We start from the raw sequence: 55,273 nt of genomic DNA, 5'->3' as shown, positions 1-55,273 counted from the left end.
GGCATGCGACCGGGCTTCTCAAGGAGCACGTCCATCTGCTGTCCGACCAGGGACTGCATGAAGGCCTGCTGCTGTTCGAGCAGCAATGCCTGGAGGCGCGCCAGGCGTTCGGTCTTCACGTCCTCGTCGACCTGATCGGGCAGATCGGCGCCGGGCGTTCCGGGTCGGGTCGAGTACTTAAACGAATAAGCCTGCGCATAGTTCACCTCGCGCACCAGATTCATCGTGTCTTCGAAATCCTGATCCGTTTCACCGGGGAAGCCGACGATGAAATCGCCCGAGAGGGCGATATCGGGGCGAACGGAGCGTATGCGCTCGATGAGGGCGACGTATTCGGTGGCCTTGTGGCGGCGGTTCATCGCTTTCAGGATCCGGTCGGAGCCCGACTGCACCGGCAGATGCAGATAGGGCATGAGCATCCTGAGATCGCGATGCGCCTCGATCAGACGATCGTCCATGTCGCGCGGATGGCTGGTGGTGTAGCGCAGGCGGGCGAGGCCGGGAATTTCGGCCAGCCGATAGAGAAGATCGCCAAGGCCGATCGCCCTGCCCTGTTCGTCCTCGCCGTGCCAGGCATTGACGTTCTGGCCGAGCAAAGTCAGTTCGCGCACACCGGCATCGACCAGTTTGCGGGCCTCCGTCAGAAGCTGGGAGAGCGGGCGGGAGACTTCCGAGCCACGGGTGTAGGGCACCACGCAGAAGGTGCAGAACTTGTCGCAGCCTTCCTGGACGGTGAGGAAGGCGGTGACCGAGCGCGGCTTGCCGATGACCTTGGAGGGGTCCGGCAGGTGCTCGAACTTGTCTTCGAGGGCATATTCCGTATCGACCACACGCTCACCCGCACGGGCTTTCTGCAAGGCCTGCGGCAAACGGTGATAGGTCTGAGGGCCGAGCACGACATCGACGGCGGGCTCGCGGCGGGAGATTTCCTCGCCTTCGGCCTGAGCGACGCAGCCGGCGACGCCGATCATGAATTCCTTGCCTTCGGCGGCACGGGCCTTCTTGTGCTCGCGCAGGCGACCGAGGGCGGAATAGACCTTTTCGGCGGCCTTTTCGCGGATGTGACAGGTATTGAGAAGAACGAGGTCAGCCTCTTCCATGACCTCGGTCGGGGCATAACCATCCGCCGCCAGGGCATCGGCCATGCGGCCGCTGTCATAGACGTTCATCTGGCAGCCATAGGTCTTGATGAAGACCTTGCGCGTGTTGGCGCCCGGTGCGGGGATTTCGGTGAGGCTCGCGGTGTCCTGGGTCATGCGGCGCTATTTAGTGGTTTTCGGTCCGCGGTTAAACCGAAAAATTGAAAGGCGGCTCAGCGGCCGTGGCGACCGCGCAGATGGGCGAGCAGCAGATTGCGCAGACGGCTCTCGACATGGCTGGCGAGGCTCTTGCGGTTGTCTCCCTGGCGGAAGTCCACGGTCTCGCCGAAGGTGACGTCGACATCGAGCGCGCCGGCCCTGAGGACGCCGAGCAGATGGGGGACCAGGCCGATATCCCCGGGCCAGCCGGCGATCGGCCGATGGTAGCGGCCCATGGGCAGGCCTTGGATGCGCGTATAGGCGATGGCAACGGGCTGGACGTGGACGACGGCGTCTTCCGCATCCTTCGGCAGGGCGGCGGCGGCGGCGCCGAAGAGCGAGGATTTGACCGACAGGACGCGGTTGCCGTCCGACGTGGTGCCTTCGGGAAAGAGCACGACGATCTCGCCATCCGCCATGCGGGCGGCGATTTCATTGACCTGGTCGCCGGTGCGACGCTTTTCCTCGCGGACAACGAAGATCGTTTTCTGCAGGCGGGCGAGCGTGCCGAAGACCGGCCAGGAGGCGACCTCCGTCTTGGCGATGAAGACGACATCGGCGAGCGACCCGAGGACGAGGATATCCTTCCAGGAGGCGTGATTGGCGGCGATCATCAGGGGACGGCGGGGATCGAGCCGGCCATGGGCATGGACGCGGATGCCGAGGCAATAGAGGGCGATGCGGTGCCAATGGCGCGGGAGGCGGCGGCGCAGGGGCCAGTCGAAACGCAGAGCCACAAGCTGCAGCGGGATCAGGACCAGCGAGACGAGCAGCAGAACAACCGCCATCACGGCGATCCGCAGGCCGTTGACGAAGCCGAGGCCCTCACCGGATTGCATGGACTATTTCTCGTCCTTCGACAGGGGGATTCCGTAAAGCTCCAAGCGATGGCCGACGAGGCGGAAGCCGTGTTCGCGGGCGATGCGTTCCTGCAGAGCCTCGATTTCCGGCGAATGGAATTCAACGACGGTGCCGGTCTTCAGATCGATCAGGTGGTCGTGGTGCTCTTCGGGGACCGTTTCATAGCGGGACCGGCCGTCGCGGAAATCGTGGCGCTCGATGATGCCGGCGTCTTCGAACAGCTTGACGGTGCGGTAGACGGTGGAGATTGAGATCTTCGCGTCGACCTTCGAAGAGCGGCGATAAAGCTCCTCGACATCCGGGTGATCGTCGGAATCCTCCAGGATACGGGCGATGACGCGCCGCTGCTCGGTCATGCGCATGCCGCGTTCGGCACACAGCGCTTCCAGCGATTTCAGGGCATCGTTCATAAATTCAGCATATCCGCAGATGGTCGGTTGGTGCAATCGCCGGGTTAGCGAAGATCGCGGCGCATGACAAGCGCGGAGGTCCGGCGCCCCTGCTCGTCCGTGTAGTAGGCGGGACGTTCGCCAGCCTTCTCGAAGCCGAGCTTGCGGTAAAGACCCAGCGCCGGTGCATTGCCGTCATCGACTTCAAGGAACATGGCCTCGCCGCCGCGGTTCTTCGCTTCGCGGATGGCCGCCTGCATCAGGCGCCATCCGAGGCCGAAGCGGCCGACCTTTTCGCCGACGGCAATGGTCAGGATCTCGGCTTCACCGGCAACTTCACGGGCGAGCACGAAACCCGAGAGCGGCGCCTTGAAGATCAGCGTGTTGGTCTGCCACGCCGCGAAGCCGAAGGTGTTGGGCTGCAGGAGCAGGCTGAGGAATTCGCCGTCGCCCCAGGCGCGGGGAAAGCGCTGGCCGTGGAGTTCGGCGACGGCGCGGCAGTGATCCGGCACCATCGCGACGAGTTCGAATTCGGGCTGGCGGTAGAACAGGCTGTCGCGCATGTCAGGCTCTCGATACGGCAAAACCCGTTTGCGGTTTTGCATCGGGTCCGCGCAGATAAAGCGGCTTCGCCTTGCCCTGAGCTTTCGTCACCGCTGAAATACGGGCGACGATCTCGATCGGGTAGTGGTCGGGTTCGGTCTGGGCTTCGGGATCGGCGATCAGGGCAGCTGCGGAGCCGATGACCTGGGTTCCGGGTGCAGCCGCACGCGAAAGGAAATCCTCCAGCGTGACGAGGGCTGGCTCATCGAGCGCGACGCCGTTGCGGAAGGTCTGGACATAGACTTCGTCGCGATGGGCGTTGATGGCGGCAAGAACAGGGGCATCGCCTTCCGGCACCGTCCGGGCAAGCACTTCCAGCGTGCAGACACCGACGCAGTCGATGCCGAGCGCCAGCGCCAAGCCACGGGCGGCAGCGACGCCCACGCGGATGCCGGTGAAGGAACCAGGACCGACGGTGACGCCGATCTTTTCCACCTTGTCCAGGCTCAGGCCTGATGTCGTCACGGCCTCCTCGATCATCGCCATCAGCCTTTCGGCATGGCCGCGGCCGATGGTTTCGCTGACGCGCGCAAGCACCGTCTCAGATGAAGAGTCAAAAACGGCGGCTGCGCAGTCCACACCCGCCGTATCGATCGCAAGGACGATCATCCTATCCCCAGACCGGTCTGATCAGACCGCTTCGACTTCCTGAACTTCCGGCACGAAGTGGCGCAGCAGGTTCTGCACGCCATGCTTCAAAGTGGCGGTCGAGGACGGGCAACCGGCGCAGGATCCCTTCATGTTGAGGAAGACCTTACCGTCGCGAAAGCCGCGGAAGGTGATGTCGCCGCCATCCTGGGCAACCGCCGGGCGGACGCGGGTTTCGAGCAGTTCCTTGATGGTCGCGACGATGGTCTCATCGCCGGCCTCGAAGAATTCATCGTCGCCATCGACTTCCGCCGAGGTCGAGGCCGTGCCCATGACCGGGGCGCCGCTCATGAAATGCTCCATGATGGTGCCGAGGATCGCGGGCTTCAGGTGCTGCCATTCGGGGCCGTCCTTGGAAACGGTGACGAAATCGTAGCCGAAAAAGACGCCGGTAACGCCGGGGATCGCGAAGATGCGGGCGGCGAGCGGCGATGCATTCGCGCTTTCGGCGTCGCGGAATTCCGCCGTGCCCGTCTGCATCACCACCTTGCCGGGCAGGAACTTCAGGGTGGCGGGGTTCGGCGTGGCTTCGGTCTGAATGAACATGGCGGTCTCCGCGCGGTGCTCTCACCGCTCAAATTTAGAATTCTTCAAAAGTTAAGGCTTCCGACCCGGCAGTTCAAGACATGATCGAGCGGTCGCGGGAAAAGATCAGCACAGGGCGTCGATTTCCTCATCGGTCAGCGAGTCCGGCAAGACCGTGACGGGGATCGGGAAAGCGGCGCCGCGACCGGCGATCATCGAGACGAGCGGGCCGGGACCTTCCTTGGTGGAACCGGCGGCGAGCACCAGGATCGCAATGTCGCGGTCTTCCTCGATCAGGCTGTTGATCTCGGGATAGGCGCTTCCCTCGCGGATCACGAGTTCCGGCTCGATGCCGATCGTTTCACGCACCGTCTGGGCGGCCTTTGCCATCACGGCCTCGGCCTCTTCCCGGGCTTCCGCCCGCATGATCTCCTCGACGCCCAGCCACTGCTGGAAATCGCCGTCGGGAATCACGTAGATCAGGACAAGTCCACCGTTGGAATTCTTGGCGCGGCGGCCGGCATAATGGACGGCGCGCGAGCATTCGGGGGTGTTGTCGATGACCGCCATGAACTTGCGGCGGTGACCTTCAAGACGTGAGAGACGTGTTGAAACCATAGAGAACCCCGCCGGCTGAAGCTGTATCGATGTCGATTGCGGGGTCGGACCGAACCCGCAATCGAGGCGACCTTATCGCACGAATCCGATAATGTCGCGGACTTCGTTCATCGTCTTTTCGGCGCGGACACGGGCGCGTTCGCCACCGTCGCGCAGGACAGCGTCGATATGGCCGGGGTCCTCCATGAGACGGCGCATCTCGGCGTTGATCGGAGCAAGAACCTCGACGGCGAGATCGACCAGCGCCGGCTTGAAGACCGAGAACTGCTGGCCGCCGAATTCGGCAAGCACGTCCGCCTTGGACGTGTCGGCAAGGGCCGCGAAGATGCCGACGAGGTTGTCGGCTTCGGGACGGCCTTTCAGGCCTTCCGTTTCGCTCGGCAGGGCATCCGGATCGGTCTTGGCCTTGCGGATTTTTTTCGAGATCGCGTCCTGATCGTCCATCAGGTTGATGCGCGAGAGGTCGGACGGGTCCGACTTCGACATCTTCTTGGTGCCGTCCTTGAGGCTCATGACGCGGGGCGCCGGGCCATCGATCAGCGGCTCGACCATCGGGAAATAGGCATGCACCGGCTCTTCGCCGACCTTGATGTCGATGCCGAGACCCGTCGGCACGATCTTGTCGTGGAAGTCCATGTTGAACTTCATGGCGATGTCGCGGGCAAGCTCCAGATGCTGCTTCTGGTCATCACCGACGGGCACATGGGTGGCACGATAGACGAGGATGTCGGCGGCCATCAGGCTCGGATAGGCGTAGAGACCGAGCGAGGCCTGCTCGCGATCCTTGCCGGCCTTGTCCTTGAACTGGGTCATCCGGTTCATCCAGCCGATGCGCGCAACGCAGTTGAAGATCCAGGCGAGTTCCGCATGCTGCGGCACCTGGGACTGGTTGAAGACGATGTGCTTTTCCGGGTCGATGCCGGCGGCGAGGAAAGCCGCGGTGATCGAGCGGATCTGGGTCGGCATATCCTCGTGGACCAGCTGGGCCGTCAGCGCGTGCATGTCGACCACGCAGTAGATGCAGTCGTTGTTTTCCTGCAGGGCGACAAACTTTCTGATCGCGCCGAGATAGTTGCCGAGATGGAGGTTGCCGGTGGGCTGGACGCCGGAGAAAACCAGCGGCTTGAACTCAGTCATAATAATCCTCAACAGGCTGGTGGAGGGCCCGATCTACTGATCGTGTCGGTCACGGCTTATGCACGGCGTGCGGGGCGCAATCAAGCGCTCACTTTTGCGGTCAGGGCTTCGCGCGTTCGATGAGGTCCCAGAGATTTCCGTAGAGATCTGCGAAAACAGCGACCGTGCCATAGGGCTCGTGGCGCGGCTCCTCCTGGAAGACGACGCCGGCTTTCAGGAAGCGCTGATGGTCACGGGCGAAATCATCGGTTTCGAGGAAAAAACCGACGCGGCCGCCGGTCTGGTTGCCGATCGCGGCGCGCTGGGCGTCGTCGGTCGCTTCTGCGAGCAAGAGGGCCGCACCCTCCCCGCCGCTCGGGCGGACCACGAGCCAGCGCCTGCCCTCGGGCTGGACCGTATCCTCCACGCAGTCGAAACCGAGGCCATCACAGTAGAAATTCTTGGCACGATCGTAGTCGTCGACGACGAGGGAGATGAGAAAGAGGCTGTTTCGGCTCATAATTCCGGGCTTTCGGTTCGGACTGTGACGCAGGCGCGCCTCATGTCACGCTTAGGATCTTTTTGACCCGGAATCGAGCGACTTAGGGGACGGTATCAAACGAGACTACGCACCGATCTCGGCTCGATACGCGGTGGCGCCCGGACGAATCGAGCAAAGCGCACCAAATTTGCCACATTCCGGGGAATAAAAAACCCCCGCAAGCGATCTGGATCGCTCAAAACAACAAACTCATTCCAGAAGGTCACTCATGCGCACATTGTTTCGCGTCGCGCTCGGCTGCGTGCTTTCCATCGGTTTCCTCTCCCCGGCGGAGGCGGTCGAGAAGAAGCGTCACTTCTTCATGAAGCACGACACCACGGTCGCCTATACCCTGCAGCGGGTCAGCGTCCGGGCCAGCTGTTTCCCGGACGAGCTGAAGGGGATCCTTGCGCATATCGCCAAGAAGACCGGCAAGAAGCCGATCGTGACCTCCGGCCATCGCCCGCGCTCGGGCAAATCCCAGCACAGCCACTGTTTCGCCGCCGACATCCGGGTTCCTGGCGTGCCTGAGAAGCAGATCGTGGCTGCGGCGCGCACCGCGCCGGGCATTGGCGGCATCGGCCGCTATTGCAACGGCATCGTGCATGTCGACATCGGGCCGAAGCGGACCTGGACCTATTGCTGATCCGGGGCGCCTGTTCCTGCATCCGTCGGCCCGGCTGACTTCGGCTTGCGCTTCAAGTTGCGCCTGATCATGCCGAGATCCGCGCCACCGATGGCAAAGGCGACGCCGAAATAGACCGGCATGGCAAGCGCAATCAGACCGCCCAGGGCGAGCAGCTGGTCGAACAGCGGGCTCTGCGGCGTGAGCCAGGCAGACCAGCGGCCCGAGAGATAGACCAGCATGGCCGCCATGACGGCGGACGCGACGAGCAGGCGGAGCGTGCGGGTGATCAGCGATCGCTCGATAACGAGATGGCCACGCCAGAGCAGCACGGAGAGGAGCAGGATAGTGTTCGTCCAGCCGGCAGCGGCCTCTGCGATGGCGATCCCGCTTTCCGCGAAGATCGGGAAAAGCGTGACGGCAAGGCCGGTGTTGATTGCGACCGAGACCATGGTGAAGCGCATGGGTGTCTTCGTGTCTTCGCGGGCGTAATAGGCCGGCTGCAGGGCCTTGATCAGCACGAAACCGGGAAGGCCCAGGCCATAGATCGCCAGGATCGAAGCAACCACGGCGGTGTTCTGTTCGGAAAAGGCACCGCGCTCATAGAGCACGCGGATGATTTCATCCGAGAGAACCCAGATGCCGGCGGCGGCCGGAAGCGTCAAGAACAGCACGAATTCGATGGCGCGGTTCTGGAGATTTCCCGCTTCCTTCATGTGGCCGCTTTTGAGCGCTCGGGCCAGTTCCGGCAGGAGGACGACGGCGACGGCGACACCGACAACGCCGAGCGGCAGCTGGTAGATGCGATCGGCATATTGTAGGGCGGCGATGGCGCCTTCCTTGCCCGAGGCGATGGCCTGGCCGATCAGCTGGTTGATCTGGGTGATGCCGCCGGTGACGGCAGCGGGGATCGCGAGCACCAGCAGGCGCTTGACGTTGGGCGTGAAGCGCGGGCGCTTAAAGGACAAACGGATGCCGGCATGGCGCACGCCGAGATAGACGACCGCCATCTGCAGGAGGCCTGCCCCCAGCACCGACCAGGAGAGTGCCCAGGCGGTGGCGGCCGGGTCCGCGCCGGTCCAGAGCGCCCAGCCGAGTGCGCTGATCATCAGGACATTAAGGAAGACGGGAGCGATGGCGGCCGCGAAGAAATGATGCAGCGAATTCAGCATGCCGCTCAGCATGGCCGTCAGCGACATGCACATCAGATAGGGGAACATGACGATGGCGAGCCGCACCGTCAGCCCGAACTTTTCCGGATCGTCGGCGAAGCCGGGCGCGATGATCCACTCGACGAGCAGCGGCATTGCGAGCTGCATGCCGATGGTCAGAATCATCAGCACCGAGAAGAGGACACCGAAGACTTCCTCGGAAAAGCGCTTGGCGCCATCGATGCCGTTCGCTTCGATCTCCTTGGCGAAGAGCGGCACGAAGGCGGCGTTGAAGGCGCCTTCGGCAAAGAGACGGCGGAAGAGATTGGGGAAGCGGAAGGCGGCGTAGAAGACGTCGGCGACCGGCCCTGTGCCGAGTGCGGCCGCCATCAGGGTTTCGCGGGCAAAACCGAAGACGCGGCTGCCGAGCGTGGCGCCCCCGACCGTCATGAATTTCTTGACGAGGCTCATGTCAGGCGCGCGCCTTGCGGGGCGCAGGGGTAGCGCGCGGCGGTGGCGCGATGATTCCGGAGGGCATGTTGTCCTTCAACTCGTCGGGCTGTTCGGTCATCACCGGCTTTAGGCGATTGGCGATGTTGGCCTGGCGGTTTTCGTTGGTCACCTTCTGGCCGACAAGGTCGGTGACGTAGAAGGTGTCGATGACCTTTTCGCCGAAGGTGGTGATGCGGGCCGAATGGATGTCGAGCGAGAGGTCGGAGAGCACCGCGGTGATTTCTGCCAGAAGACCGATGCGGTCGAGGCATTCGACTTCGATGACGGTGAACTTGTTGGACAGCGCATTGGAGATGCGCACATCCGGCTGGACCGGGAAGGTCTTGTTCTTCTTCTTGCCCTTGGAGCGCGTGGCGATGACTTCCGGCAGACGCTTGCGGCCCGAGAGCACGTCCTCGATCATCTTTCCGATCGTCGCGGCACGGCGCATTTCGTCCTCATCGATCGGGAATTCGCGGTTGATCAGGATCGTGTCGAGTGCTCGACCATCGGATGTCGTGAAGATCTGCGCGTCGGCGATGTTGGCACCGGCCGCGGCACAAGCGCCGGCGATGATCGAAAGCAGGCGCGGGTGGTCGGGTGAGAGCACCGTGATTTCGGTGATGGCGTGGAACTGGTGGGTGCGCACCATGGTGGCGAGCGCCTTGCCTGCCTTGTCCGATTCGCGGATGAAATGGGCGTGGCGCACCTGATCTTCGAGGTCGACCGAGAGAAGGTAGGGCTCGTAATGCAGCTTGGTATAGGTGCGCTGGTCCTTCTGGCTCCAGCCTTCCAGCGCCTTGGAAAGCTGCTCTGCGGCATGCTTGGCGCGCTCCTTGCGGGAGACCTGGGAGAAGCCGCCGGAGAGCAGCAGTTCGGTCTCGTAATAGAGCGTGCGCAGAAGCTGGCCCTTCCAGCCGTTCCAGACGCCGGGGCCAACCGCGCGGATATCGCAGATCGTCAGCACCAACAGCAACTTCAGCCGGTCGAGCGACTGCACCTTTTCGGCAAAGTCTGTGATCGTCTTGCGGTCGTGCAGATCTCTCGTCTGGGCAACCATGGACATCAGGAGATGCTGGTCGATCAGCCAGACGACCATTTCCGTCTGCTTGGGCGAGAGGCCGAGACGCGGGCACAGTTTGCGGGCCACCTTTGCGCCGGCAACCGAGTGGTCCTCCTGGCGGCCCTTGGCGATGTCATGCAGCAGCACCGCGACATAGAGGGTCTGGCGATCCTCGATCTCCGGCATGATCTTGTTGGCGAGCGGATGGATTTCCTCCGCCTTGCCCTTGTCGATTTCGGAGAGCACCTCGACGGTGCGGATCAGATGCTCGTCGACGGTGTAGTGATGATACATGTTGAACTGCATCATCGAGACGATCTTGCCGAATTCCGGCATGAAACGGCCGAGCACGCCGGCTTCGTTCATGCGACGCAGGATGAAACCCGGATCCTTGCGCGAGGTGAGGATCGACAGGAAGAGACGGTTTGCCTCTGCGCTTTCGCGAAACTCGTTGTCGATCAGCGACAGCGAGCGGGTGACGGCTTTGAGCGCATCCGGATGGAATTCGAGGCCGTTCAGATCCGCCACATGGAACAGGCGCATGATCGACATCGGGTCCTTCTTGAAGACACCGGGATCGGCAAGCGCGATGCGGCCGCGATCGTCGATGAATTCGCTGGCGCCGGGGATCTTGCGGGGGCGATTGGCGAAGCGGCCGAGCATGCCGCCAATGCCGGGAGCGGCCTTGGCCTGCTGGTCTTCGAGGGCGGCGGCAAAGATGCGGGTGAGGTCGCCGACATCCTTGGCCACCAGGAAGTAATGCTTCATGAAGCGTTCGACGGCGGAGAGGCCCGGACGGGCCTGGTAGCCCAGGCTTTTGGCGATCTCCGGCTGGATATCGAAGTAGAGGCGCTCTTCGGGCTTGCCGGTCAGGTAATGCATGTGGCAGCGGACGGCCCAGAGGAAGTCGTCCGCTTTCTGGAAGAGGCGCCATTCGGCGCGGGAGAGCACGCCGAGGCGTACCAGCTCATCGGTATCGCGGACGTGGTAATTGTATTTGGCGATCCAGAAGAGGGTCTGCAGGTCGCGCAGGCCGCCCTTGCCTTCCTTGACGTTCGGCTCGACCAGATAACGGCTGTCGCCAGCCTTGCGGTGGCGCTCGTCGCGTTCGGCGAGCTTGGCGGCGATAAATTCGGGGGCCGTTCCGGTCGTGACTTCCTGGTCGAAGCGGTGCTGAAGTTCGGTTACCAGCGCCTCGTCGCCGCAGATATGGCGGGTTTCGAGGATCGCGGTGCGGATGGTCATGTCCGACTTTGAGAGGCGGATGCATTCCTCGACGGTGCGGGTGGCATGGCCGACCTTGAAGCCGACATCCCAGAGCAGATAGAGCACGAACTCGACCGCCTTGTGCATGGCGGGGCCGGCCTTTGGTGGCAGCAGGAAGAGCAGGTCGATGTCGGATCCCGGCGCCAGCGTGCCACGGCCATAACCGCCGACGGCCGCGACAGACAGGCCGTCAGCATCTTTCGGATAGACATGGGTGCGGGCGAAATCGAAGATCACGGAGATCAGCTGGTCCTGGATCCAGGAGATGCGGTTGGCGCAGTTCATGCCGCTGCCATCTTCAAAGAGCTTCAGCCGCGCCTGTTCGCGCGCATCGGCCGAGGCCTTTTTCAGGATCGGCAGGAGCTTCGAGCGGGTCTCCAGCATATTGCCGCAGCCGGCTTCCGCGACCGTCTTGCAGGACGCCCGCAGCGCGTCGGTGTCGAGGAGGTCGTCGAAGGCAAGCTCTGCTTTGGCCATGGGGGCTGCATCATCTCTTGGAAACCCGGGAATCAGCCGGGATTGGTGGCGCTATAGCGCCTTTCGGGCGCGATTGACAGGCACTCTACCGGTCAAGGCTTGCCAAGTTGTTTCTTGAGATCATAGAGCGCCTCGAGCGCCTGGCGAGGCGTCAGATCGTCAAGATCGAGTGAGCGCAGCGCCTCTTCGACCTTCGACGGGCCGGATTTCTGGATCTCCTCCCGCCGAACGGCGACCTGGAACAGCGGCAGATCGTCGATCAGCTGGGCGGCCGGGTTCTTGCGGTCGCTGTCTTCCAGGCGGGTCAGAACATCACGGGCGCGCGCGACGACGGCGGCCGGCAGGCCTGCGAGACGAGCGACCTGGATGCCATAGGAGCGGTCGGCCGCGCCCGGGCCGACCTCATGCAGGAAGATGACGTCGCCGTCCCATTCCTTGACGCGCATGGTGACGTTCGACATGCGGGCAAGCTTTTCGGACAGCGCGGTGAGCTCGTGGAAATGGGTGGCAAACAGCGAGCGGCAGCGGTTTGCCTCATGCAGATGCTCAACGGCAGCCCAGGCGATGGAGAGGCCGTCGAAGGTCGCCGTGCCACGGCCGATTTCATCCAAGATGACCAGCGAACGATCCGTCGCCTGATTGAGGATGGTGGCCGTTTCGACCATCTCGACCATGAAGGTGGAGCGGCCGCGCGCCAGATCATCGGAGGCGCCAACGCGGGAGAAGAGGCGATCGACGATGCCGATATGAGCGGCACCGGCGGGCACGAAGGAGCCCATCTGGGCGAGGATGGCGATTAGTGCGTTCTGGCGCAGGAAGGTCGACTTACCGCCCATGTTGGGGCCGGTGAGCAGCCAGATGGCGCCGGGGCCTTTGGTATCCTGAGGCGAGAGATCGCAATCATTGGCGATGAAGGGGCTCGCAGCCTGGCGGCGCAGCGCCTGCTCGACCACCGGATGGCGGCCAGCGATGATCTTGAACATCCTGCTGTCGTCAACCAGAGGGCGGCAATAGCCCTGCTCTTCGGAGAGGGCAGCAAGACCGGCGGCGACATCGATCACGGCAAGCGCCCTCGCGGCGGCCTTGATCGGCTCGGCAGCGGCAATCACCTGAGACACCATCTGGTCAAAGGCCGCCAGTTCGAGCGAGAGCGCCTGCCCGGCGGCATTGGCGATGCGGCTTTCGAGATCGGCGAGTTCGGTCGTTGTGAAGCGCATGGCATTGGCCATGGTCTGGCGATGGATGAAGCGGGACTTCGCCTCATCCGTGTCGGTCATCGGACCGGCATTGCCGGCGGTCACCTCGATGAAATAGCCGAGCACATTGTTGTGCTTGATCTTCAGCGACTTGATGCCGGTTTCCTCGGCATATTGCAGCTGCAGCCCCGCGATGACCCGGCGGGACTGGTCGCGCAGTGCGCGCAGTTCGTCGAGCTCCGGAATTGCACCATCGCGCAGGAAACCGCCGTCACGCTTCAGGAGCGGAAGGTCGTCGGCCAGCATCGATGCAAGGCCGGAGCCAAGATCGGCGGGAAGGGCTGCGAGATCGGCGAAAGCCTCCGTGAGTTCCTTCGGCAGGCTCGACGGATCGAGCAGGCGTCCGACTTCGGCTGAGGCGGCAAGGCCGGCAACGATGGAACCGAGATCACGCGGACCACCGCGATCGAGCGCCAGGCGGGACAGCGCGCGCGGCATGTCGGGCACACGTTTCAGGGCATCACGCAGGCGGTCAACGAGCAGGCCGTCGGCCAGCAGGAAGGCTATGGAATCCTGGCGCTCTGCAATCGTTTCGGGATCCGTCAATGGCGACATCAGCCGCTCCGCCAGCAGACGTGCGCCACCACCTGTCACGGTGCGGTCGATCGCCTTCAGGAGCGAGCCGTTGCGTTCGCCCGACAGCGTCTTCACCAGCTCCAGATTGGCGCGGGTTGCCGGATCGATGAAGAGGGTCGAGGCCGCGTTCTGGCGCTCGGGCAGGCCGAGCGGCGGGCGCTCGGAGATCTGAGTCTTTTCGACATAGGCGACAGCGGCGGCGGCAGCGGCGATTTCGGCGCGGGAGAAGGCGCCGAAGCCGTCCAGCGTGGTCACGCCGAAGTAGCGGGCAATGCGGCCCTCGGCGCTGGCGCTATCGAAGAGCACGGCAGGCTGCGGCACGACGACACGGCCGAGCACGTCGAAGGCGGGCTTCAGCTCTTCATCGTGGAAGAGCGTGTCGGGCACGATCAGCTCACGCGGTTCGATGCGCAGGATATCGGCGAGCAGGCGCGTCTCCGTCGTCTCTGCAAGACGGAAGATGCCGGTGGAGATATCGATCCAGGCGAGCGCGAGCTGCGGGGCAGAGCCGCCACGAATGCGGGCCAGCGCCATCAGATAGTTGGATTCGAAGGGCGAGAGGAGCTTTTCCTCGGTCAGCGTGCCCGGCGTGACGAGCCGCACGACGTCGCGCTTCACGACCGATTTCGAGCCGCGCTTCTTTGCCTCGGCCGGGTCCTCGACCTGTTCGCAGACAGCGACGCGGAAGCCGAGCGTGATCAGCTTCTGCAGGTAATCATCGGCCGCATGCACCGGCACGCCGCACATCGGGATGTCCTGGCCGAGATGCTGACCCCGGCGCGTCAGTGTGATGCCGAGCGCCCGCGACGCATCGACGGCATCCTCGAAGAAGAGCTCGTAGAAATCGCCCATGCGATAGAAGAGCAGGCTGCCCGGATTGGCGGCCTTGATCTCGATATACTGCTCCATCATCGGGGTCGCCGTGGCGCGGCTCTCCTCCGAGGTCAGTTCGGCGACATTCAGGACATCACTCGGGGTGGCTTGATATAGCGTCACGGGCTCAATGTTTTCTTGAAAAGGAAGTCGCCTGACACTAACGACTTAAGACGAGGAAACACAACCAGCATGGGTCGGCGTTCGCCCGCTGCCCACAACAAGGTGAGGGGAAGCATGGCAAGCGAGAAGACGACCGGCCGGACGAAAGTCTCGGTCACGGAACAGGAAGCGCTGGACTTCCACTCCCAGGGGCGCCCCGGCAAGCTCGAGATCACCCCAACCAAGGCCATGGCCACGCAGCGCGACCTGTCGCTCGCCTATTCCCCCGGCGTTGCCGTTCCCGTGAAAGCGATCGCCGCCGATCCGGCGACGGCCTACGACTATACCACGCGTGGCAACATGGTCGCCGTCATCTCGAACGGCACCGCGATCCTGGGCCTCGGCAATCTCGGGGCGCTCGCCTCCAAGCCGGTCATGGAAGGCAAGTCGGTTCTCTTCAAGCGGTTTGCCGATGTCGATTCGATCGACATCGAAGTCGACACGGAGAATGTCGACGAGTTCATCAACTGCGTGCGTTACCTCGGCCCCTCTTTCGGCGGGATCAATCTCGAAGACATCAAGGCGCCAGACTGCTTCATCATCGAGAGCCGGTTGCGCGAGCTGATGGACATCCCTGTCTTCCATGACGACCAGCACGGGACCGCGATCATCGCGGCGGCCGGCCTGATCAATGCGCTGGAATTGACCGGACGAGCCTTCAAGACGACCAAGTTGGTTTGCAATGGTGCGGGGGCTGCGGCCATCGCCTGTATCGAGCTGATCAAGGCCATGGGCTTCAATGGCGAAAACATCATTCTCTGCGACACCAAGGGCGTGATCTACCAGGGCCGCACCGAGGGCATGAACCAGTGGAAGTCGGCCCACGCGGTGAAAACCGACCGCCGGACGCTGAAGGAAGCCATGGTGGGCGCCGATGTGGTGTTCGGGCTTTCGCAGAAGGGCGCTTTCTCCGCTGACATGATCGCCTCGATGGCTGATAATCCGATCATCTTTGCCATGGCCAATCCGGACCCGGAAATCACGCCGGAAGAGGTCGCCGAAATCCGCTCGGATGCGATCATGGCAACCGGACGGTCCGACTATCCGAACCAGGTCAACAACGTTCTCGGTTTCCCCTACATCTTCCGGGGCGCGCTCGATGTGCGCGCCAGCCAAATCAACGATGCGATGAAGATTGCCGCTGTCAGGGCGCTTGCCGATCTGGCGCGCGAGGACGTGCCCGACGATGTGGCGGCGGCCTATCAGGGCGAGCGTCCGCGTTTCGGGCCGCAATACATCATTCCGGTACCCTTCGATCCGCGTCTCATCTCGGCGATCCCGGTTGCTGTGGCGAAGGCTGCCATGGAAAGCGGCGTCGCGCGCAAGGCGATCGAGGATCTCGGCGCTTATGCGCATGAGCTCTCGGCCCGCCGCGACCCGATCGCAGCTGCCACGCAGCGCATCTATGAGCATGTGCGCAGTCACCCCAAGCGCGTCGTCTTTGCCGAGGGCGAGGAAGAACAGGTGATGCGCGCGGCCATCTCCTTCGTCAACCAGGGTCTCGGCACTGCCATTTTGCTCGGCCGCGACGAGCCGCTGAAGGCGACCGCCGAGAGGGCCGGGATCGATCTCGATCGTCCGGGCATCGAAGTGGTCAATGCGCGTGTCTCGACGCGGGTCGAGGCCTATACCGAGTATCTCTATGCCCGCCTGCAGCGGAAGGGCTATCTGCACCGCGATGCGCAGCGGCTGATCAATACGGACCGCAACCATTTCGCCGCCTGCATGGTGGCACTCGGCGATGCCGATGCGATGGTGACGGGCACGACGCGCAATTATTCCACCGCACTCGAAGATGTGCGCCGCTGCATTGACACGGCGCCGGGGCATCGCGTCATCGGCGTGTCGCTGGCGCTCGCCCGCGGGCGCACGATCGTGGTGGCGGATACCGCCGTGCATGACATGCCGACGGCAGACGAACTGGCCGACATCGCCGAAGAGGCGGCTGGCGTTGCCCATCGCCTCGGGCTTGAGCCGCGCGTGGCGCTGCTCGCCTATTCTACCTTCGGGCATCCGACCGGGGAACGGTCAGAGCGGGTACGCGAGGCGGTGAAGGTGCTCGACCGGCGCGGGGTGTCCTTCGAATATGACGGGGAGATGGGGGCGGATATCGCACTCAACAGCCACCGGATGGAGCAGTATCCGTTCTGCCGTCTGTCGGGCACGGCGAACGTTCTGGTCATGCCGGCGATCCACTCGGCGGCGATCTCGACCAAGATGCTGCAGGAACTGGGCGGGCTGACCGTAATGGGGCCGCTGTTGATCGGCCTCGAAAAGTCGGTGCAGATCGCGCAGATGGGCGCCAAGGACAGCGACATCGTCAATATGGCGGCGATTGCTGCCTACAACGCGGCGGGTTAAGCGAAGATCGGGGCGGCTTTTGCGAGCCGCTCCATGTCGTCCTCGATCTCGCGCTTCAGCCAGCGCTTGAATTTTTCCACCTTGTCTGACCGTTTCGCGTTCTCGGCGATGACGAAGTAGTGGCCGAAGCCGGTCTTGACCGCCGGGCCGAAGGGGGCGACCAGTTGGCCGTGTTGCAACTGGTGCGATGCAAGCGTCTGCCAGGCGAGCATTACCCCCTGCCCCGCAATGGCGGCATCGAGGCACAAGGATGCTTCGCTGAAGGCATGGCGCGCCTTGATCTCGGCGCCGGACAGGCCGACCGCCGAAAGCCAGACATCCCAGGTGAACATGGCCCGGCTGTCGATGATTTTAGGCAGATCTAGGAGGTCGGTGGGCTGGCGCAGCGATGCGGCCATGGCCGGGGTACAGACGGGGGCGACGCGTTGCTCCAGGATCAGCTCAGCCCTGAAGCCCGGCCAGTGACCACGCCCAACCCGGATCCGGAGGTCGACATCGGTCTGGCTGGCGTCCGTGAGCCGGTCATTGGCGTCGATGCGCAGGCCTATGTGGGGATAGAGCCCGGAGAAGGCGGCGATGCGGTGGACCAGCCAGCGGGCGGCGAAGACCGGGGCAACGGAAATCGTCAGCACACTGTCATCGCTCTTCTGCGCCAGAGCCACGGCGCCCGACAACTGACGGAACCCGTCCTGTAGGCGGGCGAGGACACCCCCTGCCGTCTCCACCGGGACCATGCCGCGGCTGGTGCGCTCGAACAGCGTCCGACCCAATTGCTGCTCGGTCTTGATGACCTGCTGGCTGATGGCTCCGACCGTCACGCCCAGTTCGTCCGCGGCCGCCTGGAGCGAGCCGAGACGGGCCACCACTTCGACGGCCCGGAGGCCGTTCAAATGTACCTGGTTCAGGTTTTTCATATAGGAAAGCTATAGTCGATCGGGACAAAACTCAATTGAATTGAGCCTTGCGAAGGTGGAGAAGCGAACATGATCGAACAGATCGCGCCTGACACTTGGCGCAGGGAGAGACTGCCATGTTCAAGCTTTTCTGGAGGCGCACACACGGCGCGCAAGACTACAAGGAGCGGGACTGGCGGCACGATCCGTTGGGGCACCCTGTGTTACTGCCCATGAGTGCACGGGAGCTGGCGGACTTGCCGATGGTGCCGGAAGTGCCAATGAGGGTTGCAAAAGCGAAAGAGGGCGCACGCTCCGGCCAAGACGCCCGCCAAGAGCTTTCATGCCGGAGCGCTGCTTCGCGATGATTGGTCAGGCCGGAGAATTGTGAGGTCTGGCTTCACCGCCCCTCATCCGACCCTTCGGGCCACCTTCTCCCTGCAAGCGGGGAGAAGGAATCAGCTGGCGCTGGCGAAGCGGCCGGCGTCGGCGCCGTAGTAGTTGACGTAGCGGCCGGAGATGCTGGAGATCGGCAGGATGATCAGCACATCCGTCGTGTTGAACGCCTGGTCGACGACGGCACCATTGCCGACCATGGCACCCAAGCGGAGATAACCCTTGATCAGCGGCGGCATGGCAAAGAGGGCGCGGCGGGCATTGACGGCTTCCGACGGCATCAGGTCCATCTCGCGGTAGAGATGCGGCAGGGCATCCACGGCCCATTCGCCCTTGGCGACGGCATTCTGATGCAGGAAGGACAGCGCAAGCGCGTGTTCCTCCGGCTGCGTGCCGGGGAAGGAGCCGCAGCCGAACATGGCGTCGATGCGGTGCTGCAGAGCATAGGCCCAGCAGCCCTGCCAGAGCAGCTCGACGGTGCGCTTTGTGCGATATTGCGGCAGCACGCAGGAGCGGCCGAGCTCCATGAAGCGCTTGCCCGGGTGACGAGAAACGAGTGCATCGACGCCGAATTCCGAACCCGAGTAGAAACCGCCATGGCTCACCGCCACATCGTGACGCAGGAGGCGGTAGGTGCCGACGATCTGGTCTTCCGTGTCGCCTTCGATGGCGCGGTCGAGAACCAGCAGATGATCGCAAAGGCCGTCCCAGCTGTCGACATCACGGCCGCGGCGGGCGCATTCGGGATCGACCTGTGCCTTCATCTCCTCGACGAAGACGCGGTAACGCACCGCCTGGGCGGCGTCGATCTCGCGTTCGGTGCGGGCAAGACGGGTCTCAAGGCTGCCGATGCGGCCCAGGAGATCATGGGAAGGAGCAAGCCTAAGCGGCAGTGCTGCCGGGCTTTCCACAAGAAGGTCTCGTTCGATCAGTTCCACGCCCATCGGATCTATCCAGCGTTGAAGTCACGGGCCTTAAAACACGACACTGCTACAGGAAAGTGACAAAACTTCGGAGGCTCATGCCGCGCGTCAGGTCTGCGGCGGCTTCGGCTTGCGGTGCTGAATGATCTCGTCGATGACGATGCAGATCGCACCAATGGTGATGAAGCTGTCGGCCAGGTTGAAGACAGCGAAGGACCAGGTGTCGGTGTAGAACAGGACATAATCGACCACGTAACCGTAGGTGAAGCGGTCGATGAGATTGCCGAGAGCGCCTGCGATGATCATGGCGAAGCCGAGATGCGCCCAATGCTGGTGTTGACCCGTCTTGCGCCAGAGCCAGAGGACGAAGACGACGATGACGAGACGCAGCGCCACGATGAACCATGCGTCGAGATGAGAGAGCATGGAGAAGGCGACGCCGAGATTGTGGGTGCGGTAGAGCGCCCAGAACGGCATGACGGGGATCAGCTCGTGCATCGGGAGATAGACTTCGACCGCATATTTGATCGCCTGATCAAGCAGGAGGGCGGCGATGATGAAGAGGATGACCGGCAGCGGCCGATTGAAGGCTGCGAGCATCGGTCACTTGCCTCCGTCGAGCGTGAGCAGGTGGCGACGGACCTCGAAGAGCATGACGCCGGTGGCGACCGCGAGATTGAGGCTGTCGGCCATGCCGACCTGGGGGATGCGGGCGAGCTTGTCGGCGGCCTGGGCGAGTTCATCCGGCAGGCCGGACTGTTCGTTGCCCATCATCAGGATGACCGGCTTGGAGCGGTAGTCGATGGTGCGGTAATCGACGGCGCCGGCCAGATGGGTGGCGACCAGACGGGCATCGACCGTCTTCTTCCACTTGAGGAAATCGACGGGTGTCGTCTTTACCAGCGGCAGGGCGAACATCGAGCCCATGGTGGCGCGCACGGTTTCCATCGAGAAGGGATCTGTGCAATCTCCGACCAGAATGACACCCGAGGCGCCGGTGGCATCGGCCGTGCGGATGATCGTGCCGAGATTGCCGGGATCGCGGACGCGGTCGAGCGCAATCCAGGTTTCCGAGCCCTTCGGCTGGATGTCCTTCAGCGCCGTCCAGCGCTGCTCGAAGACGGCGGCGACCATTTGCGGGTTTTCCCGCCGGGTAATCGAGGACATGACCTTTTCGCTGACTTCCAGCACAAGGCCACCTGCGGCAACGGTGCGGGCGGCGACCTTCTCGACCAGCGGCTTGCCCTTGCCGGCTTTGGCATAAACCAGGGTGCGGATGGTCCAGCCGCGATCGAGCGCATCGATGACGAGCTTCAGGCCTTCGGCGAGGAAGGTGCGGCTTTCGTCGCGCGCCTTCTTCAGCGACAGGGCCTTGATGTCCTTGATGATGGGATTGGCGAGGCTGGTGACTTCCTTGACCTGACCGACGCGGCGCGGCCCCTCGTTTCGATAATCGTCGGTCATTTCGGTACCCAGCGGCTGAAGAGAGAGGTGGAGAGCGCGCGGCCCGGTGTCTTGCCGTCGAGGCCGGCCTCGCGGATGACGAGTTCTCCCGATTCGACCAGGCCGCCCTTGCCGCGCATGGTTTCGCGCATCAGTTCGTGGATCGAATAGAAGCTGGCACGGATCGAATAGGCTGTGAGCACGAGGCCGACGGCTTTGGGCGCCAGGAGTTCACGGCAGATGTCGAGCATCAGCGGCAGGTGGTCGAAGAGCTGCCAGACCTCACCATTCGGGCCACGACCGAATTTCGGCGGATCGGTCAGAATGATGTCGTAACGGTTGCCGCGACGCTCCTCGCGTAGGATGAACTTCATTGCGTCTTCGCAGATCCAGCGGATCGGCGCCTTGTCGAGGCGGCTCAGCGACTGGTTTTCGCGGGCCCAGCCGATCGCCTTTTTGGAGGCATCGACATGGGTGACTTCGGCACCGGCAGCGGCGGCGACCAGGGAGGCGACGCCGGTATAGCCGAAGAGGTTCAGGACCTTTAGCGGCCGATCGGCGGCTTCGACCTTCTCTTTCATCCAGCTCCAATGGGCGATCTGCTCGGGGAAGACGCCGACATGACGGAAGGCGGTGAAACGACCGTGGAAATCGATGCCGAGCAAAGAGAGCGGCCAGGTTTCGCCGAGCGCCTCACGAGGAAAACGCCAGCGGCCCATGCCGTCCTCGTCGGTATCGCCGGTGAAGACCGCGTCTGCCTTGTCCCAGACATGCGTCGGCAAGGCTTTCGGCCAGAGCGCCTGGGCTTCGGGGCGGACGATGCGATAGGGGCCGTATTGCTCGAGCTTCAGACCGTCGCCACTGTCGATCAGGTGAAAATCACCGGCGCCCGTGGATTCGAGGATCAGCGGCACGCGTTCCGACGGACGCTCGCCGGTGCGCACGGTCAGGGGACGCGCCGGTTCCGATGCGGCTTCGACAGGGCTTGCGACCTTGCCGTCTTCCGAAGGGCTTCGACGCTGTGGCCGCGAATTGCCGCGGTCGGGCTTGCCGGCGGCCTGACCGGACGACGGCTTCTTCGGCTTGCCGGCAAAATCCGCAGACTTTGGCGGACGGGGGCGCGCGGCGTCGCCATTGGCTTTCGGCTTCGCTCCCGGGAATGGCTTGGCGCCGGGGCGACGTTCCCTGTTCTTCACGTCAATGATCCGTGGCTCGGTGCTAATCTCGGCCAGCCCTTAGCATTCAGGACAGGTTGCGGAAAGAAAATTTGCCGCGAGGCTACTTCGAAGCCAGCTGGGGGACGGACGAAGGCAGGGTCGCGCCGGCGATCTGTTCGGCGCGGGTCTTCTGACGATCGGCCTCGGCCTGCCACTGCTGGGCGGCGCGCGACTGCGTGCGGGCCTTCTTGCGATGCTTGCCCTGGGAAAACCAGGTGACGACAGCGCCGAGCAGCACGCCGAGCATGACCGCGAGGATGAGCACGACGAAGAGCGGCGCTGAAAGCGACAGCGCCTGATCGGCCGGGTTGAAGGGGTTGAGCGCGAGGCTGACGGGGTGGCGGTTGGCGACGGCCAGGACAATCAGCAGGATCGCCAGCGGCAGCAGGACCACGAGGCTCACGATTTTCCGCACCATCTGCAAACTCCCTGCTGTTCCGCCTCCGATACGAGGCGGCATGCCGACAGGCCCAAGGTAAGGCCAGGCGCTGAATTTTCAATGCGACAGGATGTTATTCGTCGTCCTCGTCGCCCATGCCTGGGTTCAGGCGTTCACGCAGTTCCTTGCCGGTCTTGAAGAACGGCACCCACTTTTCCTCGACGAAGACGGTTTCGCCGGTGCGTGGATTGCGACCAGAGCGCGAGGGGCGGTTCTTGACGGAAAAGGCACCAAAGCCGCGCAGCTCAACGCGGTTGCCAGCGGCGAGCGCATCGGTGATCTCATCCAGGACTGCGTTGACGATATTTTCGACATCGCGGTGATAGAGATGCGGATTACGGGCCGCGACAATCTGCACCAATTCCGACTTGATCACGCCGACCCCCTGAATTTTCTGTTGTGACTTGAGCGGCGCCAACGTTGCCAAAGCGAAAAAGCACAGTCAAGGAACAACTTAACCATAAAGTGCGCGCCTTGCGAAGCCAATGACCGATGTCACATTCTTTTGGACGGGTCCTGGTCTCACTTTCTCCGCATGGTGCACGCAAGATCCGGTCCAGTTCGATCTGCTCTTGTAGCCGCCGGCCGACAATCCATATGGGCCATATTGGCAATCGCAGAGAGACATGCGAAACGACGAAACGCCGTGGGCTGACCTTGTCCAAAGATCACCCGCCATCAGATTGGATTCCGACGAATGCTGCAAACGCCCTCCGAAATCAGGCAGACGAAGGGAGCCGCCTCAGATGCGGCAGCCTATCGTCGCGCGGTGGGACATTCGACCCGGGTTCGCCGCCTGCGTGTTCTTCTGCCGCTCGGCGCGCTCGTCGTCTCCCTGATTTTTATCGGCGTCTCGGCCGTGCGCAGCCTGATGCCGGAAGAGCTGCATATCGAATCGGCGAAAATCGAGAACGGCAAGATCGTCATGGAGAAGCCGGCGATCGCTGGTCGCAACTCCGACGGGGTGAACTATTCCATGCGGGCGGATCGTGCCCTGCAGGACATCAAGAATCCGAACCTGATCACGCTCGAAACCATCACGGCAGCCGTGCCCGTGAATGACAAGGTCGTTGCACGGATCGTCGCCGAGGGCGGGCTGTTCGATCGCGGCGCCAACTATCTCAATCTTGACAAGCCTTTCACGCTTAACCTGTCGAGCGGCATAGACGCCCAATTCAACTCCGCGAGGCTCGATATTGCCGGTGGCACGATGGAGACAAAAGACCCGGTGGCCATCCAAACCAAGGGCGCCTCGATTGTTGCGAAGTCCCTCAATATGAAGGATAAGGGTCGAACAATGATATTCTCAGGCGACGTGAGGCTGAACATCGAGCCTTCGGCCCTGCGCAACAACCGTTCAGTGGAAACGATCCAGCCATGAAACAACGCCGCCTTTCCTCGCTCATGATCGCTGGTTTCGCCGTCGCGACAGCCTGTGCCGCCTTTGTCGGTCCAGCGGCTCAAGCCCAGACGAAAACGAGCCAGATGGCTGGGATGAAGCTGTCGAACGACCAGCCGATCCAGATCGAAAGCGATGCTCTGGAGATCCGCGAGCAGGAAAAGAAGGCGTTCTTCACCGGCAATGTGAAGGTTGTGCAGGGAACCACCACACTGCAGGCCGGTGCGATGACGGTACTCTATCGCGGTGAGGGAACGACAGTCACGCAGGGCAATGCCGATATCGAGAAGATCGATGTGACGGACAAGGTCTTCCTGCAGTCCGAGACGCAGCAGGCGACCGCCGACAAGGGCTATTTCGACATGACGCAGCAGGTCTTCGTGCTCGAAGGCGACAAGGTCGTGCTGTCGGAGGGCCAGAACGTCTTCGTCGGCTGCAAGCTGACGGTCCAGATGGAAACAGGCCAGGCCAAGCTCGACAGTTGCGGTCGCCGCGTCCAGATCCAGCTCGACCCCAAATCGCAGAAGAAGTGACGGATCGGCTCGTGCAAATTCCCTTTTTCTCTAAAAGCAAGCAGGCCGGCGCGGCGACTGCCTCACCCGGCTTGCCCGGCGACAAGGCGCGCTACGAAGGCACGCTGATCGCACACGGGTTGACCAAGACCTATAATTCCCGCCGCGTGGTGAATGGCGCGTCGCTGGTGGTGCGCCGGGGCGAAGCCGTTGGCCTGCTTGGCCCGAACGGCGCCGGCAAAACCACCTGCTTCTACATGATCACCGGTCTCGTGCCCGTAGATGCCGGGACCATCTCCATCAACGGCAACGACGTTACCTCGATGCCGATGTATCGCCGCTCGCGACTCGGTGTCGGCTATCTGCCGCAGGAAGCGTCGATCTTTCGTGGCCTGAGCGTCGAAGACAATATCCGCGCCGTGCTGGAAGTGCATATTTCGGACAAGAAGCAGCGCGAGGCAAAGCTCGATGAACTGCTGCATGAGTTCCACATCGAGAAGCTGCGCAAATCGCCTTCCGTCGCGCTTTCCGGCGGCGAGCGGCGGCGCCTGGAGATTGCCCGCGCTCTGGCAACCGACCCGACCTTCATGCTGCTGGACGAGCCCTTTGCCGGCGTCGACCCGATCTCGGTCTCCGACATCCAGAACCTCGTGCGCCACTTGACGGCACGTGGAATCGGCGTGTTGATTACCGACCACAATGTGCGTGAGACGCTCGGGCTCATCGATCGGGCGTATATCATTCACGCCGGCGAAGTTCTCACCCATGGCCGGGCCAATGATGTCGTGAACAATGCGGATGTCCGCCGCCTGTATCTCGGCGACAAGTTCAGCCTCTGACGGGACAATAAAATCCAGGCACCGCGCTCCTGTGACTTGACCAAACCAAAATAAAAAGCAATTTTTGGGCCAAGTGGAATTCACCCGTGAAAATCTGTGTTTTTTCGCGGGCGAATGCAGGGGAGTCGAGCGTCCGCCATGGCCTTATCCGCGAATCTGTTCCTGAAACAGAGCCAATCGCTGGTGATGACACCGCAGTTGATGCAATCCATCCAACTGCTGCAGATGACTCACTTCGAACTCATGCAATTCATTGCGCAGGAAGTGGAACGCAATCCACTGCTCGAATTGAATGCAGATGACGGCGATTTGGGCGGGGAGCCCAGTGAACCTGCCGACGTCCATGGCAGTGCCGTCAACACCGGGCAGTCCACCGATGAGACGATAGCCGGCCCCTCGCTCGACAGCGACTGGTATGAGGGAAGCGGCAGCGACAGTCTCAACGATCGCCTGGATACGAATTTCGACACTGCCTTTGCAGACGAGGGCTCGAGTATACGCCCCGATGCACCGGAACTGCTCGGGCAGTGGAAATCCATGCCGGGTCACTCCGGCGAAACCGGCGAAGGCTTTGATCTCGACGATTTCGTGGCTGGACAGACCAGCCTTCGCGACCATCTCAACCAGCAGATTCCCTTCGCCCTGCCCGCAGTCGGCGACCAGTTGATCGCGGCGGTGATGGTCGATCACCTGGACGAATGCGGCTACCTGCGCCTCGATCTCGACGAGCTCGCCGAACGGCTCGGGCGGACGCGCGATCAGATCGAAACCGTGCTCCAGACCTTGCAGACCCTTGAGCCTGCGGGCGTCTTTGCCCGCTCGCTCAGCGAATGCCTGGCAATCCAGTTGCGCCAGCGTGACCGGTATGACCCGGCCATGGCGATGCTGATCGACAATCTGGAGCTTTTGGCGAAACGCGACTTTGCCACGCTGAAACGCCTCTGTGCGGTCGACGAGGAAGATCTGCTGGACATGCTGGGCGAAATTCGCAAACTCAACCCCAAACCCGGCGGCAGCTTCGAGCACACGGTCTCGGAATCGGTCACGCCCGATGTTGTCGTGCGGGCGGACGGACATGGCGGCTGGCAGGTGGAACTCAATCCCGACGCCCTGCCGCGCGTTCTGATCAATCACAGCTACATGATCGCCGTTGGTCGGCAAGGCGGGGCAAAGGACGACCCCGACCAGACCTTCATGTCGGAATGCCTGCAGAACGCCAATTGGCTCACCCGCAGCCTCGATCAGAGGGCCCGGACGATCAGCAAGGTGGCGGCCGAGATCGTGCGTCAGCAATCGGCGTTTCTCGATCACGGCGTCGACCACCTGCGGCCGTTGAACCTGAAGACGGTGGCCGATGCGATCAAGATGCATGAATCGACCGTCAGCCGAGTGACGACCAACAAATACATGCTGACGCCGCGCGGATTGTTCGAACTGAAGTACTTCTTCACCGTCTCGATCGCCTCCGCCGAGGGCGGCGACAGCCATTCGGCCGAGGCAGTTCGTCACAGGATCAGGGCGTTGATCGAGAAAGAAAGCGCCGATGCGGTTCTCTCGGACGACGACATCGTCGACACGCTGAAGGCGGGGGGCGTCGAGCTCGCCCGCCGCACGGTCGCCAAATATCGGGAGTCGATGAACATTCCCTCGTCGGTCCAGAGACGCCGGGAAAAGCGGGCTCTGGCGAAGATTTCCGCGCACTAAAGGCGTCCCGGAAACGCGAAAATTAACCGGTCATTGACTTTTGAAAGGATGGCGGCTAGAAGCGCGCCGCAATCGACAGCGCACACTGTTGGCCCCGGAGACAATTGGCCGGATTACGCCCGACAAACGAAGGTACAGACCGCCCGCCCCTCTCGAAAAGCTTGGACGCGGGCGTCGCTTGGCGTAAAATGGGCACGTAACCAATCATAAGAAGGGAAACTCCATGAGTGTGCGTGTATCCGGCAAGCAGATGGAAATCGGCGAAGCGTTCCGGCAGCGGATCGAAGACCGAATCCAGGATGCGGTTACCAAATACTTCGACGGAGGGTATTCCGGGCAAGTGGTCGTTGCGAAGTCGCAGTCGCGATTTTCGGCCGATTGCCTGGTGCATCTCGATACCGGCGCGAACCTGCATGCCGCAGGCGAGGCCAATGATCCGCAAGTGGCCTTCGACACAGCCTTCGAGCGCGTCGAGAAGCGCCTGCGCCGCTACAAGCGCAAGCTGAAGGATCATCACGCCGGCGAAGCGTCGAACCCGCCGATCGAGGTGGCCTACACGGTCATGGACTCCGTCGATGAGGATCATGAGGAACTGCCGGAAGACTATGCACCGACGATCGTAGCCGAAAGCACGAAGAAGCTTCGGACGATGACCGTCGCTTCGGCCGTCATGGCCCTCGACATGACCGACGAACCCGTTCTTCTGTTCAGAAGCCCGGGAAAAGAACAATTGAATATCGTTTATCGTCGTAATGACGGTAATATCGGGTGGATCGATTCCGCCAACATCAAAGGCTGATGAGACTGGCGCGGGCGAATGCCATAGGCATTCGCCCGCCACCGGCTCAGACGCATGAAGGAAATTGATATGGCCTTGGCAGATTTGCTGCATCAGGATGCTGTCGTACCGACACTCAGGGTGAATTCGAAGAAGCAGCTGCTTCAGGAACTTGCGGCCAAGGCTTCCAAGCTCACAAATATCCCCGAGCGCGAGATCTTCGACGTCATCCTGCAGCGCGAACGGCTGGGCTCCACGGGCGTCGGCAATGGCATCGCCATTCCGCATGGCAAGCTGAACAAGGTCACGCAGATCACCGGCGTCTTCGCGCGCCTGGAAACCCCTGTCGACTTCGAAGCCCTGGACGACCAGCCGGTCGACCTCGTCTTCCTGCTGCTGGCCCCCGAAGGCGCTGGCGCCGATCATCTGAAGGCGCTGTCACGCATTGCGCGCGTACTGCGCGACCAGGATCTCGTTTCCAAGCTGCGCGCGACCGACTCCGCCTCGGCGATCTATACCTTCCTCAACGAAGAGCAGGCTTCCAACGCGGCATAAGCTGCGGGAGGCCGACGGCGGACATAAAAAAAGCGCCCTTCGAGGCGCTTTTTTCGTATCAGATGAGAGCGTCGCTCAGGCCTTGGCGGCATCCTCTGCTGCGGCTTCGGCCTTCGGGCCACCCTTGGCGACACCGACCATAGCGGGACGCAGAACGCGTTCGCCGATCGCGTAACCGGCCTGGACGACCTGAACGACGGTGTTGTTGGCGACATCGGGATTGGGAACTTCGAACATGGCCTGGTGGAAGTTCGGGTCGAACTTCTGACCGACCGGCTCGATCTTGCGGATCCCATGGCGCTCCATGGTGGCCAACATGCCGCGCTCGGTCATCTCGACGCCTTCGATCAGGGCGGTGACGGCGGCATCTGCACCCGCGCGGGCGTCTTCCGGCAGGCTCTCGATGGCGCGGCGCAGGTTGTCGGAGACCGACAGCATGTCGCGGGCAAAACCCGTCACGGCATAGGACTTCGCGTCCTTGATCTCGCGTTCGGTCCGGCGGCGCAGGTTGTCCATGTCGGCCGCCAGACGCAGGAAGCGGTCGCGCAGGTCGGCATTTTCCGCCTTCAGCGCATCAAGGGCTTCGGTCGCGGCGCCTTCGGCTTCGGTCGTCGCTTCGGCGTTTGTCTGGTCTTCCTGAGCTTCGGTAGCGTAAGCCTCAGCGGCGTCCGCGTCAGGTCCGTTCTTGTTGGTTTCTTCGGTCATGACGTTCTCCGAATGTCTGCAATTTGAACACGAGGTTCGATTTCGTGCCCGATATCAGGGTTTGGGGTGAAAAAATCAAGGGTCGCTGGCCAATTCGGCCTAACGCCCGGAGCGCGACAGGCGCGCCATGAGTTGGGCGGTGTAATCGACCATCGGCACGATGCGGGAATAATTGAGCCGCGTGGGCCCGATCACACCGACGGCGCCGACGATGCGGTCTTCACCATCGCGATAGGGTGCCACGATCAGCGAAGAGCCGGAAAGCGAGAAGAGCTTGTTTTCCGAACCGATGAAGATGCGGACACCCGGGCCGCTTTCGGCGAGGTCGAGGATCTCGACAAGACTTTCCTTGCGTTCCAGGTCGTCGAAGAGCAGGCGAAGGCGTTCGATGTCTTCGAGGTCGACCAGACCTTCCAGCAGATTGGCGCGACCGCGCACGATGAGACGCGTCGGGTTCTTGTCGGCCCCCTCGCCCGACCAGACTGCCAGGCCGCGCTTGACGAGGTCCTGGGACAGAGTATCGAGTTCGGAGGCGACCTCCGCCTTCATGCTGTCGATCTGACTGCGCAATTCGCGCAAGGTCTGGCCCGCCAAGTTTGCATTGAGGAAGTTGGCGGCTTCGGTGAGTTGGGACGCCGTGATGCCCGAGGGCAGGTCGATGATGCGGTTTTCCACCTGGTTGTGTTCGCCGACGAGCACGGCGAGCGCCTTGGTCGGCTCCAGCCTTATGAATTCCACATGCTTGAGGACGGGATCATTCTTTGCTGAGATGACCAGACCGGCGCCACGCGACAAGCCAGACAGCATGCGGCTCGCCTCGGTCAGCATGGTTTCCACCGGCTGGTCGGGGCTCGACGGGCGGATCTGGCGCTCGATCGAGTCGCGCTCGGTTTCCGAGAGATCCCCCACCTGCATAAAGGCGTCGACGAAGAAGCGCAGGCCAGCTTGCGTTGGAAGGCGGCCCGCGCTGACATGGGGGGCGTAGATCAGGCCCAGATGCTCGAGATCGCTCATCACGTTGCGCACCGAAGCGGGCGACAGAGACATCGGCAGAAGGCGGGAGAGATTGCGCGAGCCGAGCGGATCGCCGGAGTCGAGATAGGTCTCGACGATCCGTCGAAAGACCTCCCTGGAGCGGTCGTCCAGCGATGCGGCAACATCTGCGATGGTCGTCTTGGGTGCGGCCATTGTCAGCGCAGGCATGATCTCATTGTTTCCATGGGCAGAATATAGTCATTCGCATGACGATGACAAAGGGCAAATTCGCCCGAAGTCCCGAGTTGCCGGGCGTTCATTCGGTTTTTTCTTTGCAAAGGACAGCCACCCTCCTTAGAAGGCAGTGACAACCCAGGAGATTTCAATGCGGCCATCCGGCAGAAAAACAGATCAAATGCGCAAAGTCTCGTTCGAGCGCAATTTCTCCAAGCATGCCGAGGGGTCCTGCCTGGTGAAGTTCGGCGATACGCATGTGCTGTGCACCGCGAGCCTGGAAGACAAGACGCCGCCATGGCTGCGCAATTCCGGCAAGGGCTGGGTGACGGCGGAATATGGCATGCTGCCGCGCGCCACGGGTGAGCGCATGCGTCGCGAAGCCTCTTCCGGCAAGCAGAGCGGCCGCACGCAGGAAATCCAGCGGCTGATCGGCCGCTCGCTGCGGGCCGTCGTCGATCTGGAAGCGCTGGGTGAACGCCAGATCTCGATCGACTGCGACGTTATCCAGGCGGATGGCGGCACGCGCACAGCGTCGATCACCGGCGCCTGGATTGCGCTGCACGACTGCCTGAAATGGATGGAAGCGCGCAACATGGTGAAGGTGGAGAAGGTCCTCAAGGACCATATCGCCGCCATTTCCTGCGGGATCTTCGCCGACCAGCCGGTGATCGACCTCGATTATCTGGAAGACTCGGCCGCAGAGACCGATGCGAATTTCGTCATGACCGGCTCCGGCGGCATCGTCGAGATCCAGGGGACTGCCGAAGGCAAGCCGTTCAGCCAGGACGAATTCCTGACGCTGCTGGGTCTGGCCCGCAACGGCATCGACGAACTGGTTGCCCTGCAGAAGCAGGCGATCGGCTGAGGACTGCCGCATGATCGAAGGGGTTCTCGAAACGGCACTCTACGTGGACGATCTGGACAAGGCGGAAACCTTCTATGGGGAGGTGCTGGGGCTCCAGACGATCCGGAGAAACGGCAATCGACACATCTTCTACCGCTGCGGATCGGGCATCCTGCTGATCTTCAACGGCGTGGAAACGCTGAAACCCCTGCCGCCCGGCTCGCTGGGCGTGCCGAGACACGGCACGACGGGGCCAGGCCATGCCTGTTTCCGGGTCACCGGGAACGATCTCGACGCCATGGCGGACAAGCTGAAGAAAGCCGGTGTCGCCCTGGAATCGACCGTCACCTGGCCGAACGGCGCGCGATCCATCTATTTCCGCGATCCTGCGGGAAACAGCCTGGAATGCGCCGAGCCACGGCTGTGGGATCTGGAATAGGACATTCAATATGCGCAAGCTTGACACCCGCACCATCGTCGTTGCCAGCCACAATGCCGGCAAGATCGCCGAAATTGCCGACCTGATCGGCCCCTTCGGCTTCTCGGCCAAATCGGCCAAGGACCTTGCTTTCGTCGAGCCCGACGAAACGGGGACGACGTTCGAGGAAAATGCGGCGATCAAGGCGCTGGCCTCGGCCAAGGCCTCGGGTCTGCCGGCGCTGTCTGATGACAGCGGGTTGGTGATCGATGCGCTTGATGGTGCGCCCGGCGTCTACACCGCCAACTGGGCCGAGCGGGAAGACGGCAGCCGCGATTTTCCCTGGGCGATAGAGAAGGTCGAAAAGGCGCTTGCCGAGCGGGGCGCGACGGAGCCGGCTCAGCGGACTGCCCGCTTCGTCAGCGTGCTGTGTCTCGCCTGGCCGGACGGCCATACCGAATTCTTCCGCGGCGAGATCGAGGGCGTCGTTGCGTGGCCGCCGCGCGGGACCGCCGGCTTCGGTTACGACCCGATCTTCCAACCTGAGGGGCATGAGCGGACCTTCGGCGAGATGACGGCGGACGAGAAGCACGGCTGGCAGCATTCGGCCGCCCTGTCGCACCGGGCACGGGCCTTCAAACTTTTCGTCGAAACCTGCCTGGAGGCATGAGCCTTTGACCGAGAGGTCCTACACGCTTTTGCCCGACACGGGGGAACCCGGTTTCGGCGTCTATGTCCATTGGCCCTTCTGCGCGGCCAAGTGTCCCTATTGTGACTTCAATAGCCATGTGCGCCACCAGCCGGTGGACCAGGCGCGTTTCGTTCAGGCCTTCCTGACCGAAATGAAGACGATGCGGGCGCTGTCGGGGCCGAAGACGGTGACCAGCGTCTTCATGGGCGGCGGCACGCCGTCGCTGATGGAGCCCTCAACCGTCGGCGCCATTCTCGATGGCATCGCCTCCACCTGGCATGTGCCTGACGGCATCGAAATCACCATGGAGGCCAATCCCTCGAGCGTCGAGGCGACGCGGTTTCGGGGATATCGTGCGGCGGGCGTCAACCGGGTGTCGATGGGCGTGCAGGCGCTGAACGATGCAGACCTCAAATTCCTGGGGCGGCTGCATGACGTGGCGGATGCCTTGAAAGCGATCCGTCTGGCGCGCGAAATCTTTCCGCGCATGTCCTTCGACCTGATCTATGCGCGGCCAAACCAGACGGTGGAAGCGTGGGAACGGGAACTGAAGGAGGCGATCTCCTATGCGGTCGATCATCTGTCGCTTTACCAGCTAACGATCGAGGAAGGCACGGCCTTTTACGGACTGCACAAGGCCGGCAAGCTGATCGTGCCGGACGAGGAGCACGCGGCCACGCTCTATGAGGCGACGCAGGAGATTACCGCGCGCGAGGGCATGCCGGCCTACGAGGTTTCCAACCATGCGCGCCCCGGTGCCGAGAGCCGGCACAATCTGACCTACTGGCGATATGGAGACTATGCCGGCATTGGTCCCGGCGCGCATGGCCGGCTGACGCAAGGACGGACGAAAGTCGCCACGGCGGCCCAGAAGCATCCGGAAACCTGGCTTTCCGCCGTTGAGCAGGACGGTCATGGGATCGTCGATCGGGAGGATCTCGACAACGAGGCCCAAGCTGACGAATTGCTGATGATGGGACTTCGGCTGCGGGAGGGTGTCGATCTCGCCCGCTGGCAGCAGCTTTCCGGTCGAGATCCGGATCCTGACAAGGAGCAGTTCCTATTGGAACAGGGTTTTATCGAGCGACTGGGCAATTCCCGCCTGCGCTGCACCCCGGCCGGCATGCTGATCCTCAATGCCGTGGTGGCCGATCTCGCCTGCTGAACTGAAGGAGAGTGCCATGCCTGTCGATGACGCCTTCGCCCGCCATGACATGGCTGTGCTCTACGATGCCTTCAACATTCACGGGGTCGACAAGGATTTTTACCTCGGCCTCGGCTTTGAGGCCTGCCGGGTGCTCGACATCGGCTGCGGAACCGGCTCGATCGCATTGGCGCTGGCCGATCTCGGCCACACGGTGACGGGCCTCGACCCGGCGCCCGGCATGCTGGCGGTGGCGCGGAGCAAGGATACGGCCAACCGGGTGCGCTGGATTGAAGGGAATGTCCTCGATCCTGCGGTTTCGCTGCGGGACGCGTTCGACCTGATCATCCTGACGGGACATGTCTTTCAGGTGTTTCTCGACGATCGAGAAACGCTCACCATGCTCGATTTTGCGCGGCGTCATCTGGCTCCCGGAGGCCGCCTGGTCTTTGAGAGCCGCAATCCGCTGAGGCGAGCCTGGGAAAACTGGACAGAGCAACGGACGCGCGAGGTTCGCGAGATCGACGGGCTCGGTCGGGTCGAGGTCTATTATCAAGTGAAGGCGGTCGAAGCGGAGCACGTGACCTTCGATGCGGTGTTCACCCTGCTCGATACCGGTGAAAAGCGGGTCAGCGAAAGCCGGCTGCGGTTTGCGAACCGGGAGACGGTCGGTCGTCTTCTGACGCAAGCGGGTTTCGACAGCATCGAATGGCTGGGCGATTTCGATCGCAGCGCCTATTCCGAGACGAGCCCCGAGATCATTCCCATCGCCGTGGCTCAGGCCACGCCCGCGTGAAGATAGAGCCAGGTGGTCGGCTCGCCATCAAAGGCGCCGCCCGAGACGGTCTCGATGTCGACGCCGACAAAGCCGGCAGCTTCGCAGAGTTCTGCCAGTTCGTCCCGCGTCGGTCTGTTGTAGTAGCGTCCGAAGCGGTCTGTTCCTTGCGTGCCGCCTGTCTTGAAGCTGGCATAGAAGCGACCGTGGGGACGGAGGGCCTTGGCAATGCGGGCGAGCACATCCGCCAGATTGTCTTTCGGAACATGCAGCAGGCAGGCATTGGCCCAAATGCCATCGAACTCCGCCTCATAAGCCAGTTCCTGGAACGGCAGCACGAGAACCGGTCGCCCGAGCCGGCGCTCGGCCTGCGAAGCCATGGCGGCTGATCCATCCGAAGGGGTGACGTCGAAACCCAGTTGCAGCATGGCCTCACTGTCGCCGCCTGCGCCGCAGCCGAGTTCGAGGATGCGGGCAGCCACCGGAAGCCGCTCGACAAAACGGGTCATCTGGTGTTCGGGCACGCGGCGATCGCGTGCCGCGTAAAGCGCCGCGTTGCCTTCGTAAAATTGAAGGGAGGGGTCGCCGGTCATAAGATCCTCCCCAAGGAAAAGGCCGGCTTGGGAGCCGGCCTCGGTGTTCGTCTCATTCGTTGATCAGGCGTCGCAGCAGTTCGATTTCCTGCGACAGCTTCTGATCGGCGGAGATCAGTTCCTCGATCTTGCGGACCGCATGCAAGACCGTGGTGTGATCGCGTCCGCCGAAACGGCGGCCGATTTCTGGGAAAGAGCGGGGGGTGAGCGTCTTCGACAGATACATGGCGATCTGGCGCGGCTTGACGATGACCCGGGTGCGACGGTTGGAGACCAACTCCTGGCGCGAGACGTTGTAATGGCGGGCGACAACGCGCTGGATGTCTTCGATGCGGACGCGCTTCTGATCGCCGGCGCCAACGAGATGGGCGAGCAGTTCATCGACGCGCTCGATCGACAGGTTGGGCTCGAAGGAGCGACGGAAGAGCAACTGGTTGAAGGCGCCTTCGAGATCGCGGCCGCTGCTGGTGATGTTGCGGGCAACATGCTCGAGAATGTCGGCAGGAATGTCGAGCGACGGATCTTCCTTGCGGGCAGCGTCCAGGCGCGACTTCATCATGTCGAGGCGCATCTCGTAATCGGGCGCTTCCATCTCGATGGCAACGCCACCCTGGAGACGCGAACGGACGCGCGGGTCGAGCGATTCCAGCTCCCAAGGCGCACGGTCAGCGGCGACCACGACCTGCTTTGCGCTGTCGAGCAGCATGTTGAGCAGATGGCAGAACTCGTGCTGGATCATCTTACCCTGCAGGAACTGCATGTCGTCGATGATCAGGAGATCGATATTGCGCAGCGAGTCCTTCAGCGTCAGGGCATCATTGTCACGGATGGCGGTGGCGAAGCGCCACATGAAGTATTCGGCGGTCAGATAGACGACGCGGGGCGCGCGCGGGCTGTGAACGGCCGCATTGGCGATCGCCTGCAGAAGGTGCGTCTTGCCGAGGCCGACGGAGGAATGAATGAAGAGGGGGTTGAAGCGCACGGCACCGGCGCCAGCCTCTGCGATGGTCTTGGCTGCGGCGAGCGCCACACGGTTCGACGAACCCTCGACGAAGCCGTCAAAGGTGTAGCGGCTGTCCAGCGGCGAGCCGAAAAGCGGGCTCGCCGAGCTGGCGGCACGGCCTGTGACCGACGAAGGCGCCTGCGGGGCTGCGATCTGGCCGATGCTCTGCGGACCCGGCTTGCGGGAGGCCACCTGCTGCGGGGCCGGCTCGGCACCCGGCTGGCGCTCGTCGAGCGCCGGACCACGGGTGTTGCGGCTGGCGCTGCGCACCATGATCTCCACCTTGAGGATGGACGGATCCTCCGCCTGGAAAATCGAGGTGATAAGATCGAGATAACGGTTGTTGATCCACGACTTCAGGAAGGTCGTCGGAACCGTGAGACGCACCACGCTCTTGGAGGCGGAGTGCAGCTTCAGGCGGCCGAACCAGCTCTGGTACACGTCGACGCCCACCTGGGCTTTCAATCTTTTGCTGAACCGGTCGAAAAGAGCATCATGCTTCATTTCGGCATTCTCTCCTGCTCCTTCGGAGCACGCGGCGTCCAGCGCCGAATGTGCATGGTCCCCGTTTGCCAACGCACCGGCCGTCATAGAATTCATCTGCATTGTGCCGCCTTCCAAATCATTCCAGGCGTCGGGCGCCTCTTTACGCCGTCCGACAGCCGCTTCATCTCGTGCAGATCCGTAACCGGACCCAACTATCCCCGAATGGACCGGTTCCCAACCTCAGCCAAAAGACTGGTCCCGATCCGGCCATCGCCCCCAAACCGACGGCCTTGCCACTATCCTCGGTGAACGGCATCCTCGACATGCAGTCCACTTTCCCCGCCCGGCCTGAGGCTGGATCGAGGCACAAAACCGCCACCACGCGGAAACCGTCAGGTTTCCGATGCAATGCCGATCACTTTCTGAGAAAACGGAATGGAAACACTCCGTTCCGGCAAAGGTTGTCGTGGTGGAGCGGCATTTCTACCGACCGGACCGTCTTTCCAGACCAGTCCCACGCCCCTTGCTGGAGATCATTAATGCAGGATCAAATGGCAAGATCAACACTGATTTTTACGCGAAACGGACGCTTGGCCATTGACTCTTGGTACTTCATTTTTGCGTCACATTCGGCTGAAAAAGAATCGCTTTTGAATCAAGGAGATTCACAATCAGTCCCGAAATGGACCTTCTCCGAGGTCAAAAAATAAAAATTCTCTTGACTCGCAGAGGACCCAACCTGCCCCAACGTGAAGCGAGCGAATGGAGAGGCACCTCTCTCAACTAATTGAATTTGAAAGATTTTTTTTGTCATCCCGCTGACACGGTGCGGTGCACAAGTATATCATAAAACATGATTTTTATGTACCGGACCAAACCAACGCAAAAAGCCCGGCAAAATGCCAGGCTCTTATTAATTTGTCAGAAAGATGGCTGAATTTAGACAGCCAGGGCCTTCACACGAGCGGCAAGACGCGAGATCTTGCGCGATGCGGTGTTGGCATGAACCACACCCTTGGTGGCTGCGCGCTGGATCTCCGGCTGAGCTGCCTGGAGGGCGTCCTTGGCGACAGCAGCGTCGCCAGAAGCGATGGCTTCTTCGACCTTGCGGATGAAACCACGGACCCGCGAACGACGAGCCTTGTTGACTGCAGTGCGGGCAGCGATCTTGCGGGTCGCCTTTTTCGCCGAAGCTGTATTGGCCATAGATGCCTCTCTCGAATTCAAATCAAAGCCCACCATGCCGCGTCGGGTCGTTGCGACCTGCCATACCAGCACTTGGGGAGCTGTTTCATGGGAAAAGCGCAGTGGCTTTCCCAACCGTGGGCGGGCATATAGCGGGAAAGCGTGAATGCGTCAACGCGGATTCTGCAGGAATTGCGCCTTGCGGCTGCTTATCTGTTCCTGAATGCCGGCTTGCGCTTCTCGACGAAGGCAGCCATACCCTCCTTCTGATCTTCCGTTGCAAACAGAGAATGGAAGAGGCGGCGCTCAGAGCGCAGGCCTTCGGTCAATGTCTGCTCAAAGGCGCGGTTGACCGCCTCTTTGGCCATCATGACGGCGGTGCGCGAGAAAGCCGCGATCTTGGCGGCGGCGTCCAGGGCTTCCTCCAGCAGGCGCTCTGGCTCCACGACGCGGGCGACGAGGCCTGCGCTTTCGGCCTCTGCCGCATCCATCATGCGCCCTGTCAGGCAGAGGTCCATGGCCTTGGCCTTGCCGACAGCGCGGGTCAGGCGCTGGGAGCCGCCCATGCCGGGAATGATGCCGAGCGTGATCTCGGGTTGGCCGAATTTCGCGGTCTTGGAGGCAATGATAAAGTCACACATCATGGCCAGCTCGCATCCGCCGCCAAGCGCGAAGCCGGATACTGCCGCAATGATCGGCTTGCGGAAGCCGGCAATGTCGTCCCAGCCGCCGATGAAGCCGCCGGTATAGGCATCGACGAAATCGAGCGACTGCATCTCCTTGATATCCGCACCCGCGGCGAAGGCCTTTTCAGACCCTGTGAGAACCACAGCGCCGATGTCGCGATCGGGTTCCAACTCGGCCAGAAACTCACGCAGTTCGCGCATCACCGTCGAATTGAGCGCGTTCAGCGCCTGGGGCCGGTTCAGCGTGATGATCGCAACCCGGTCTCGGCGTTCGGTCAACAGCGTTTCGAATGACATGTCTCTCTCCCTGGCTGGCCCTTGCGGCTCACTTCTGGCAGCGGCGACAATAGAATGTCGAGCGGCCGGATTGAACTATCCTTTCGACGGTACCGCCACAACCATCCGTGAGGCATTCCCTGCCCTCGCGATCATAGGCGCGGAAGAAGTGCTGGAAATAGCCCAGCGTGCCATCGGTCTGGATATGGTCACGAAGGGACGAGCCGCCGGCCTCGATCGCGTCGACGATGACTTCGCGGATCGCATCGGCGAGCAGGATCAGTTCCGGTTTCGGCTTGCCGGTCTTGGTAACCAGGGTCGAAACCTTGCGGGTGGGCGACAGATGGGAGCGCCAGAGCGCCTCGCAGACATAGATATTGCCGAGGCCGGCGATCACCTTCTGATCGAGGAGCGCACTCTTCAAGGGCTGGCTGCGATCGGCAAAGCGCGAGGCAAGATAATTGGCGGACAACATATTGCCGACGGGCTCGGGGCCGAGGTCGCGGAATGCGGGGTAATCGTCGAGTTGGGCACGGTCGACGAGATCCATAAAGCCGAAGCGGCGCGGGTCATTATAGATGACGCGAACTGGACCCTCTGCGCGTTCCAGATGGAAGAGCACGTGGTCGTGTTTTTCGTCCTTGCTGCGCTCGTGATGGAAGACGCCGGGAGTGTTTGCGGCCTCCCCCTCCTCGATGCGGAAGGAGCCGGACATGCCGAGATGGGCGATGATGGTGGCGCCGTCGTCCAGATCGATCAGCAGATACTTGGCACGGCGGGACAGGGCCGCAATGCGGCGGCCTTCGACCCTTGCGGCAAAATCGCGCGGCAGGGGAAAGCGCAGATCTGCGCGCCGCAACTCCAGCCGCTGCAGTTGCGCGCCTTCCATCGTCGGCGCAAGGCCGCGGCGGACTGTCTCTACCTCTGGCAATTCCGGCATTTCAGCCCATCTTTCTGTTTGAAGCGCCTGTTTTACGGTCTATAGACCAGCCATGAAGCCGGTGCACTTGCGCAGATAGCGCGCGCAAGCCCTTTTCGCTATGGTCCGCCCGACCTGTCCGATACGTGGAGTAAATCGATGACCGAGAGCCGCATTTCCGCCGATGGTGGCATGGAAACCTCCTACGGGTTTCGCCAGGTCGACGAACAGGAAAAGCAGGGCCTGGTCAACGAGGTCTTCCACAAGGTGGCCAAGCGCTACGACATCATGAACGACGTAATGTCGGCGGGCCTGCACCGCGTCTGGAAGGACGCAATGGTCGCCTCGCTCAATCCGCGCAAGGATCCTAACTACAAGGTGCTTGATGTGGCTGGGGGCACCGGCGACATCGCATTCCGCATCGTGGAGGCCTCCAACCGGCTGGCCCATGCAACCGTGCTCGACATCAACGGCTCGATGCTGGGTGTCGGCGCGGAACGGGCGGAGAAGAAGGGGCTCACCCCCAACCTCACCTTCGTCGAGGCCAATGCCGAAAGCCTGCCCTTCGAGGACAACACTTTCGACGCCTATACGATCGCGTTCGGAATTCGCAACGTGCCGCATATCGATGTGGCGCTGTCGGAAGCCTTTCGCGTGCTGAAACGTGGCGGGCGTCTTCTGGTGCTGGAATTCTCCGAGGTCGAGATGCCGCTCTTGGACAAGGTCTATGATGCCTGGTCGTTCAACGCGATCCCGCGTTTCGGCAAGATGATCACCGGTGACGCCGAACCCTACCAGTATCTGGTGGAATCGATCCGCAAGTTCCCGAACCAGGCGGACTTTGCCCGGATGATCGAACGCGCCGGTTTCTCCAGCGTGCGCTTCACCAATTATACCGGAGGCATCGCGGCGCTGCATTCCGGCTGGAAGATCTGAACCCCATGAGCACGATCGGTGCATATGTCCGCCTGGCGCGGGTTGGTTGGGTGCTTGTGCGGGAAGGCGTTGTTGCAGCGCTGCCGTCGGAAGGATTGCCGCCGCTCGTGGGTTTTGCCAAAGCCGCTGTGGCGCCGCTTGCCCGCAGCCGGACGAAATCCGTCGAGCGGGCCGACCGGCTCGCCAATGCCGTGGCGCGTCTCGGTCCCTCCTATGTGAAGATCGGCCAGTTTCTCGCCACCCGACCCGATGTCGTCGGCGCCGATTTTGCCGAGGATCTCTCCGGCCTGCAGGACCGGATGGCATTTTTCCCGACCGAGGCATCCCGGTCGACGATCCGCGAGTCGCTCGGCCGGACGATCGAGGATCTTTATGCGTGCTTCGAGGAGCCGATTGCGGCTGCCTCGATCGCGCAGGTGCATCCGGCTGAAGTCGAGACACCTGAGGGGCGTCGCAAGGTCGCCGTGAAGGTCATCCGACCGGGCGTGCGCAAACGTTTCGCGGCCGATCTCGAAGCCATGTATCTGGTCTCCCGTCTGCAGGAGCGCTTCATCCCGAATTCCCGGCGTTTGCGCCCCGTGGAGGTGACGAAGACGCTGGAGCAGACCACCAAGGTGGAGATGGATCTCCGGCTTGAGGCGGCAGCGCTGTCGGAGATCGCGGAGAACACGGCCGAGGATCCGGGCTTCCGGGTGCCCCAGGTCGACTGGGAGCGAACCGGGCGTGATGTCGTCACCATGGAATGGATCGACGGCATCAAGATGTCGGATGTCGAAGGCCTGAGGGCCGCCGGACATGACCTGAATGCGCTTGCCGATACGCTGATCCAATCCTTCCTGCGTCACACGCTGCGAGACGGCTTCTTCCATGCCGACATGCATCCGGGCAATCTGTTCGTCGATGCCTCCGGAACGATCGTGGCAGTCGACATGGGGATCGCCGGGCGGCTTGGAAAGAAAGAGCGCCGGTTTCTCGCCGAGATTCTCTATGGTTTCATCACGCGCGATTACATGCGCGTCGCCGAGGTTCATTTCGAAGCCGGATACGTGCCTTCTCATCATAATGTCGCAAGCTTTGCCCAGGCGATCCGGGCGATCGGCGAGCCGATCCATGGACAACCGGCCGAGACCATTTCCATGGGCAAGCTCCTGACGCTACTGTTCGAGGTCACCGAGATCTTCGACATGGAAACGCGGCCAGAACTGGTGATGCTGCAAAAGACGATGGTGGTCGTGGAGGGTGTGTCGCGCATTCTCAATCCGCGCTTCAACATGTGGAAGGCGGCCGAACCGGTCGTCTCCGGATGGATCCGCGACAATCTCGGGCCCAAACGCATCGTCACCGACCTGAAGGACGGCGCCAAGGCTGCCATGCGGCTGGCCGAGGCCCTGCCGGACATCGCCACCAAGACGGAAAAGCTTCATGGCGAGATCATGCGCATGAGCGAAGAAGGGTTGCGTTTCGACGCGCAGACCGCCGAGCGGATCGGACGGGCAGAGGCCAGGCACACGCGGTCCGGACGGATCGCGCTCTGGGTGATTGCCCTCGCGCTCGTAGCGATCGCCATTCAGCTTTCCTGACACGTTTGGGGCGGGCCGGCCGAGCGCCAAAATTTTTCGTCAGACATGATGGAACAATAAGCGCTGTCGGGCGTTCGAACCACATACTGCGCTCTTTGTTCCGTCTGGAAATTCATGTCCGCCACACAAACCGGCCTGGTCCGATCCGCCCTGCTCTTCCTGCTGATCGGCACGGGTATCCTTGTTATCATCATCGTTGCCACTTTCGGTCTGGTGGAGCGAACCCGCACGACTTTCGGCGACATCCTTGTCGAGCGTGATATCCGCCGCATGTCTGCAGACCTGATGCAGAAGCTCACGGATGGAGAAACCGGCCAGCGCGGTTTTCTGATCACAGGGGACGAGGTGTTTCTCAGCCCCTATGAACAGGCCGTCGGCGAGATCCGCTCCGCCGTCGAAGCGCTTGCGGAAAAGGTGGACGGACGCCCGGTCAAAGAGCGGGACACGACTGAGCTGCGCAGCCTGGTGGAGAGCAAGCTCACGGAAATGGCCCGCACCATCCAACTGGTTCGCGATGGCGATCAGGCGGCAGCCGTCGCACTCGTCGAGACAAATGTCGGGCGCAAGAACATGGATCGGATCCGCGAGATCCTCGAGGATTTCAAGGACAAATCCGATCTGGCGATCGACAAGGGCGCCGACCAGCAGATCGATGCAACCCAGCAACTGCAGTGGATCACGATCGCCGGCGGTGTCGCGATCATCGTGATCATGGGCGCGGCCCTCTTCGTCGTCGCCCAGCATATCCGGGCTCTCGCCACTTCGCAGCAGGAAGTTCGCCGCCTCAACGAAGGCCTGGAGGCGCGCGTTGCCGAGCGCACCGAGGACCTGATGCAGGCGAACCAGGAAATCCAGCGCTTCGCCTATATCGTGACGCATGACCTTCGGGCGCCGCTCGTCAACATCATGGGCTTTACGGCGGAATTGGACACCTCGCTGAAGGCCCTGCAAACCTATGTTTTGAACGAGGGCAAGCCGTTGTCGGAGGACGAGATCCAGACTGCACGGCTGGCGGCTGCCGAGGATCTGCCGGAAGCGATCGGCTTCATCCGCTCCTCTACACGCAAGATGGACGGGCTCATCAATGCCATCCTGAAGATCTCCCGCGATGGCCGGCGGCAGCTGAAGCCGGAAGAGATCGAGCTCAAGCCACTGGTCGAGACGATCACGGCGAGCGTCTACCACCAGATCAGCGAAAGCGACGGAGCGATTGACCTCGACATCCGTGCCGATCGGCTGATTACCGACCGGCTCTCGGTCGAGCAGATACTCTCAAATCTGGTGGACAACGCCATCAAATACAAAAGTCCGGACCGGCCGCTGGCCCTCTCCATTCGCTCCATGCCCGAAGGCCGCCACATGGTGCGGATCGAGGTGCAGGACAACGGACGCGGGATTGCGGAGCAGGATCACGAACGTGTGTTCGAGCTCTTTCGCCGGTCTGGACAACAGGATAAAGCTGGCGAGGGCATCGGCCTTGCCCATGTTCGTTCATTGGCTCGGAACCTTGGCGGGGAAATCAGCGTTACCTCTCGTTTAGGAGAGGGATCGACCTTCGTGCTCAGGCTGCCATCCGATCTGTCACGCTTAGTACGGAGTTGATTATGAAAGCGGTGGGCAAAGAAGTTACGATCATCATGATCGAGGATGACGAAGGTCATGCTCGTCTTATCGAAAAGAACGTCCGGCGTGCCGGCGTCAACAACGACATCATTCCGTTCACCAACGGGACCGAGGCGCTCGATTATGTCCTGGGTTCGGACCGGAGCGGAAAGGTTTCGGAAGACCGTTATCTTCTGATCCTGCTCGATCTCAACCTGCCCGACATGTCCGGCACGGATATTCTCGACCAGATCAAATCCAATCCGCATACGCGGCGCATGCCTGTGGTCATTCTGACGACGACGGACGACGAGCGCGAAATCCAGCGGTGCTACGACCTCGGGGCCAATGTCTATATCACCAAACCTGTCGATTACGACAATTTCGCCAATGCCATCAGGCAGCTCGGTCTCTTCTTTTCTGTCATGCAAATCCCATGAGCTCGGACCCGCTCCGATGAGTTTCCGCGTCCTCTATATCGATGACGACGCGGCAATTGCGCGCCTGGTGCAAAAACACCTGGGGCGCCTCGGCCATGACATGGCCCATGCAGAAACGGCCAATGATGCGCTCAACCTGCTGAAGAGCGGGGAGTTCGACGCGATCGTGCTCGATCACTACCTGCGCAATACGACAGGTCACGAGGTGCTGGCCCTGATGCGGGAGACGCGGGTCGATCTGCCTGTCGTCTACGTGACCGGCTCGAACGAGGCGCAGATCGCCATCGAGGCAATCAAGGCAGGGGCTGCCGATTACGTCATCAAGACGGTCAGCGAGGACTTTCTGTCGCTGCTGACGAGCGCCATCGAGCAGTCGATCGCGAATGCACAGCTGCGCGCCGCCAAGGAGCGGGCGGATGAAGAAATCCGCCTGGCCAAGGAGCGGGCGGAAGCTCTGCTCGCCGAGGTCAATCACCGCGTCGCCAACTCGCTTGCCCTCGTCGCCAGCCTGCTCCGGCTGCAGATTTCCAGCGCGCGCAGCGAAGAGGTGAAGGCGGAACTCGCCGAGACGCAGGCCCGCATCACCGCGATCGCCGGCATGCATCGCAGCCTCTACACCTCCGACGACGTGAGCCGTGTCGAACTCGACCGGTATCTCGGGCGGCTGACCGCGGAGCTATCGAATTCGCTGAGCAGCGCGGAAAAGCCGATGCGGCTGATGCTCGATGCCGACCATATCTCCATGAGTGCCGACAAGGCGGTCTCGGTGGGCATGATCGTCACCGAACTCGTCACCAATGCCTATAAATATGCCTATGCGCCCGGCGAAAACGGTGACATCCGCGTCCATCTCAAGCGGCTCTCCGAAGAGGAGGCCATGCTGCGGGTCGAGGACGACGGGATCGGCATGAATCCCGATGACGCACCGAAGGGGACCGGGCTCGGCAGTCGGATCGTCAAGTCGATGGCGTCTACGCTGGGCGATGGGCTGCGTTATCTGGAGGGGCAGGCGGGCACGGTGGCCGAGGTGCCGCTGAAGCTCGACGTGACCGCCTGATCCGGCTCGACCGTTTACCAGGAACACGTGACGGCGTTTGCCTCTGAGCCGATTTGCGCTAGGGTCGCACCGACAAAAGGGGCCCTACTTTCATGACCTTGGCCGGTAAACGCATCGTTTTGATTATCGCCGGCGGTATCGCCGCCTATAAAAGCCTGGACCTGATCCGCAGGCTGCGCGAGCGTGGCGCAAAGGTGACCCCGATCATGACGCGGGCGGCGCAGGAATTCGTGACCCCGCTTGCCGTCGGCGCGCTTTCGGCGAGCCATGTCTATCTCGATCTGTTTTCCCGCGAGGACGAGCAGGATGTCGGCCATATCCGGCTGGCGCGGGACTGCGACCTGGTCCTGGTGGCACCGGCCACGGCCGACCTGATGGCGAAGATGGCGCATGGGCTTGCGGATGATCTCGCTTCCGCCGTGCTGCTTGCCAGCGATCGGCCCATTCTCATCGCGCCGGCGATGAACCCGAAGATGTGGGACAATGCCGCAACCCGGCGCAATGTCGCGACGCTGAAGGGGGACGGGGTCACGATGATCGGCCCGATGGCGGGCGAGATGGCCGAGAGCGGCGAGCGCGGTGTGGGCCGGATGGCCGAACCACTGGAAATCGTCACCGCGGCGGAAGACCTTCTATCCGGGCCGAAGCCGCTCGCCGGCCTCAAGGCCGTCGTGACATCAGGCCCGACCCATGAGCCGATCGATCCGGTGCGCTACATCGCCAACCGTTCGTCGGGGAAGCAGGGGCATGCCATTGCCGCAGCACTCGCCCGGCTCGGCGCGGAGGTAACGCTGGTATCCGGGCCGGTGACCATCGCCGACCCGGTCGGTGTGCAGGTTCTGCATGTGGAGCGGGCAGAGGAGATGCGCGATGCCGTCATCGCCAATCTCCCGGCGGATATCGCCGTGATGGTCGCGGCCGTTGCCGACTGGCGCGTGGCCTCAGGTTCCGAACAGAAAATCAAGAAGCAGCCGGGCGAAGCGCCGCCACCATTGATGCTAACCGAGAACCCCGACATCCTGAAGACCGTGGGCCATCACGCGAAACGGCCGCGCCTCGTGGTGGGCTTTGCGGCGGAAACGCAGAACGTGGAAGAGAACGGGCGGGCGAAGCTCGAACGCAAGGGGGCGGATCTGATCGTGGCCAACGACGTTTCGCCACAGACCGGCATCATGGGCGGAGACCGCAACCGCGTGCAGCTGATCACGCGCGACGGCGTGGAAGCGTGGCCGGACCTGTCGAAGGAGGACGTGGCCGAGCGACTGGCGCTGTGGATCGCCACGCAAATGTCGGGTGCCTCGGCATGAGCCTCTTCACCCGCGACGGATTTACCGCTTTTGTCGAGAGCCTTCCGGCCACCAGCCAAGTCGACCAGTGGGATAGCCGGGTCGGCAAAGTCGGGGACAAGGTTTTTGGCCTGCTGTCCGACAACGACCGGCACCTGGCCTTCAAAGTCAGCGAGGAAAGCTTCGAGATTTTGACCGCCTTGCAGGGCGTCTCGCAGGCGCCCTATTTCGCCAAGCGGAAATGGGTGAGCGTCGCCCCGGATACGGAGCTTCAAGAGGCCGAGCTTACGGAATATCTGCAGCGATCCTACCGAGCTGTCGCTGGCAGCCTGACACGCAAGCTCCGGCGGGAACTGGGGATCGACGACTGAGGCCGGAGATCAACCGGCAAGCGCGACCGACCGGATCTGTGGCATGTCGATCCGTGCCGATACCGGCTTGAACTCCGCGGCCTCCAGGCCCTTGGCGCTCAGGATGACGGCACTCGAAGGCGGAATTTCCACCCAGGTGTCGGCTTCGTCGTTGAGCGGTTCGGACACGAGGCAGTAGCTGCCCTTCGGCCCCATGGGCGCAGCATAGAGCGTCGGGGCGAATTCGTCGGTGGAATAGCGAACGGCATAGAGCGTGTCGCCGTCCGAAAAGGCTGCGGTCATGCGGACGCGGGCTGCGCCGGTCAAATGCAGGCTGATCTGCTCGACGAAGCCGACCGCCTCGCTCATGGCTGCCAGCGGGCGCTCCCTGAGGCCGAACTGCAGGGCGAGCAGGAAAAGCAGCTCGCTGTCCGTCGTGCCGACGCGGGCATTGAAATGCGCGTCGTCGAGCATGGCTTCCATCGGCCGGCGGATGCGGTCGAAATGGTCGATCTGGCCATTGTGCATGAAGGACCAGGTGTCATGCACGAAGGGATGGCAGTTGTCGCGGCGGGTCGAGCCGTGGGTGGCGGCACGGACATGGGCGAGGAAGAGCGGCGAGCGAATCTGGCGGGCGAGGCTTTTCAGATTGCAGTCGGACCAAGCCGGCAGGACGTCGCGGAAACGACCCGGTTCCGGCCGGTCCCCATACCAGGCAATGCCGAAACCGTCGGCATTGGTCGCGGTCTTGGCGCGAGTCGCACAATGGGACTGTTCGATGAGCGAGTGGGCAGGCGAGGTGACGAGTTCCTCAAGGAAGATCGCTTCTCCGCGATAGGCTGCCCAACGACACATGCGTTTCACAACTCCGGAAGGCGCCGACACGAAGGCTGCCCGACGCCAGTGTTCGCCTGATAAACTAACGATTCGCAAACATCTCCACTTTCATGACAGAAATTTGTCGGCGGCAGCAATTGTTTTCTGCAGTGCAGCACGAGCAAATGTGAACACTGCGTTCCGTCCGGCCCTGCTGCAGCCACGGGGAAGAGCGGCTATATTGCGCCTCAATCAACGCATTTCGGCCCGAGGAGCCAGTCCCGATGTCCATTCGTCCCGTCAAGCATGAGAGCCGCGCCACTCCGACCATGGAAGGTGCCGGCGTGAAGCTGCACCGCGTGTTCGGCTTCGGCGATCCGTCGATGACCGACCCCTTCCTGATGATGGACGATTTCCGCAACGACGATCCGGGCGATTACATCCGCGGCTTTCCCTGGCATCCGCATCGCGGCATCGAGACGATCACCTATGTGCTGGCCGGCACCGTCGAACATGGCGACAGCCTGGGCAATCAGGGCATGCTGGGCGCCGGCGACCTGCAATGGATGACGGCCGGTAGCGGCATCATGCACCAGGAGATGCCGAAGGGCGATTTTGCCGGACGCATGCATGGCTTCCAGCTCTGGGCGAACCTGCCATCCTCGCTGAAGATGACCAAGCCGCGCTACCAGGACATCAAGTCGGCCGACATTCCTGTTGTCGTGGATGACGACGGCACATCCGTGCGGGTCATCTGTGGTGACTTCTGGGGCAAGAGCGGCCCTGTCGACGGCATTGCCGCAGAGCCCGTCTATCTCGACATCTCGGTGCCGCCGGGCAAGCGCAAAACCTTCCCCGTCGATACCTACCGCTCAGCTTTTGCCTATATCTTCGCCGGCTCCGGCTCGTTCCGCGATGCGTCGAAACCCTTCGGCGTGAAGGTGGAGAAGGAGTATATGGGCGAGGAGCTCAACATCCGCGACCTCTCCGGCAATCGCACGCTCGTCGTCTTCGACACCGGTGACGAGATCACCGTTCAGGCCGGCGAGAAGGGCATCCGCTTCCTTCTCGTCACCGGCAAGCCGATCAAGGAGCCGGTCGCCTGGCATGGCCCGATCGTCATGAACAGCCGCGAAGAACTGATGCAGGCGATGAAAGAGCTGCAGAACGGAACTTTCATCAAGGCCGATCATTAACCTCCCGCAGTCAAGTTCATCTCGCCCGGCGTCCTCCAGCGCCGGGCTTTTCTTTGCCCGGAGGATGCCATGCGGGTGACGGGATCATGCCAGTGCGGCGAAGTTCGCTACGACGCGGAGATCGATCCGCTGCGGATCGGGATCTGTCATTGTACCGATTGCCAACGCCTGACCGGGTCTGCCTATCGCGTGACGGCTGCAGCCCTCCCCGGCAGTCTTGGCCTCGTCTGCGGGGAACCACGGCGCTACCGCAAATTCGGTGAGAGCGGAAAGCCGAGCGACCAGTTCTTCTGCGGCAACTGCGGTTCGCCGCTCTGGCGCGAAAGCGCCGACGGGGCCATCGGTATCCGGCTCGGCACCATTGACCAGCGACGGGAGCTCAAGCCTCACCACCAGTCATGGCTGAGCTCCGCCCTGCCCTTCGTCTTCGATATCCGCGACCTCGAGTGCCACGCCGACAGCTGAAAATTTTCAGTTCCTCGAATCGACCGACCACAGGGCGTGGAAATGGTGCACCGGGCCATGGCCCGATCCGACAGACAAACTACCCGAGGTGCGCACAGCCTCTTTAAGCCATGCCTTTGCGGCACGCACCGCGTCCTGCGGTTCGAGCCCCTTGGCAAGTTCCGCCGCGAGCGCGCTGGACAGCGAGCAACCGGTGCCATGGGTGTTGGGCGTGGCAATGCGGGATGCCTCGAACCAGGTCACCTGCCCCTCCGCCACCAGAACATCGGGACTTTCGTGACCGGCGAGATGCCCGCCCTTGACCAGCACGCCTTTCGCCCCAAGCGCCGTCAGCCGCACGGCCTGGGATTCCATGATGCGGCGGTCGGAGGCTTCCGGATCTCCGAGCAGGGCTGCGGCCTCGGGCAGATTGGGGGTTACAAGTGTTGCGAGTGGCAGCAGACTTTCTTTGAGGACTGTAACGGCCGCGGGATCGAGCAATGCGGCGCCACCCTTGGCGATCATCACCGGATCGAGCACGACGGGAATGCCGCGATGAGGGCTCAGGGCTTCTGCAACGGCCCGCGCAATGCCGGCATTGGCGATCATGCCGATCTTCACCGCATCGACGCGGATATCGGCAAAGACCATGCGGATCTGTTCTGCAACGAAATCCGGATCGAGGGGACGTACCGCCGAGACGCCTTGCGTGTTCTGGGCGGTGAGCGCGGTGATCACGGCCATGCCATAACAGCCCCGGGCGGCAAAGGTTTTGAGATCGGCCTGGATGCCGGCACCACCGGAGGGATCGGAGCCGGCGATGGACAGGACGTTGCGGATCGGATTGGTCATCGGCGCGCTCCCTTCGACGGTGGAGCGGCGGCGGACTCGGGCAGCCAACTGCCGGATAGACCGAACGACTCCCTCCGCCAGCATGATCTGGTTCAGGTTCAAAGGGTGCTTCTCAGCCCGGCTTTCGCCGGACGCCCCTGTCTGCGTCCTGTCTATCTCAGACCGGTCTGCCTGTCACCGGCGCGACTTGTCTTTGATCAATTCATTTGCCGCTTGTCGCCAAATTGGTTACCTGCCTCCCGTTCCCCCAGCATCAGGTGTACGCTCTTGACCATTTCCCCCTCGCCTCTTCCCGCCCGCTCCTATCACGGCTTCCTGTTCGACATGGACGGAACGCTGCTCAACTCGATCGCCGCCGCCGAGCGGGTCTGGGGCCGCTGGGCGGCGAAAATGGGGCTCGATGTCGAGGCTTTCCTGCCGACCATGCATGGCAAGCGCGGCATCGATACGATCCGGGGGCTGAACCTTCCGGGCGTGGACGTCGTCGCCGAAGCGCTGGAAATCGAGCGCGGCGAGATCGAGGATGTCGAAGGGATCGTGCCGATCGCCGGGGCGATCGAGTTTCTGAACGCGCTTCCGGCCGAGCGCTGGGCGATCGTCACCTCGGCGCCCTCGGCGCTTGCCCGCGCCCGGATCGCGGCCGCCGGGCTGCCGCAGCCGCTGAAGATCGTCACGGCGGAAGACGTCAAAATCGGCAAGCCGGATCCGGCCGGCTACAGGCTGGGCGCAGAGCGACTGGGCGTCGATCCGACCCATTGCCTGGTGTTCGAGGATGTGATGGCGGGCGTGCTGGCCGGCGAAGGGGCCGGCGCCGATGTCATGGTGATCACGGCCACCCATACACATCCGCTGGAAACACGCCACCCGAGCCTGCACGGCTATGAGGGCGTGACGGTGGATGTCGATGGTGAAGGATTGATCCGGCTGCGTTACTGCTAAGGCCGCTGCGAGGCTGGTCTCACGAGCGCAGAGCGGCATGCGCCCCATGGAGCGCATGCCGGACATGTGAGGCGATCACGCCGCCTTGGCGACGTGATATTCCTTGATCGCGACCATTTTGATCGCCGGATAACGCTCCGCCTCGTAGCGCAGCGAGAACTGGTCCTGCGCCATGAAGACGGGATCGCCGTCCAGATCGCGGCAGATATCGCCGCGTCGCTGGGTCATGAACTTTTCCAGATCATCCTTGTTGTCGGCCGAGATCCAGCGGCAGACGGAGAAACGCGACATTTCGAAGGAGACCGGCAGCGTGTATTCGGCCGACAGGCGTTCCTTCAACACGTCGAGCTGCAGCGCACCGACGACGCCGACGATGGCCGGCGAGCCATCTTCCGGCGAGAAGAGCTGGACGACGCCTTCTTCCGCCATCTGCTGCAAAGCTTCCTTCAGCTTCTTCGCCTTCATCGCATCCTCCAGCCGCACGCGGCGCAGGATTTCCGGCGAGAAGTTCGGCACGCCCTGGAAAACGAGGTTTTCGCCTTCGGTCAGCGTATCGCCGATGCGCAGCGTGCCATGGTTGGGGATGCCCACCACGTCACCGGCAAAGGCGGTGTCGGCCAGCTGGCGCTGCGAGGCGAAGAAGAATTGCGGTGCCGTCAGCCCCATCAGCTTGCCGGTGCGGGCGAGCTTGGCCTTCATGCCGCGCTCCAGCTTGCCCGAGCAGATGCGGGCAAAAGCGATGCGGTCGCGGTGGTTCGGGTCCATGTTCGCCTGGATCTTGAAGACGAAGGCCGTCATCTTTTCTTCCGAGGCATGCACGGTTCTGACATCGGCCACCTGGTCGCGCGGCGGGGGCGCATAGGCACCCAGCGCATTGATCAGATCGCGCACGCCAAAATTCCGCAAAGCCGAGCCGAAGAATACGGGCGTCATGTGGCCTTCCAGGAAAGCCTTCTGGTCGAAGGGACGGCAGGCCTCGACGGCGAGCTCCAGTTCATCGACGAAAGCCGCACGCTCATTTTCCGGCAGGTGATCGGCAACACTCTGCGGGCCGTTGACCTTGGTCGGCTCGGCCTGGGTGTCATTGCCCCGGAAGGTGCTGTTGGCCAGATTGTAGGAGCCACAGAAGCTCTTTGAGCGGCCGACCGGCCAGGTGATCGGGGCCGTGTCGAGCGCGAGCTTCTCTTCGACCTCATCCAGGATCTCGAAGATATCCCGGCTTTCGCGGTCCATCTTGTTGACGAAGGTGATGATCGGGATGTCGCGCATGCGGCAGACTTCGAACAGCTTCAGCGTGCGCGGCTCGATACCCTTGGCGGCGTCGATGACCATGACGGCGGCATCCACGGCCGTGAGTGTGCGGTAGGTGTCGTCGGCGAAGTCTTCGTGACCGGGCGTGTCGAGAATGTTGAAGACATTGCCTTCATATTCGAAGGTCATCACCGAGGTGACGACCGAAATGCCGCGCTCGCGCTCGATCTTCATCCAGTCCGACCGGGTCTGGATGCGATCCTTCTTGGCCTTTACTTCACCGGCGAGCTGGATCGCACCGCCGAACAGCAGCAGCTTTTCGGTGAGCGTCGTCTTGCCGGCGTCCGGGTGGGCGATAATAGCAAAGGTGCGGCGGCGGGAGACCGCCTCTGCGAGCGTTTCAGCCATGTCTCAGGAATTCCTTTTGGTCGGCGGTTATCTAGCGTTTCGACAGCCAATATGCAATTGAGCGCGAGAAACAAAGGAACCTCGCCCATGTCCGCCGTTCGCTCCGATGTCCTTGGTCCCATGCTCAATCTGAAGCGTCTCTCCCATGGCGAGGGGATCGATCTGCCGGCTTACGAAACGAGAGGTGCTGCGGGCATGGATCTGAGGGCGGCCGTTGCCGAGGATGAGCCGACGACGTTGGCGCCGGGAAAGCGCGCTTTGATCCCGACCGGCTTCATCTTCGAGATCCCCCACGGCTTCGAGGCGCAGATCCGGCCGCGCTCCGGCCTTGCTTTCAAGAACGGGATCACCTGCCTCAACACCCCCGGCACGATCGACAGCGATTATCGCGGCGAAGTGAAGGTGCTCTTGATCAATCTCGGCGACGAAGAATTCGTGATCGAGCGCGGCATGCGGATCGCCCAGATGGTGATTGCGCCGGTGACGCAGGCGCGCGTGGCCGAGGTGAGCGAGACATCCGACACGGCGCGTGGCGCCGGCGGGTTCGGGTCTACGGGGGTGTGAGTGCTCCGGGATGATCGAACGGCTGACACTGCGGCAGGACTATTTTGGCGATCCTGCCGCATTTGAGGCGCTGGCCGATCTGCTGCACGATGTTTTCGGCATCGACATCCGTCTGCTCAACGGTCTCGGTGGACCCGATCCCTCGTCGATGCCGTTCGGCTATTTCGACGAGGCCGGTCGTTGTGTCGCCAATTTCTCGGCGTTTTCCCTGCCGGTCATGATCGAAGGGCGCGTGGTGAGGGCCGCAGGCTTTCAATCTGGTGCCGTTCGCCCGGAGTTTCGCGCACAAGGTCTCTACCGCGACCTCATGCACCGCGCCTTTGCCTGGGCCGACGCACAGAAGTTCGAAGCCGGTCTTCTTTTGACCGACAAGCCTGGCCTCTATCGGCCCTTCGGTTTTGACGTCGTGCCGCAGTTCAAGTTTTGCGGACATTTGCCCGCCAGCACGTCCGGCGAGGCCGATGCGCGGGATCTCGATTTGGCGAAGCCCGACGATCTCGCGCTGACCTTGTCTATTCTCGCGGACCGGCAACCCGTCTCCTCATTCCTTGCCGTTGCCCGCCAGTCCGAAATGTTCGTGCTCAATGCGCTCTTCGATCCGGAAATCCGACTTAGTTTTTTGCCCGCGCTCGAGGCCGTCATTGCCTGGAAGGTAATTGGCGACACCCTGCAACTGCTCGACATCGCCGCGCGGCGGATACCATCACTGTGCGAAATTCGTAACGGCATGGGCGTTTTGCCAGATCGCGTGGACGTGTTCTTCCCGACAGATCGCCTCGGATGGAGGGGAGATGCCGAGCCTTTCGAAGGCTCTTGTGCGCTGATGATCAGAGGGATGCAGCCGTCGGCGATATCCATGCCCGCCATGCTGTCGCCGATGGCTGATTTTTGACGCATGGCCACCTCCAGAGAAAGGTTTACCCAGCATGATAACCTGCAGCCTGCGCTATGTGGTCGACCCCTACAAACTCCCGGAATTCGAGCATTACGCCAAGCTCTGGATCCCCCTGGTCAATCGCCTGGGCGGCACGCATCACGGCTACTTTCTGCCGCATGAAGGGGCGAGCGACATCGCACTTGCCCTGTTCAGCTTTCCCTCGCTGGCGGCCTATGAGGCCTATCGCGAGGCGATGGCCGCCGATGCCGAGTGTCAGGCTGCCTTTGCCTATGCCGAGGAGACGCGCTGCATCCTGCGCTATGACCGCAGCTTCATGCGCCCGATCTTCTGACGATCAGCGCTGCGCTTCCATCGCCATGCGAACCGCCAGCCCGGCGAGCACCGTGCCCATCAACCAGCGCTGCACCACCATCCACACCGGCCTGCCGGCCAGGAACAGGGCGATCGTGCCGGCGGAAAGCGCGATCAGTGCGTTGACCGTTACGCTGATGACGATCTGGGTGAAGCCGAGGATGACGGACTGGACGAAGACGCTGCCAAGCGCCGGATCGACGAATTGCGGCAGGAGCGACACGTAGAGGATCGCCACCTTCGGGTTCAGCAGGCTGGTGACGAAACCCATGACGAAGAGTTTTCGCGGGCTGTCAACCGGCAGGTCACGCAGCTGGAAGGGTGAGCGGCCGCCAGGGCGTAGCGCCTGCCAGGCCATCCAGAGGAGATAGAGCGCGCCGCAGAATTTCAGGATCTCATAGGCCATAGGCACGGCGAGCAGCAGCACGGTGATGCCGAAGGCGGTCAGCAGCATGTAAACGACGAAACCCAGGGCGACGCCGCCGAGCGAAACGATGCCCGCCATGGGCCCCTGGCAGATCGAACGGGAGACGAGATAGATCATGTTCGGCCCCGGCGTCAGCACCATACCGAGACAGATCAGAGCGAAGGCGGCAAAGGCGGTGAGACTTGGCATGCAGGCGATCTCCGGGGTGTCAACGCCACTTAAGAGCGGGTTTCGGGCTGCGGCAATCGCCATCGTGTCACCGTTGCAAGTCTTCCGGCTCGAGATTATGAAATCATTTCGGAGAGGGAGGCCCCCATGACAGTTGCCACGATCATCGCCTATTGCGGCGCGCTCTTTATCGCGGCCGCGATTCCCGGACCCGGCATGACGGCGATCGTCGCGCGGGCATTGGGATCCGGTTTCAGGCCGACCTTCTTCATGGGGCTGGGACTTATCCTCGGTGATATCGTTTATCTCACGGCCGTGATCCTGGGGCTGGCCATCGTTGCGAAAACCTTCACCACGATCTTCCTGGTGATCAAGTTCATCGGGGCCGCCTATCTCGTCTATATCGCCTACAAGCTCTGGACAGCGGGGCTCCTTTCGCAATCGGTGACAGCCGACCGGGAAAGCCGGGCGGGACGCTCTTTCCTGTCCGGGCTGCTCGTGACGCTCGGCAATCCAAAGACGATGCTGTTCTATATCGCACTGGTGCCGAGCCTTCTGCCGCTCGGGAACATCGGGCTCATCGATTATCTGCTGCTGATCGGCCTGACATTCGCCGTGCTGATGGCAGTGCTCATTCCCTATATCCTACTGGCCGCCCAGGCGCGGCATCTGATGAAACGACCCTCGGCGCTCAAGCTGCTCAATCGCGGAGCGGCAGGGATCCTTGCCGGCACCGCTGCCTATATCGCGGCCCGTCCCGTCTAACCTTTTC

Annotated in this window: 57 protein-coding genes and 1 riboswitch (1 of these 58 running past the window's edge); of the genes, 27 read left to right on the top strand and 30 right to left on the bottom strand. The window is 62.3% G+C overall.

The features are described from left to right. From miaB to ACT53S_RS01630, 9 genes are all read right to left on the bottom strand, one after another. On the bottom strand, positions 1-1,256 hold the 5' portion of the coding sequence (gene miaB / locus ACT53S_RS01670; RefSeq protein WP_142073788.1) for a tRNA (N6-isopentenyl adenosine(37)-C2)-methylthiotransferase MiaB. It extends 139 nt beyond the left edge of the window; only the first 1,256 of its 1,395 coding nucleotides appear in the window; it begins with the start codon at positions 1,254-1,256; its stop codon lies off the left edge, out of view. Between the two features lie 56 nt (positions 1,257-1,312). After that, entirely contained in the window at positions 1,313-2,137 is an 825-nt protein-coding gene (gene olsA, locus ACT53S_RS01665) for a lyso-ornithine lipid O-acyltransferase (protein WP_476065702.1), read from the bottom strand. 3 nt (positions 2,138-2,140) lie between these two features. Further along, positions 2,141-2,569 (bottom strand): Fur family transcriptional regulator, encoded by a 429-nt coding sequence (locus tag ACT53S_RS01660; RefSeq protein WP_112247481.1) that lies wholly within the window; start codon positions 2,567-2,569, stop codon positions 2,141-2,143. Positions 2,570-2,613: 44 nt separating this feature from the next. Continuing rightward, a complete protein-coding gene (locus ACT53S_RS01655) occupies positions 2,614-3,111 on the bottom strand; it encodes a GNAT family N-acetyltransferase (RefSeq protein ID WP_476065701.1) in 498 nt (165 codons plus the stop codon). 1 nt (position 3,112) lies between these two features. Next, positions 3,113-3,760: a tRNA (adenosine(37)-N6)-threonylcarbamoyltransferase complex dimerization subunit type 1 TsaB gene (gene tsaB / locus ACT53S_RS01650; protein ID WP_113378945.1), complete on the bottom strand. Its 648-nt coding sequence runs from the start codon at positions 3,758-3,760 to the stop codon at positions 3,113-3,115. A gap of 21 nt (positions 3,761-3,781) precedes the next feature. Continuing rightward, positions 3,782-4,345: a NifU family protein gene (locus tag ACT53S_RS01645; RefSeq protein WP_476065700.1), complete on the bottom strand. Its 564-nt coding sequence runs from the start codon at positions 4,343-4,345 to the stop codon at positions 3,782-3,784. 105 nt (positions 4,346-4,450) lie between these two features. Further along, positions 4,451-4,942, bottom strand: coding sequence for a universal stress protein (locus ACT53S_RS01640; RefSeq protein WP_113378943.1), 492 nt, complete (start codon positions 4,940-4,942; stop codon positions 4,451-4,453). A gap of 72 nt (positions 4,943-5,014) precedes the next feature. Then, positions 5,015-6,079, bottom strand: a complete 1,065-nt coding sequence (gene trpS / locus ACT53S_RS01635) for a tryptophan--tRNA ligase (protein WP_476065699.1) — start codon at positions 6,077-6,079, stop codon at positions 5,015-5,017. Positions 6,080-6,179: 100 nt separating this feature from the next. Then, positions 6,180-6,578 (bottom strand): VOC family protein, encoded by a 399-nt coding sequence (locus ACT53S_RS01630; RefSeq protein ID WP_476065698.1) that lies wholly within the window; start codon positions 6,576-6,578, stop codon positions 6,180-6,182. 250 nt (positions 6,579-6,828) lie between these two features. Between ACT53S_RS01630 and ACT53S_RS01625 the strand changes: the two genes are divergently transcribed. Continuing rightward, positions 6,829-7,245: a peptidoglycan L,D-endopeptidase MepK gene (locus ACT53S_RS01625; protein ID WP_113378941.1), complete on the top strand. Its 417-nt coding sequence runs from the start codon at positions 6,829-6,831 to the stop codon at positions 7,243-7,245. Here ACT53S_RS01625 and murJ read toward each other — a convergent pair. The 3 genes from murJ to mutS all read right to left on the bottom strand — a co-directional run bounded on the left by murJ (position 7,236) and on the right by mutS (position 14,417). Beyond that, a complete protein-coding gene (gene murJ, locus ACT53S_RS01620) occupies positions 7,236-8,846 on the bottom strand; it encodes a murein biosynthesis integral membrane protein MurJ (RefSeq protein ID WP_476065697.1) in 1,611 nt (536 codons plus the stop codon). The two genes, ACT53S_RS01625 and murJ, sit on opposite strands and share 10 nt — an antisense overlap. Position 8,847: 1 nt before the next feature. Next, complete coding sequence (locus ACT53S_RS01615) at positions 8,848-11,673, bottom strand: [protein-PII] uridylyltransferase (RefSeq protein WP_476065696.1); 2,826 nt, start codon at positions 11,671-11,673, stop codon at positions 8,848-8,850. Between the two features lie 92 nt (positions 11,674-11,765). After that, positions 11,766-14,417: a DNA mismatch repair protein MutS gene (mutS, locus tag ACT53S_RS01610; RefSeq protein ID WP_476066615.1), complete on the bottom strand. Its 2,652-nt coding sequence runs from the start codon at positions 14,415-14,417 to the stop codon at positions 11,766-11,768. 198 nt (positions 14,418-14,615) lie between these two features. Between mutS and ACT53S_RS01605 the strand changes: the two genes are divergently transcribed. After that, positions 14,616-16,901, top strand: a complete 2,286-nt coding sequence (locus tag ACT53S_RS01605) for an NADP-dependent malic enzyme (protein ID WP_476065695.1) — start codon at positions 14,616-14,618, stop codon at positions 16,899-16,901. On the opposite strand, the gene ACT53S_RS01600 is transcribed toward ACT53S_RS01605, so the two are convergent. From ACT53S_RS01600 to ACT53S_RS01570, 7 genes are all read right to left on the bottom strand, one after another. Further along, the gene (locus tag ACT53S_RS01600; RefSeq protein ID WP_476065694.1) at positions 16,898-17,815 is read right to left on the bottom strand and encodes a LysR substrate-binding domain-containing protein; all 918 of its coding nucleotides are present in this window, start codon (positions 17,813-17,815) and stop codon (positions 16,898-16,900) included. The two genes, ACT53S_RS01605 and ACT53S_RS01600, sit on opposite strands and share 4 nt — an antisense overlap. 437 nt (positions 17,816-18,252) lie before the next feature. Then, the gene (olsB, locus tag ACT53S_RS01595) at positions 18,253-19,134 is read right to left on the bottom strand and encodes a l-ornithine N(alpha)-acyltransferase (RefSeq protein ID WP_476065693.1); all 882 of its coding nucleotides are present in this window, start codon (positions 19,132-19,134) and stop codon (positions 18,253-18,255) included. Positions 19,135-19,221: 87 nt separating this feature from the next. After that, on the bottom strand, positions 19,222-19,713 hold the full coding sequence (lspA, locus tag ACT53S_RS01590) for a signal peptidase II (protein ID WP_142073816.1): 492 nt from the start codon (positions 19,711-19,713) through the stop codon (positions 19,222-19,224). A 3-nt stretch (positions 19,714-19,716) separates the two neighbouring features. Then, complete coding sequence (locus ACT53S_RS01585) at positions 19,717-20,577, bottom strand: TrmH family RNA methyltransferase (protein ID WP_476065692.1); 861 nt, start codon at positions 20,575-20,577, stop codon at positions 19,717-19,719. Further along, on the bottom strand, positions 20,574-21,752 hold the full coding sequence (locus ACT53S_RS01580; RefSeq protein WP_476065691.1) for a class I SAM-dependent methyltransferase: 1,179 nt from the start codon (positions 21,750-21,752) through the stop codon (positions 20,574-20,576). Before ACT53S_RS01580 ends, ACT53S_RS01585 begins: the two co-directional genes overlap by 4 nt. 82 nt (positions 21,753-21,834) lie before the next feature. Further along, a complete protein-coding gene (locus ACT53S_RS01575) occupies positions 21,835-22,191 on the bottom strand; it encodes a LapA family protein (RefSeq protein ID WP_476065690.1) in 357 nt (118 codons plus the stop codon). A 94-nt stretch (positions 22,192-22,285) separates the two neighbouring features. Continuing rightward, the gene (locus tag ACT53S_RS01570; protein WP_054149157.1) at positions 22,286-22,588 is read right to left on the bottom strand and encodes an integration host factor subunit beta; all 303 of its coding nucleotides are present in this window, start codon (positions 22,586-22,588) and stop codon (positions 22,286-22,288) included. 321 nt (positions 22,589-22,909) lie between these two features. Here ACT53S_RS01570 and lptC point away from each other — a divergent pair, with 321 nt between their 5' ends. The 6 genes from lptC to ptsN all read left to right on the top strand — a co-directional run bounded on the left by lptC (position 22,910) and on the right by ptsN (position 27,999). Continuing rightward, entirely contained in the window at positions 22,910-23,593 is a 684-nt protein-coding gene (lptC, locus tag ACT53S_RS01565) for an LPS export ABC transporter periplasmic protein LptC (RefSeq protein WP_476065689.1), read from the top strand. Continuing rightward, positions 23,590-24,144 (top strand): LptA/OstA family protein, encoded by a 555-nt coding sequence (locus ACT53S_RS01560; protein ID WP_113378929.1) that lies wholly within the window; start codon positions 23,590-23,592, stop codon positions 24,142-24,144. Before lptC ends, ACT53S_RS01560 begins: the two co-directional genes overlap by 4 nt. A gap of 11 nt (positions 24,145-24,155) precedes the next feature. After that, complete coding sequence (gene lptB / locus ACT53S_RS01555) at positions 24,156-24,962, top strand: LPS export ABC transporter ATP-binding protein (RefSeq protein WP_476065688.1); 807 nt, start codon at positions 24,156-24,158, stop codon at positions 24,960-24,962. 138 nt (positions 24,963-25,100) lie between these two features. Then, positions 25,101-26,666, top strand: coding sequence for an RNA polymerase factor sigma-54 (gene rpoN / locus ACT53S_RS01550; RefSeq protein ID WP_476065687.1), 1,566 nt, complete (start codon positions 25,101-25,103; stop codon positions 26,664-26,666). Between the two features lie 223 nt (positions 26,667-26,889). After that, a complete protein-coding gene (gene hpf / locus ACT53S_RS01545) occupies positions 26,890-27,465 on the top strand; it encodes a ribosome hibernation-promoting factor, HPF/YfiA family (protein WP_113378927.1) in 576 nt (191 codons plus the stop codon). Between the two features lie 69 nt (positions 27,466-27,534). Then, positions 27,535-27,999, top strand: coding sequence for a PTS IIA-like nitrogen regulatory protein PtsN (gene ptsN / locus ACT53S_RS01540; protein ID WP_113375663.1), 465 nt, complete (start codon positions 27,535-27,537; stop codon positions 27,997-27,999). Positions 28,000-28,074: 75 nt separating this feature from the next. Here ptsN and grpE read toward each other — a convergent pair whose 3' ends face one another. Both grpE and hrcA read right to left on the bottom strand, forming a co-directional pair. Continuing rightward, positions 28,075-28,704: a nucleotide exchange factor GrpE gene (grpE, locus tag ACT53S_RS01535; protein ID WP_113375664.1), complete on the bottom strand. Its 630-nt coding sequence runs from the start codon at positions 28,702-28,704 to the stop codon at positions 28,075-28,077. Between the two features lie 99 nt (positions 28,705-28,803). Next, entirely contained in the window at positions 28,804-29,892 is a 1,089-nt protein-coding gene (hrcA, locus tag ACT53S_RS01530) for a heat-inducible transcriptional repressor HrcA (RefSeq protein WP_113375746.1), read from the bottom strand. A gap of 172 nt (positions 29,893-30,064) precedes the next feature. Between hrcA and rph the strand changes: the two genes are divergently transcribed. From rph to ACT53S_RS01505, 5 genes are read left to right on the top strand one after another with little or no spacing between them, the layout of a single operon-like run. After that, the gene (gene rph / locus ACT53S_RS01525; protein WP_113375665.1) at positions 30,065-30,781 is read left to right on the top strand and encodes a ribonuclease PH; all 717 of its coding nucleotides are present in this window, start codon (positions 30,065-30,067) and stop codon (positions 30,779-30,781) included. Positions 30,782-30,791: 10 nt separating this feature from the next. Further along, complete coding sequence (locus tag ACT53S_RS01520; RefSeq protein ID WP_476065686.1) at positions 30,792-31,199, top strand: VOC family protein; 408 nt, start codon at positions 30,792-30,794, stop codon at positions 31,197-31,199. Positions 31,200-31,209: 10 nt separating this feature from the next. After that, positions 31,210-31,848, top strand: coding sequence for an RdgB/HAM1 family non-canonical purine NTP pyrophosphatase (rdgB, locus tag ACT53S_RS01515; RefSeq protein WP_476065685.1), 639 nt, complete (start codon positions 31,210-31,212; stop codon positions 31,846-31,848). 4 nt (positions 31,849-31,852) lie between these two features. Then, positions 31,853-33,034 (top strand): radical SAM family heme chaperone HemW, encoded by a 1,182-nt coding sequence (gene hemW / locus ACT53S_RS01510; RefSeq protein WP_113375668.1) that lies wholly within the window; start codon positions 31,853-31,855, stop codon positions 33,032-33,034. 16 nt (positions 33,035-33,050) lie between these two features. Then, a complete protein-coding gene (locus ACT53S_RS01505; RefSeq protein WP_476065684.1) occupies positions 33,051-33,809 on the top strand; it encodes a class I SAM-dependent methyltransferase in 759 nt (252 codons plus the stop codon). On the opposite strand, the gene ACT53S_RS01500 is transcribed toward ACT53S_RS01505, so the two are convergent. From ACT53S_RS01500 to mutM, 5 genes are all read right to left on the bottom strand, one after another. Beyond that, a complete protein-coding gene (locus ACT53S_RS01500) occupies positions 33,791-34,381 on the bottom strand; it encodes a class I SAM-dependent methyltransferase (protein WP_476065683.1) in 591 nt (196 codons plus the stop codon). The two genes, ACT53S_RS01505 and ACT53S_RS01500, sit on opposite strands and share 19 nt — an antisense overlap. Positions 34,382-34,433: 52 nt before the next feature. Then, positions 34,434-35,990 (bottom strand): chromosomal replication initiator protein DnaA, encoded by a 1,557-nt coding sequence (gene dnaA, locus ACT53S_RS01495; RefSeq protein WP_142073843.1) that lies wholly within the window; start codon positions 35,988-35,990, stop codon positions 34,434-34,436. Positions 35,991-36,809: 819 nt separating this feature from the next. Further along, a complete protein-coding gene (gene rpsT, locus ACT53S_RS01490; RefSeq protein ID WP_102020747.1) occupies positions 36,810-37,076 on the bottom strand; it encodes a 30S ribosomal protein S20 in 267 nt (88 codons plus the stop codon). A gap of 188 nt (positions 37,077-37,264) precedes the next feature. Continuing rightward, a complete protein-coding gene (locus ACT53S_RS01485; RefSeq protein ID WP_476065682.1) occupies positions 37,265-38,038 on the bottom strand; it encodes an enoyl-CoA hydratase in 774 nt (257 codons plus the stop codon). A gap of 28 nt (positions 38,039-38,066) precedes the next feature. Beyond that, positions 38,067-38,957, bottom strand: a complete 891-nt coding sequence (gene mutM / locus ACT53S_RS01480; RefSeq protein WP_476065681.1) for a bifunctional DNA-formamidopyrimidine glycosylase/DNA-(apurinic or apyrimidinic site) lyase — start codon at positions 38,955-38,957, stop codon at positions 38,067-38,069. Positions 38,958-39,095: 138 nt separating this feature from the next. On the opposite strand from mutM, the gene ubiE reads away from it, so the two are divergent. The 7 genes from ubiE to ACT53S_RS01445 all read left to right on the top strand — a co-directional run bounded on the left by ubiE (position 39,096) and on the right by ACT53S_RS01445 (position 46,208). Further along, positions 39,096-39,872 carry a bifunctional demethylmenaquinone methyltransferase/2-methoxy-6-polyprenyl-1,4-benzoquinol methylase UbiE gene (ubiE, locus tag ACT53S_RS01475; RefSeq protein WP_476065680.1) on the top strand — a complete coding sequence of 259 codons (777 nt, stop codon included), beginning with the start codon at positions 39,096-39,098 and terminating at the stop codon, positions 39,870-39,872. A 5-nt stretch (positions 39,873-39,877) separates the two neighbouring features. Next, positions 39,878-41,452 carry a 2-polyprenylphenol 6-hydroxylase gene (gene ubiB, locus ACT53S_RS01470; RefSeq protein ID WP_476065679.1) on the top strand — a complete coding sequence of 525 codons (1,575 nt, stop codon included), beginning with the start codon at positions 39,878-39,880 and terminating at the stop codon, positions 41,450-41,452. 114 nt (positions 41,453-41,566) lie between these two features. Further along, positions 41,567-43,054, top strand: a complete 1,488-nt coding sequence (locus tag ACT53S_RS01465) for a sensor histidine kinase (protein WP_113375677.1) — start codon at positions 41,567-41,569, stop codon at positions 43,052-43,054. A gap of 2 nt (positions 43,055-43,056) precedes the next feature. Then, complete coding sequence (locus ACT53S_RS01460) at positions 43,057-43,494, top strand: response regulator (protein WP_113375678.1); 438 nt, start codon at positions 43,057-43,059, stop codon at positions 43,492-43,494. Between the two features lie 16 nt (positions 43,495-43,510). Further along, positions 43,511-44,551 (top strand): histidine kinase dimerization/phosphoacceptor domain -containing protein, encoded by a 1,041-nt coding sequence (locus tag ACT53S_RS01455; RefSeq protein ID WP_142073855.1) that lies wholly within the window; start codon positions 43,511-43,513, stop codon positions 44,549-44,551. Between the two features lie 92 nt (positions 44,552-44,643). After that, positions 44,644-45,858, top strand: coding sequence for a bifunctional phosphopantothenoylcysteine decarboxylase/phosphopantothenate--cysteine ligase CoaBC (gene coaBC, locus ACT53S_RS01450; RefSeq protein ID WP_476065678.1), 1,215 nt, complete (start codon positions 44,644-44,646; stop codon positions 45,856-45,858). After that, positions 45,855-46,208 (top strand): MmcQ/YjbR family DNA-binding protein, encoded by a 354-nt coding sequence (locus ACT53S_RS01445; RefSeq protein ID WP_113375681.1) that lies wholly within the window; start codon positions 45,855-45,857, stop codon positions 46,206-46,208. The genes coaBC and ACT53S_RS01445 overlap by 4 nt, the downstream gene beginning before the upstream one ends. Before the next feature lie 9 nt (positions 46,209-46,217). Here ACT53S_RS01445 and ACT53S_RS01440 read toward each other — a convergent pair whose 3' ends face one another. After that, positions 46,218-47,042 carry a class II glutamine amidotransferase gene (locus ACT53S_RS01440; RefSeq protein WP_113375682.1) on the bottom strand — a complete coding sequence of 275 codons (825 nt, stop codon included), beginning with the start codon at positions 47,040-47,042 and terminating at the stop codon, positions 46,218-46,220. A gap of 245 nt (positions 47,043-47,287) precedes the next feature. Here ACT53S_RS01440 and ACT53S_RS01435 point away from each other — a divergent pair, with 245 nt between their 5' ends. Both ACT53S_RS01435 and ACT53S_RS01430 read left to right on the top strand, forming a co-directional pair. Continuing rightward, positions 47,288-48,199 carry a pirin family protein gene (locus tag ACT53S_RS01435; protein WP_113375683.1) on the top strand — a complete coding sequence of 304 codons (912 nt, stop codon included), beginning with the start codon at positions 47,288-47,290 and terminating at the stop codon, positions 48,197-48,199. A gap of 69 nt (positions 48,200-48,268) precedes the next feature. Beyond that, the gene (locus ACT53S_RS01430) at positions 48,269-48,664 is read left to right on the top strand and encodes a GFA family protein (protein ID WP_476065677.1); all 396 of its coding nucleotides are present in this window, start codon (positions 48,269-48,271) and stop codon (positions 48,662-48,664) included. A 6-nt stretch (positions 48,665-48,670) separates the two neighbouring features. On the opposite strand, the gene thiD is transcribed toward ACT53S_RS01430, so the two are convergent. Further along, positions 48,671-49,495 (bottom strand): bifunctional hydroxymethylpyrimidine kinase/phosphomethylpyrimidine kinase, encoded by an 825-nt coding sequence (gene thiD, locus ACT53S_RS01425; protein ID WP_476065676.1) that lies wholly within the window; start codon positions 49,493-49,495, stop codon positions 48,671-48,673. Between the two features lie 52 nt (positions 49,496-49,547). Further along, positions 49,548-49,644: riboswitch (TPP riboswitch) on the bottom strand. Positions 49,645-49,762: 118 nt separating this feature from the next. On the opposite strand from thiD, the gene ACT53S_RS01420 reads away from it, so the two are divergent. Then, a complete protein-coding gene (locus ACT53S_RS01420) occupies positions 49,763-50,434 on the top strand; it encodes an HAD-IA family hydrolase (RefSeq protein WP_476065675.1) in 672 nt (223 codons plus the stop codon). A gap of 75 nt (positions 50,435-50,509) precedes the next feature. Here the strand turns inward: ACT53S_RS01420 and ACT53S_RS01415 are convergent, their stop codons facing one another. Next, positions 50,510-52,093: a peptide chain release factor 3 gene (locus tag ACT53S_RS01415; RefSeq protein ID WP_476065674.1), complete on the bottom strand. Its 1,584-nt coding sequence runs from the start codon at positions 52,091-52,093 to the stop codon at positions 50,510-50,512. 87 nt (positions 52,094-52,180) lie between these two features. Here ACT53S_RS01415 and dut point away from each other — a divergent pair, with 87 nt between their 5' ends. From dut to ACT53S_RS01400, 3 genes are read left to right on the top strand one after another with little or no spacing between them, the layout of a single operon-like run. Beyond that, the gene (gene dut, locus ACT53S_RS01410) at positions 52,181-52,657 is read left to right on the top strand and encodes a dUTP diphosphatase (RefSeq protein WP_476065673.1); all 477 of its coding nucleotides are present in this window, start codon (positions 52,181-52,183) and stop codon (positions 52,655-52,657) included. A gap of 10 nt (positions 52,658-52,667) precedes the next feature. Continuing rightward, positions 52,668-53,549, top strand: a complete 882-nt coding sequence (locus ACT53S_RS01405; RefSeq protein ID WP_476065672.1) for a GNAT family N-acetyltransferase — start codon at positions 52,668-52,670, stop codon at positions 53,547-53,549. A 34-nt stretch (positions 53,550-53,583) separates the two neighbouring features. Beyond that, complete coding sequence (locus ACT53S_RS01400) at positions 53,584-53,886, top strand: NIPSNAP family protein (RefSeq protein ID WP_476065671.1); 303 nt, start codon at positions 53,584-53,586, stop codon at positions 53,884-53,886. Between the two features lie 3 nt (positions 53,887-53,889). Here ACT53S_RS01400 and ACT53S_RS01395 read toward each other — a convergent pair whose 3' ends face one another. Further along, complete coding sequence (locus ACT53S_RS01395) at positions 53,890-54,522, bottom strand: LysE family translocator (RefSeq protein ID WP_476065670.1); 633 nt, start codon at positions 54,520-54,522, stop codon at positions 53,890-53,892. A gap of 126 nt (positions 54,523-54,648) precedes the next feature. On the opposite strand from ACT53S_RS01395, the gene ACT53S_RS01390 reads away from it, so the two are divergent. Then, positions 54,649-55,266: a LysE family translocator gene (locus ACT53S_RS01390; protein WP_476065669.1), complete on the top strand. Its 618-nt coding sequence runs from the start codon at positions 54,649-54,651 to the stop codon at positions 55,264-55,266. Positions 55,267-55,273 lie beyond the last annotated feature (7 nt).

It is taken from the genome of Allorhizobium sp. DMC15, assembly GCF_056314065.1.
The sequence above is the reverse complement of the archived record's forward strand: the minus strand, read 5'-3'. Positions and strand labels throughout refer to the sequence as shown.

Bases quoted from the DNA above. Each gene is read 5' to 3' on its own strand.
- olsA (WP_476065702.1), bottom strand. From the start codon at position 2,137: ATGCAATCCGGTGAGGGCCTCGGCTTCGTCAACGGCCTGCGGATCGCC.
- ACT53S_RS01660 (WP_112247481.1), bottom strand. From the start codon at position 2,569: ATGAACGATGCCCTGAAATCGCTGGAAGCGCTGTGTGCCGAACGCGGC.
- ACT53S_RS01655 (WP_476065701.1), bottom strand. From the start codon at position 3,111: ATGCGCGACAGCCTGTTCTACCGCCAGCCCGAATTCGAACTCGTCGCG.
- tsaB (WP_113378945.1), bottom strand. From the start codon at position 3,760: ATGATCGTCCTTGCGATCGATACGGCGGGTGTGGACTGCGCAGCCGCC.
- ACT53S_RS01645 (WP_476065700.1), bottom strand. From the start codon at position 4,345: ATGTTCATTCAGACCGAAGCCACGCCGAACCCCGCCACCCTGAAGTTC.
- ACT53S_RS01640 (WP_113378943.1), bottom strand. From the start codon at position 4,942: ATGGTTTCAACACGTCTCTCACGTCTTGAAGGTCACCGCCGCAAGTTC.
- trpS (WP_476065699.1), bottom strand. From the start codon at position 6,079: ATGACTGAGTTCAAGCCGCTGGTTTTCTCCGGCGTCCAGCCCACCGGC.
- ACT53S_RS01630 (WP_476065698.1), bottom strand. From the start codon at position 6,578: ATGAGCCGAAACAGCCTCTTTCTCATCTCCCTCGTCGTCGACGACTAC.
- ACT53S_RS01625 (WP_113378941.1), top strand. From the start codon at position 6,829: ATGCGCACATTGTTTCGCGTCGCGCTCGGCTGCGTGCTTTCCATCGGT.
- murJ (WP_476065697.1), bottom strand. From the start codon at position 8,846: ATGAGCCTCGTCAAGAAATTCATGACGGTCGGGGGCGCCACGCTCGGC.
- ACT53S_RS01615 (WP_476065696.1), bottom strand. From the start codon at position 11,673: ATGGCCAAAGCAGAGCTTGCCTTCGACGACCTCCTCGACACCGACGCG.
- mutS (WP_476066615.1), bottom strand. From the start codon at position 14,417: ATGATGGAGCAGTATATCGAGATCAAGGCCGCCAATCCGGGCAGCCTG.
- ACT53S_RS01605 (WP_476065695.1), top strand. From the start codon at position 14,616: ATGGCAAGCGAGAAGACGACCGGCCGGACGAAAGTCTCGGTCACGGAA.
- ACT53S_RS01600 (WP_476065694.1), bottom strand. From the start codon at position 17,815: ATGAAAAACCTGAACCAGGTACATTTGAACGGCCTCCGGGCCGTCGAA.
- olsB (WP_476065693.1), bottom strand. From the start codon at position 19,134: ATGGGCGTGGAACTGATCGAACGAGACCTTCTTGTGGAAAGCCCGGCA.
- lspA (WP_142073816.1), bottom strand. From the start codon at position 19,713: ATGCTCGCAGCCTTCAATCGGCCGCTGCCGGTCATCCTCTTCATCATC.
- ACT53S_RS01585 (WP_476065692.1), bottom strand. From the start codon at position 20,577: ATGACCGACGATTATCGAAACGAGGGGCCGCGCCGCGTCGGTCAGGTC.
- ACT53S_RS01575 (WP_476065690.1), bottom strand. From the start codon at position 22,191: ATGGTGCGGAAAATCGTGAGCCTCGTGGTCCTGCTGCCGCTGGCGATC.
- lptC (WP_476065689.1), top strand. From the start codon at position 22,910: ATGCTGCAAACGCCCTCCGAAATCAGGCAGACGAAGGGAGCCGCCTCA.
- ACT53S_RS01560 (WP_113378929.1), top strand. From the start codon at position 23,590: ATGAAACAACGCCGCCTTTCCTCGCTCATGATCGCTGGTTTCGCCGTC.
- rpoN (WP_476065687.1), top strand. From the start codon at position 25,101: ATGGCCTTATCCGCGAATCTGTTCCTGAAACAGAGCCAATCGCTGGTG.
- hpf (WP_113378927.1), top strand. From the start codon at position 26,890: ATGAGTGTGCGTGTATCCGGCAAGCAGATGGAAATCGGCGAAGCGTTC.
- ptsN (WP_113375663.1), top strand. From the start codon at position 27,535: ATGGCCTTGGCAGATTTGCTGCATCAGGATGCTGTCGTACCGACACTC.
- grpE (WP_113375664.1), bottom strand. From the start codon at position 28,704: ATGACCGAAGAAACCAACAAGAACGGACCTGACGCGGACGCCGCTGAG.
- hrcA (WP_113375746.1), bottom strand. From the start codon at position 29,892: ATGGCCGCACCCAAGACGACCATCGCAGATGTTGCCGCATCGCTGGAC.
- rph (WP_113375665.1), top strand. From the start codon at position 30,065: ATGCGGCCATCCGGCAGAAAAACAGATCAAATGCGCAAAGTCTCGTTC.
- ACT53S_RS01520 (WP_476065686.1), top strand. From the start codon at position 30,792: ATGATCGAAGGGGTTCTCGAAACGGCACTCTACGTGGACGATCTGGAC.
- rdgB (WP_476065685.1), top strand. From the start codon at position 31,210: ATGCGCAAGCTTGACACCCGCACCATCGTCGTTGCCAGCCACAATGCC.
- ACT53S_RS01505 (WP_476065684.1), top strand. From the start codon at position 33,051: ATGCCTGTCGATGACGCCTTCGCCCGCCATGACATGGCTGTGCTCTAC.
- ACT53S_RS01500 (WP_476065683.1), bottom strand. From the start codon at position 34,381: ATGACCGGCGACCCCTCCCTTCAATTTTACGAAGGCAACGCGGCGCTT.
- dnaA (WP_142073843.1), bottom strand. From the start codon at position 35,990: ATGCAGATGAATTCTATGACGGCCGGTGCGTTGGCAAACGGGGACCAT.
- rpsT (WP_102020747.1), bottom strand. From the start codon at position 37,076: ATGGCCAATACAGCTTCGGCGAAAAAGGCGACCCGCAAGATCGCTGCC.
- ACT53S_RS01485 (WP_476065682.1), bottom strand. From the start codon at position 38,038: ATGTCATTCGAAACGCTGTTGACCGAACGCCGAGACCGGGTTGCGATC.
- mutM (WP_476065681.1), bottom strand. From the start codon at position 38,957: ATGCCGGAATTGCCAGAGGTAGAGACAGTCCGCCGCGGCCTTGCGCCG.
- ubiE (WP_476065680.1), top strand. From the start codon at position 39,096: ATGACCGAGAGCCGCATTTCCGCCGATGGTGGCATGGAAACCTCCTAC.
- ubiB (WP_476065679.1), top strand. From the start codon at position 39,878: ATGAGCACGATCGGTGCATATGTCCGCCTGGCGCGGGTTGGTTGGGTG.
- ACT53S_RS01465 (WP_113375677.1), top strand. From the start codon at position 41,567: ATGTCCGCCACACAAACCGGCCTGGTCCGATCCGCCCTGCTCTTCCTG.
- ACT53S_RS01460 (WP_113375678.1), top strand. From the start codon at position 43,057: ATGAAAGCGGTGGGCAAAGAAGTTACGATCATCATGATCGAGGATGAC.
- ACT53S_RS01455 (WP_142073855.1), top strand. From the start codon at position 43,511: ATGAGTTTCCGCGTCCTCTATATCGATGACGACGCGGCAATTGCGCGC.
- coaBC (WP_476065678.1), top strand. From the start codon at position 44,644: ATGACCTTGGCCGGTAAACGCATCGTTTTGATTATCGCCGGCGGTATC.
- ACT53S_RS01445 (WP_113375681.1), top strand. From the start codon at position 45,855: ATGAGCCTCTTCACCCGCGACGGATTTACCGCTTTTGTCGAGAGCCTT.
- ACT53S_RS01440 (WP_113375682.1), bottom strand. From the start codon at position 47,042: ATGTGTCGTTGGGCAGCCTATCGCGGAGAAGCGATCTTCCTTGAGGAA.
- ACT53S_RS01435 (WP_113375683.1), top strand. From the start codon at position 47,288: ATGTCCATTCGTCCCGTCAAGCATGAGAGCCGCGCCACTCCGACCATG.
- ACT53S_RS01430 (WP_476065677.1), top strand. From the start codon at position 48,269: ATGCGGGTGACGGGATCATGCCAGTGCGGCGAAGTTCGCTACGACGCG.
- thiD (WP_476065676.1), bottom strand. From the start codon at position 49,495: ATGACCAATCCGATCCGCAACGTCCTGTCCATCGCCGGCTCCGATCCC.
- ACT53S_RS01415 (WP_476065674.1), bottom strand. From the start codon at position 52,093: ATGGCTGAAACGCTCGCAGAGGCGGTCTCCCGCCGCCGCACCTTTGCT.
- dut (WP_476065673.1), top strand. From the start codon at position 52,181: ATGTCCGCCGTTCGCTCCGATGTCCTTGGTCCCATGCTCAATCTGAAG.
- ACT53S_RS01405 (WP_476065672.1), top strand. From the start codon at position 52,668: ATGATCGAACGGCTGACACTGCGGCAGGACTATTTTGGCGATCCTGCC.
- ACT53S_RS01400 (WP_476065671.1), top strand. From the start codon at position 53,584: ATGATAACCTGCAGCCTGCGCTATGTGGTCGACCCCTACAAACTCCCG.
- ACT53S_RS01395 (WP_476065670.1), bottom strand. From the start codon at position 54,522: ATGCCAAGTCTCACCGCCTTTGCCGCCTTCGCTCTGATCTGTCTCGGT.
- ACT53S_RS01390 (WP_476065669.1), top strand. From the start codon at position 54,649: ATGACAGTTGCCACGATCATCGCCTATTGCGGCGCGCTCTTTATCGCG.